Source organism: Streptomyces sp. NPDC090119, from assembly GCF_044747085.1.
Classification (GTDB): Bacteria; Actinomycetota; Actinomycetes; order Streptomycetales; family Streptomycetaceae; genus Streptomyces.
This window is the reverse complement of the sequence record NZ_JBIVDK010000002.1, coordinates 511,288-565,592: the sequence shown is the minus strand read 5'-3', so window position 1 is coordinate 565,592 and position 54,305 is coordinate 511,288. Positions and strand designations below refer to the sequence as shown.

General features: G+C 71.3%; 56 protein-coding genes and 1 tRNA gene (1 of these 57 running past the window's edge). 28 read left to right on the top strand and 29 right to left on the bottom strand.

All coding sequences use genetic code 11. The annotated features are described in order from the left end of the window. On the top strand, positions 1–504 hold the 3' portion of the coding sequence (locus ACIPPM_RS09965; protein WP_401445284.1) for an EI24 domain-containing protein. It extends 285 nt beyond the left edge of the window; the window shows 504 of its 789 coding nt (coding positions 286–789); the start codon falls outside the window, past its left edge; the stop codon is at positions 502–504. A gap of 173 nt (positions 505–677) precedes the next feature. Here the strand turns inward: ACIPPM_RS09965 and ACIPPM_RS09960 are convergent, their stop codons facing one another. Beyond that, complete coding sequence (locus ACIPPM_RS09960) at positions 678–1,649, bottom strand: aldose epimerase family protein (protein ID WP_401445281.1); 972 nt, start codon at positions 1,647–1,649, stop codon at positions 678–680. A 21-nt stretch (positions 1,650–1,670) separates the two neighbouring features. Beyond that, complete coding sequence (locus ACIPPM_RS09955) at positions 1,671–2,546, bottom strand: SGNH/GDSL hydrolase family protein (RefSeq protein WP_401445279.1); 876 nt, start codon at positions 2,544–2,546, stop codon at positions 1,671–1,673. A 266-nt stretch (positions 2,547–2,812) separates the two neighbouring features. Between ACIPPM_RS09955 and ACIPPM_RS09950 the strand changes: the two genes are divergently transcribed. Further along, a complete protein-coding gene (locus ACIPPM_RS09950) occupies positions 2,813–3,307 on the top strand; it encodes a DUF3145 domain-containing protein (protein WP_350899801.1) in 495 nt (164 codons plus the stop codon). 162 nt (positions 3,308–3,469) lie between these two features. Here ACIPPM_RS09950 and fabF read toward each other — a convergent pair whose 3' ends face one another. The 5 genes from fabF to ACIPPM_RS09925 form a co-directional block, all read right to left on the bottom strand. Further along, a complete protein-coding gene (gene fabF, locus ACIPPM_RS09945; protein ID WP_401445277.1) occupies positions 3,470–4,732 on the bottom strand; it encodes a beta-ketoacyl-ACP synthase II in 1,263 nt (420 codons plus the stop codon). An 82-nt stretch (positions 4,733–4,814) separates the two neighbouring features. Then, positions 4,815–5,063, bottom strand: a complete 249-nt coding sequence (locus tag ACIPPM_RS09940) for an acyl carrier protein (RefSeq protein WP_388993109.1) — start codon at positions 5,061–5,063, stop codon at positions 4,815–4,817. A gap of 82 nt (positions 5,064–5,145) precedes the next feature. Next, positions 5,146–6,177: a ketoacyl-ACP synthase III gene (locus tag ACIPPM_RS09935; protein ID WP_401445274.1), complete on the bottom strand. Its 1,032-nt coding sequence runs from the start codon at positions 6,175–6,177 to the stop codon at positions 5,146–5,148. Positions 6,178–6,193: 16 nt separating this feature from the next. Next, entirely contained in the window at positions 6,194–7,132 is a 939-nt protein-coding gene (locus ACIPPM_RS09930) for an ACP S-malonyltransferase (RefSeq protein ID WP_401445272.1), read from the bottom strand. Between the two features lie 89 nt (positions 7,133–7,221). Beyond that, positions 7,222–8,430 (bottom strand): PucR family transcriptional regulator, encoded by a 1,209-nt coding sequence (locus tag ACIPPM_RS09925; protein ID WP_401445270.1) that lies wholly within the window; start codon positions 8,428–8,430, stop codon positions 7,222–7,224. Between the two features lie 118 nt (positions 8,431–8,548). On the opposite strand from ACIPPM_RS09925, the gene ACIPPM_RS09920 reads away from it, so the two are divergent. Then, positions 8,549–9,202 carry a pirin family protein gene (locus ACIPPM_RS09920; protein ID WP_401446398.1) on the top strand — a complete coding sequence of 218 codons (654 nt, stop codon included), beginning with the start codon at positions 8,549–8,551 and terminating at the stop codon, positions 9,200–9,202. 4 nt (positions 9,203–9,206) lie between these two features. Here the strand turns inward: ACIPPM_RS09920 and ACIPPM_RS09915 are convergent, their stop codons facing one another. Both ACIPPM_RS09915 and ACIPPM_RS09910 read right to left on the bottom strand, forming a co-directional pair. Beyond that, positions 9,207–10,028, bottom strand: coding sequence for a serine hydrolase domain-containing protein (locus tag ACIPPM_RS09915; protein ID WP_401445268.1), 822 nt, complete (start codon positions 10,026–10,028; stop codon positions 9,207–9,209). A 19-nt stretch (positions 10,029–10,047) separates the two neighbouring features. Then, positions 10,048–10,515: a GNAT family N-acetyltransferase gene (locus ACIPPM_RS09910; protein WP_401445266.1), complete on the bottom strand. Its 468-nt coding sequence runs from the start codon at positions 10,513–10,515 to the stop codon at positions 10,048–10,050. A 97-nt stretch (positions 10,516–10,612) separates the two neighbouring features. Here ACIPPM_RS09910 and ACIPPM_RS09905 point away from each other — a divergent pair, with 97 nt between their 5' ends. Together ACIPPM_RS09905 and ACIPPM_RS09900 are read left to right on the top strand one after the other, a co-directional pair. Continuing rightward, the gene (locus ACIPPM_RS09905) at positions 10,613–11,068 is read left to right on the top strand and encodes a MerR family transcriptional regulator (RefSeq protein ID WP_355193412.1); all 456 of its coding nucleotides are present in this window, start codon (positions 10,613–10,615) and stop codon (positions 11,066–11,068) included. Then, a complete protein-coding gene (locus tag ACIPPM_RS09900; protein WP_401445263.1) occupies positions 11,065–12,084 on the top strand; it encodes an aldo/keto reductase in 1,020 nt (339 codons plus the stop codon). The genes ACIPPM_RS09905 and ACIPPM_RS09900 overlap by 4 nt, the downstream gene beginning before the upstream one ends. A gap of 13 nt (positions 12,085–12,097) precedes the next feature. Here the strand turns inward: ACIPPM_RS09900 and ACIPPM_RS09895 are convergent, their stop codons facing one another. The 3 genes from ACIPPM_RS09895 to ACIPPM_RS09885 all read right to left on the bottom strand — a co-directional run bounded on the left by ACIPPM_RS09895 (position 12,098) and on the right by ACIPPM_RS09885 (position 14,989). Beyond that, positions 12,098–12,949, bottom strand: a complete 852-nt coding sequence (locus ACIPPM_RS09895; protein ID WP_401445260.1) for a DUF4429 domain-containing protein — start codon at positions 12,947–12,949, stop codon at positions 12,098–12,100. A gap of 66 nt (positions 12,950–13,015) precedes the next feature. Continuing rightward, positions 13,016–14,236 carry an alpha/beta hydrolase gene (locus ACIPPM_RS09890; protein WP_401445258.1) on the bottom strand — a complete coding sequence of 407 codons (1,221 nt, stop codon included), beginning with the start codon at positions 14,234–14,236 and terminating at the stop codon, positions 13,016–13,018. A gap of 126 nt (positions 14,237–14,362) precedes the next feature. Next, positions 14,363–14,989, bottom strand: coding sequence for a TetR family transcriptional regulator (locus ACIPPM_RS09885; protein WP_401445255.1), 627 nt, complete (start codon positions 14,987–14,989; stop codon positions 14,363–14,365). Between the two features lie 121 nt (positions 14,990–15,110). On the opposite strand from ACIPPM_RS09885, the gene ACIPPM_RS09880 reads away from it, so the two are divergent. Continuing rightward, the gene (locus tag ACIPPM_RS09880; RefSeq protein WP_401445252.1) at positions 15,111–16,727 is read left to right on the top strand and encodes an MFS transporter; all 1,617 of its coding nucleotides are present in this window, start codon (positions 15,111–15,113) and stop codon (positions 16,725–16,727) included. A 92-nt stretch (positions 16,728–16,819) separates the two neighbouring features. On the opposite strand, the gene aceE is transcribed toward ACIPPM_RS09880, so the two are convergent. Then, the gene (gene aceE / locus ACIPPM_RS09875) at positions 16,820–19,567 is read right to left on the bottom strand and encodes a pyruvate dehydrogenase (acetyl-transferring), homodimeric type (RefSeq protein WP_401445249.1); all 2,748 of its coding nucleotides are present in this window, start codon (positions 19,565–19,567) and stop codon (positions 16,820–16,822) included. Between the two features lie 407 nt (positions 19,568–19,974). On the opposite strand from aceE, the gene ACIPPM_RS09870 reads away from it, so the two are divergent. The 6 genes from ACIPPM_RS09870 (at position 19,975) to ACIPPM_RS09845 (ending at position 24,471) form a co-directional block, all read left to right on the top strand. After that, a complete protein-coding gene (locus tag ACIPPM_RS09870; protein ID WP_018545328.1) occupies positions 19,975–20,415 on the top strand; it encodes a DUF3052 domain-containing protein in 441 nt (146 codons plus the stop codon). 137 nt (positions 20,416–20,552) lie between these two features. After that, complete coding sequence (locus ACIPPM_RS09865; protein WP_401445247.1) at positions 20,553–21,011, top strand: peroxiredoxin; 459 nt, start codon at positions 20,553–20,555, stop codon at positions 21,009–21,011. 102 nt (positions 21,012–21,113) lie between these two features. Next, positions 21,114–21,689 (top strand): TerD family protein, encoded by a 576-nt coding sequence (locus ACIPPM_RS09860; RefSeq protein WP_384359362.1) that lies wholly within the window; start codon positions 21,114–21,116, stop codon positions 21,687–21,689. 95 nt (positions 21,690–21,784) lie between these two features. Further along, positions 21,785–22,363, top strand: a complete 579-nt coding sequence (locus ACIPPM_RS09855) for a TerD family protein (protein WP_388993063.1) — start codon at positions 21,785–21,787, stop codon at positions 22,361–22,363. Positions 22,364–22,437: 74 nt separating this feature from the next. Then, positions 22,438–23,583, top strand: a complete 1,146-nt coding sequence (locus ACIPPM_RS09850) for a DUF475 domain-containing protein (RefSeq protein WP_401445243.1) — start codon at positions 22,438–22,440, stop codon at positions 23,581–23,583. Positions 23,584–23,733: 150 nt separating this feature from the next. After that, a complete protein-coding gene (locus ACIPPM_RS09845; RefSeq protein WP_401445241.1) occupies positions 23,734–24,471 on the top strand; it encodes a Tellurium resistance in 738 nt (245 codons plus the stop codon). Between the two features lie 16 nt (positions 24,472–24,487). On the opposite strand, the gene ACIPPM_RS09840 is transcribed toward ACIPPM_RS09845, so the two are convergent. Further along, positions 24,488–25,348 (bottom strand): TerD family protein, encoded by an 861-nt coding sequence (locus ACIPPM_RS09840; RefSeq protein ID WP_401445238.1) that lies wholly within the window; start codon positions 25,346–25,348, stop codon positions 24,488–24,490. 204 nt (positions 25,349–25,552) lie between these two features. Between ACIPPM_RS09840 and ACIPPM_RS09835 the strand changes: the two genes are divergently transcribed. The 3 genes from ACIPPM_RS09835 to ACIPPM_RS09825 are packed head-to-tail and all read left to right on the top strand — an operon-like array spanning position 25,553 to position 30,069. Further along, on the top strand, positions 25,553–26,728 hold the full coding sequence (locus ACIPPM_RS09835) for an HpcH/HpaI aldolase/citrate lyase family protein (RefSeq protein ID WP_401445236.1): 1,176 nt from the start codon (positions 25,553–25,555) through the stop codon (positions 26,726–26,728). Between the two features lie 57 nt (positions 26,729–26,785). After that, positions 26,786–29,236, top strand: a complete 2,451-nt coding sequence (locus ACIPPM_RS09830; protein ID WP_401445234.1) for a phosphoribosyltransferase — start codon at positions 26,786–26,788, stop codon at positions 29,234–29,236. Beyond that, complete coding sequence (locus ACIPPM_RS09825; RefSeq protein WP_401445232.1) at positions 29,236–30,069, top strand: HAD family hydrolase; 834 nt, start codon at positions 29,236–29,238, stop codon at positions 30,067–30,069. Before ACIPPM_RS09830 ends, ACIPPM_RS09825 begins: the two co-directional genes overlap by 1 nt. Before the next feature lie 56 nt (positions 30,070–30,125). On the opposite strand, the gene ACIPPM_RS09820 is transcribed toward ACIPPM_RS09825, so the two are convergent. The 3 genes from ACIPPM_RS09820 to ACIPPM_RS09810 all read right to left on the bottom strand — a co-directional run bounded on the left by ACIPPM_RS09820 (position 30,126) and on the right by ACIPPM_RS09810 (position 32,476). Continuing rightward, on the bottom strand, positions 30,126–30,341 hold the full coding sequence (locus tag ACIPPM_RS09820) for a zinc ribbon domain-containing protein (RefSeq protein WP_086694161.1): 216 nt from the start codon (positions 30,339–30,341) through the stop codon (positions 30,126–30,128). 38 nt (positions 30,342–30,379) lie between these two features. Then, positions 30,380–30,964, bottom strand: coding sequence for a DUF4383 domain-containing protein (locus ACIPPM_RS09815; RefSeq protein ID WP_401445229.1), 585 nt, complete (start codon positions 30,962–30,964; stop codon positions 30,380–30,382). A 96-nt stretch (positions 30,965–31,060) separates the two neighbouring features. After that, positions 31,061–32,476 carry a hypothetical protein gene (locus ACIPPM_RS09810; protein WP_401445227.1) on the bottom strand — a complete coding sequence of 472 codons (1,416 nt, stop codon included), beginning with the start codon at positions 32,474–32,476 and terminating at the stop codon, positions 31,061–31,063. A 129-nt stretch (positions 32,477–32,605) separates the two neighbouring features. Here ACIPPM_RS09810 and ACIPPM_RS09805 point away from each other — a divergent pair. After that, positions 32,606–32,677: transfer RNA gene (locus ACIPPM_RS09805), tRNA-Val, on the top strand. A gap of 94 nt (positions 32,678–32,771) precedes the next feature. Here ACIPPM_RS09805 and ACIPPM_RS09800 read toward each other — a convergent pair. After that, positions 32,772–32,999 (bottom strand): DUF2277 domain-containing protein, encoded by a 228-nt coding sequence (locus tag ACIPPM_RS09800; RefSeq protein ID WP_401445224.1) that lies wholly within the window; start codon positions 32,997–32,999, stop codon positions 32,772–32,774. Positions 33,000–33,093: 94 nt separating this feature from the next. Here ACIPPM_RS09800 and ACIPPM_RS09795 point away from each other — a divergent pair, with 94 nt between their 5' ends. Continuing rightward, a complete protein-coding gene (locus tag ACIPPM_RS09795) occupies positions 33,094–34,008 on the top strand; it encodes a ketopantoate reductase family protein (RefSeq protein ID WP_401445222.1) in 915 nt (304 codons plus the stop codon). 30 nt (positions 34,009–34,038) lie between these two features. Here the strand turns inward: ACIPPM_RS09795 and ACIPPM_RS09790 are convergent, their stop codons facing one another. Then, entirely contained in the window at positions 34,039–34,794 is a 756-nt protein-coding gene (locus ACIPPM_RS09790; RefSeq protein WP_401445220.1) for a hypothetical protein, read from the bottom strand. A 102-nt stretch (positions 34,795–34,896) separates the two neighbouring features. On the opposite strand from ACIPPM_RS09790, the gene ACIPPM_RS09785 reads away from it, so the two are divergent. Then, a complete protein-coding gene (locus ACIPPM_RS09785; RefSeq protein WP_393598881.1) occupies positions 34,897–35,226 on the top strand; it encodes a hypothetical protein in 330 nt (109 codons plus the stop codon). Between the two features lie 129 nt (positions 35,227–35,355). Here the strand turns inward: ACIPPM_RS09785 and ACIPPM_RS09780 are convergent, their stop codons facing one another. Then, the gene (locus ACIPPM_RS09780; RefSeq protein ID WP_401445218.1) at positions 35,356–35,973 is read right to left on the bottom strand and encodes a DedA family protein; all 618 of its coding nucleotides are present in this window, start codon (positions 35,971–35,973) and stop codon (positions 35,356–35,358) included. A 253-nt stretch (positions 35,974–36,226) separates the two neighbouring features. Between ACIPPM_RS09780 and ACIPPM_RS09775 the strand changes: the two genes are divergently transcribed. Then, positions 36,227–36,733: a superoxide dismutase family protein gene (locus ACIPPM_RS09775; protein ID WP_401445215.1), complete on the top strand. Its 507-nt coding sequence runs from the start codon at positions 36,227–36,229 to the stop codon at positions 36,731–36,733. 51 nt (positions 36,734–36,784) lie between these two features. Continuing rightward, positions 36,785–37,168, top strand: a complete 384-nt coding sequence (locus tag ACIPPM_RS09770; protein WP_401445213.1) for a hypothetical protein — start codon at positions 36,785–36,787, stop codon at positions 37,166–37,168. A gap of 141 nt (positions 37,169–37,309) precedes the next feature. Here the strand turns inward: ACIPPM_RS09770 and ACIPPM_RS09765 are convergent, their stop codons facing one another. Together ACIPPM_RS09765 and ACIPPM_RS09760 are read right to left on the bottom strand one after the other, a co-directional pair. After that, entirely contained in the window at positions 37,310–37,762 is a 453-nt protein-coding gene (locus tag ACIPPM_RS09765; protein WP_401445210.1) for a DoxX family protein, read from the bottom strand. Positions 37,763–37,990: 228 nt separating this feature from the next. Further along, positions 37,991–38,644: an HNH endonuclease family protein gene (locus ACIPPM_RS09760; RefSeq protein WP_401446395.1), complete on the bottom strand. Its 654-nt coding sequence runs from the start codon at positions 38,642–38,644 to the stop codon at positions 37,991–37,993. Positions 38,645–39,031: 387 nt separating this feature from the next. Here ACIPPM_RS09760 and ACIPPM_RS09755 point away from each other — a divergent pair, with 387 nt between their 5' ends. Together ACIPPM_RS09755 and ACIPPM_RS09750 are read left to right on the top strand one after the other, a co-directional pair. Beyond that, a complete protein-coding gene (locus ACIPPM_RS09755) occupies positions 39,032–39,613 on the top strand; it encodes a TMEM165/GDT1 family protein (protein ID WP_393598889.1) in 582 nt (193 codons plus the stop codon). 168 nt (positions 39,614–39,781) lie between these two features. Continuing rightward, complete coding sequence (locus ACIPPM_RS09750) at positions 39,782–40,444, top strand: HAD-IA family hydrolase (protein WP_401445208.1); 663 nt, start codon at positions 39,782–39,784, stop codon at positions 40,442–40,444. Positions 40,445–40,472: 28 nt separating this feature from the next. Here ACIPPM_RS09750 and hemC (ACIPPM_RS09745) read toward each other — a convergent pair whose 3' ends face one another. After that, positions 40,473–41,381, bottom strand: coding sequence for a hydroxymethylbilane synthase (gene hemC, locus ACIPPM_RS09745; RefSeq protein WP_401445205.1), 909 nt, complete (start codon positions 41,379–41,381; stop codon positions 40,473–40,475). Positions 41,382–41,482: 101 nt separating this feature from the next. On the opposite strand from hemC (ACIPPM_RS09745), the gene hemC (ACIPPM_RS09740) reads away from it, so the two are divergent. Next, entirely contained in the window at positions 41,483–42,415 is a 933-nt protein-coding gene (gene hemC, locus ACIPPM_RS09740; RefSeq protein ID WP_401445202.1) for a hydroxymethylbilane synthase, read from the top strand. Here the strand turns inward: hemC (ACIPPM_RS09740) and ACIPPM_RS09735 are convergent. Together ACIPPM_RS09735 and ACIPPM_RS09730 are read right to left on the bottom strand one after the other, a co-directional pair. Beyond that, the gene (locus tag ACIPPM_RS09735) at positions 42,402–43,325 is read right to left on the bottom strand and encodes a hypothetical protein (RefSeq protein WP_401445199.1); all 924 of its coding nucleotides are present in this window, start codon (positions 43,323–43,325) and stop codon (positions 42,402–42,404) included. The genes hemC (ACIPPM_RS09740) and ACIPPM_RS09735 overlap by 14 nt on opposite strands. A gap of 90 nt (positions 43,326–43,415) precedes the next feature. Continuing rightward, positions 43,416–43,835, bottom strand: a complete 420-nt coding sequence (locus ACIPPM_RS09730) for an ATP-binding protein (protein WP_401445196.1) — start codon at positions 43,833–43,835, stop codon at positions 43,416–43,418. A 241-nt stretch (positions 43,836–44,076) separates the two neighbouring features. Between ACIPPM_RS09730 and ACIPPM_RS09725 the strand changes: the two genes are divergently transcribed. The 3 genes from ACIPPM_RS09725 (at position 44,077) to ACIPPM_RS09715 (ending at position 48,228) form a co-directional block, all read left to right on the top strand. Next, entirely contained in the window at positions 44,077–45,240 is a 1,164-nt protein-coding gene (locus tag ACIPPM_RS09725) for a helix-turn-helix domain-containing protein (protein ID WP_401445194.1), read from the top strand. Further along, on the top strand, positions 45,237–45,977 hold the full coding sequence (locus ACIPPM_RS09720) for a 5-formyltetrahydrofolate cyclo-ligase (RefSeq protein WP_401445191.1): 741 nt from the start codon (positions 45,237–45,239) through the stop codon (positions 45,975–45,977). Before ACIPPM_RS09725 ends, ACIPPM_RS09720 begins: the two co-directional genes overlap by 4 nt. Before the next feature lie 211 nt (positions 45,978–46,188). Then, a complete protein-coding gene (locus ACIPPM_RS09715) occupies positions 46,189–48,228 on the top strand; it encodes a DHA2 family efflux MFS transporter permease subunit (protein WP_401445188.1) in 2,040 nt (679 codons plus the stop codon). Here ACIPPM_RS09715 and ACIPPM_RS09710 read toward each other — a convergent pair. Continuing rightward, positions 48,161–48,715 carry a GNAT family N-acetyltransferase gene (locus tag ACIPPM_RS09710; protein WP_401445186.1) on the bottom strand — a complete coding sequence of 185 codons (555 nt, stop codon included), beginning with the start codon at positions 48,713–48,715 and terminating at the stop codon, positions 48,161–48,163. The two genes, ACIPPM_RS09715 and ACIPPM_RS09710, sit on opposite strands and share 68 nt — an antisense overlap. Positions 48,716–48,759: 44 nt before the next feature. After that, the gene (locus ACIPPM_RS09705; RefSeq protein ID WP_393911027.1) at positions 48,760–49,170 is read right to left on the bottom strand and encodes a DUF1992 domain-containing protein; all 411 of its coding nucleotides are present in this window, start codon (positions 49,168–49,170) and stop codon (positions 48,760–48,762) included. Positions 49,171–49,270: 100 nt separating this feature from the next. Between ACIPPM_RS09705 and ACIPPM_RS09700 the strand changes: the two genes are divergently transcribed. Then, complete coding sequence (locus ACIPPM_RS09700) at positions 49,271–49,663, top strand: hypothetical protein (RefSeq protein ID WP_401445182.1); 393 nt, start codon at positions 49,271–49,273, stop codon at positions 49,661–49,663. Between the two features lie 5 nt (positions 49,664–49,668). On the opposite strand, the gene ACIPPM_RS09695 is transcribed toward ACIPPM_RS09700, so the two are convergent. Both ACIPPM_RS09695 and proP read right to left on the bottom strand, forming a co-directional pair. Continuing rightward, positions 49,669–50,340, bottom strand: a complete 672-nt coding sequence (locus tag ACIPPM_RS09695; RefSeq protein WP_401445179.1) for an O-methyltransferase — start codon at positions 50,338–50,340, stop codon at positions 49,669–49,671. A gap of 167 nt (positions 50,341–50,507) precedes the next feature. Further along, positions 50,508–51,881, bottom strand: coding sequence for a glycine betaine/L-proline transporter ProP (proP, locus tag ACIPPM_RS09690; RefSeq protein ID WP_401445177.1), 1,374 nt, complete (start codon positions 51,879–51,881; stop codon positions 50,508–50,510). 286 nt (positions 51,882–52,167) lie between these two features. Here proP and ACIPPM_RS09685 point away from each other — a divergent pair, with 286 nt between their 5' ends. Continuing rightward, positions 52,168–54,246 carry a bifunctional glycosyltransferase 87/phosphatase PAP2 family protein gene (locus ACIPPM_RS09685; RefSeq protein WP_401445174.1) on the top strand — a complete coding sequence of 693 codons (2,079 nt, stop codon included), beginning with the start codon at positions 52,168–52,170 and terminating at the stop codon, positions 54,244–54,246. The last annotated feature ends 59 nt before the right edge of the window (positions 54,247–54,305 follow it).

Sequence of the window (54,305 nt, the reverse complement as noted above, 5' to 3'; positions counted from 1 at the left end):
ACCCTGCTGATCGGCCAGCCCTTCTACGAGAGCCTGTCCGAGCGGACCGACGCCGACGTCTCGCCCGACGGCACCGCGCCCAGCTCCGACCGGCCCATGTGGCGTGAGCTGTGGATCTCCGCCCGCGACAGCCTGCGCATCCTGGTGCGCGCCTGCGTCTGGGGCGTCCTCCTCTTCGCGCTCGGTTTCCTGCCGGTCGTCGGCCAGACCGTCGTACCCGTCCTCGGCTTCTTCGTCACCGGGTTCTTCCTCACCGAGGAACTCACCTCGGTCGCCCTCCAGCGCCGGGACGTCGACCTGCGCGCCCGGCTCGCCCTGCTGCGCTCGCGCAAGATGCTCGCCTGGGGCTTCGGCGTCCCGCTGGGCCTCGCCTTCCTGGTGCCCGTGGTCGCGGTGTTCCTGATGCCCGGCGCGGTCGCCGGGGCCACCCTCCTCACCCGCGACCTCCTCGGCGAACCCCGCGCGGAGGAGCAGGCGGAGAGCGACCAGCCGGTCACCGCCTGAACGCGAGCGGCGGCCGACGCGGCAAACTCGTGACCCGCGCGTGAAGGGTTCGTAGGGGAAGCCGCCCGGACCCCCGAACCACGGCCCCGGCCGCCCGGCGCGGACTACCGTCGACATCAGCCCCGGTCCCGGAACCTGACCCCCGGACCGGGGCTGAATACGTCCGGGGCGGCTCAGCGCGTCCCGAAGCCGTACACCGTCGCGGAGCGGTACACCTCGCCCGGCTCCAGCCGGGTGCTCGGGAAGTCCGGGCGGTTGGGGGAGTCCGGGAAGTGCTGGGTCTCCAGCGCGATCCCGTCACCCGGCGCGAACGGCGCGCCCAGATGGTCGGCGGTGTACAGCTGCAGGCCGGGCTCGGTCGTCGCCACCGTCAGCACCCGCCCCGACGCCGGGTCGTACAGCTCGGCCACCTCCTCGGCCGCCTCCGTCACGCCCTTGTCCAGCACATAGTTGTGGTCGTACCCCGAGCCGACCTTGCGGGACGCGCGGAAGTCGAAGCGCGAGTCCGTCACGTCCAGCGGCTCGCCCACCGGGATCAGCCCGTCGTCCACCGGCGTGTACCGCGAGGCGTCCAGCCGCAGCTCCTGACCGCCCGCGTGCCCCGAACCGCCCAGGTTCCAGTACGAGTGGTTGGTGAGGTTCACGACCGTCGGCGCGTCCGTCACCGCCTCGTAGGCGATCCGCAGCGCGCCCCGCTCGTCCAGCGTGTACGTCGCGGAGACCTCCAGCCGCCCCGGGAAGCCCTCCTCGCCGTGCGGGCTGACCCGGCTCAGCCGCACCCCGTGCGCGACCGGCTCCGCCGCCCACACGTACCGGTCGAAGCCGCGCTCACCGCCGTGCAGCGAGTTGGGCCCGTTGTTCACCGCCAGCGCGTACGTCAGCCCGTCGAGCGGGAACCGGCCGCCCGCGATCCGGTTGGCGTACCGGCCCACCAACGCGCCCAGATACGGCCCCGGATGGTCCACATAGCCCTCGACGGAGGGGAACCCCAGCACCACGTCAGCGGTGCGCCCCTCCCGGTCCGGCACCTCGACCGACTGCACGATCCCGCCGTACGACAGCACCCGGACCCGTACCCCACCGCGCTCGAGCGTCCAGCGATGCACCGGGGTCCCGTCGGAAAGTGTGCCGAAAAGTTCGCCCATGTGGGAAACCTTAGGTCACGGTCAGCTCCGCGTGACCGTCCGGTACGCGATCTCGGCGAGCCTCGCCTGACCGTCCCGGCTCGGGTGGAACCAGTCCCACCGGCTCAACTGCCCGGTGCCGAAGCGGTAGTCGAAGACCGCGTTGCCGTCGGAGCGGCAGCGCTCGTCCTTCGCGCACACCTCGGCCAGCACCGCGTTGTACGCCTCCACCCGCCGCTGCACCTCCTGCCGGCGCACCGTCGCCGCCTCGGTCAGGTCGTCGGCGCCGCGCAGCATGGACGGGCAGATGCCCAGCTTCCACACCTCCTTGCCCAGCGGATCGGCCCGCCCCTCCGACCACAGCCGCAGCAGGTTCGGCACGCTCGCCACGTACACCTGCGTCCTCGGCAGCTCCTCGCGCAGCGCCGCCATCGACCGCTCGAAGTCCCTGCGGAAGTCCGCCACCGGGGTCATCGCCGACACCGACCGGCGGCAGGCGTCGTTGGCGCCCACCATCACCGTCACCAGCTCCGGCCTGCGCGTGGCCGCCTGCGCCACCTGGCCGGGCAGGTCCGCCATCCGGGCGCCGGTCACCGCGTAGTTCCAGCCGCGCTCGGCCGCGCCCTGCCTGCCCAGCAGCCGCACCGCCAGACTGTCCACCGCCGCGTCCCCGCCGGTCGCCCAGGAGACGCTGGGGCAGTCCGAGAGCACCTGGCACGCGTCGAAGCCACGGGTGATCGAATCACCCACCGCCGCGATCGAGTCCGGGTGCGCGTTCCACACCGGCGAGGGCTTCGCGGCGGGCCGGGACACGCCCGTACCCGCGCCGTCGCCCCGGATGGAGTCACACCCCGTCGCCAGCACGGCCGCCGTCAGCACGGCGAGGACGGCTCGCGCCCGGTGGCCTGGTTTCCGCATCCCCGCAGGTCCCCTCGCTCGTCCGCGCACCGACCGCCGGTACGCCCACCCTGCACAACGTGCGAGGGTTCCCGTCCGGCCAGGAGGGAACGTCACACCCCCGTACAAGCGTCCCCCTGGGTGAATGGCGGAGGATTCCTGGCACCGGGACCGACGGTACGTCACACTCCTTGCATCCCCGCAGGGTAGCCTCGCCATCAACGCGGCCGTCGCGTCACGGCCGCTCAGCCAGCCCGCAAGATGTCCCGCTCAGCCCGGAGGTTCCGGTGACGACACGTGGAGTTCTGTACGTGCACTCCGCGCCGCGCGCGCTGTGCCCGCATGTCGAGTGGGCCATCGCCGGGGTGCTGGGCACGCGCGTCAGCCTGGACTGGATCAGGCAGCCCGCCGCCCCCGGCACCTGGCGCTCCGAGTTCTCCTGGCAGGGCGAGGCGGCCACCGCCTCCAAGCTCGCCTCCGCGCTGCGCGGCTGGCAGCTGCTCCGCTTCGAGGTCACCGCCGAGCCCTCCGCCGCCGCCGAGGGCGAGCGCTACAGCTGCACCCCCGAACTCGGCATCTTCCACGCCGTCACCGGCATCCACGGCGACATCCTCATCCCCGAGGACCGGCTGCGCGCCGCCCTCCAGCGCAGCAGACAGGGCGAGACCGACCTCGAGGCCGAGCTGTCCAAGCTCCTCGGCAAGCCCTGGGACGACGAACTGGAGACCTTCCGCCACGCCGGCGAGGGCGCCCCGGTCCGCTGGCTGCACCAGGTCGTCTGAGCGAGCTCTTCTCGGCGGGGGTCAGGGGCAGCCGACCCCAGGGGCGCGGGGAACTGCGCGACAAGCCACCACGCTCCCGCACCCGGCGACGAGAAGCGCCACGAACGGCGAATGGCCCGGCCTCCACCGAAGGAGACCGGGCCATCACGGCATTACGCCGACTCAGACCGACCGGAACGCCAGGACGACATTGTGGCCGCCGAAGCCGAACGAGTCGTTCAGCGCCGCGATCCGGCCCTCCGGAAGCTGCCGCGGCTCGTCGACGACGACATCCGCGTTGACCTCCGCGTCCAGCTCGGTGACGTTGATGGTCGGCGGAGCCGTCCGGTTCACCAGGGCCAGGATGGACGCGACGGTCTCGATACCGCCCGCGCCGCCCAGCAGGTGACCCGTCATCGACTTGGTCGCCGAGATGGCCATGTGGTCGACGTCGTCGCCGAAGACCTTCCGCAGCGCCTTGATCTCCGCCACGTCACCCTGAGGCGTCGAGGTGGCGTGCGCGTTCACGTGCACGATCTCCGCGGGCTTCAGGTCGGTGGAGTCCAGCAGGTTCTGCAGCGCCTGCGCGATGCCGTTGCCCGAGGGCTCCGGCTGCGTGATGTGGTGGGCGTCGGCGGAGATGCCCTGGCCGACCGCCTCGGCGTAGATCCGGGCGCCACGCGCCTTGGCGTGCTCCTCGGACTCCAGCACGATCACACCGGCGCCCTCACCGAGCACGAAGCCGTCACGGCCCGCGTCGTAGGGGCGGGACGCGCCCTCGGGGTCGTCGTTGTTCTTGGACATCGCCATCATGTTGCCGAAGGCGGCGATGGGAAGCGGGTGGATGGCGGCCTCGGTACCACCGGCCACGACCACGTCCGCACGCCCGGTGCGGATCATCTCGATCGCGTACCCGATGGCCTCCGCGCCCGAGGCGCAGGCCGAGACCGGGGTGTGCACACCGGCGCGCGCGCCCAGCTCGATGCCGACGTTGGCCGCCGGGGAGTTGGGCATCAGCATCGGCACGGTGTGCGGGGAGACACGGCGTACGCCCTTCTCCCGCAGTACGTCGTACTGGTCCAGCAGGGTCGTCACGCCACCGATGCCGGAGGCGACGACCGCGCCCAGCCGGTCGGGGTTCACGGACTGGTCCTCACCGGCCTTGGCGGTGAAACCGGCGTCCTTCCAGGCTTCCTTGGCGGCGATCAGCGCGAACTGCGCGGACCGGTCCAGCTTTCGGGCCTGCGGCCGGGGGATGATCTCACCCGGCTCGACGGCGATCTGCGCGGCGATCTTGACCGGCAGTTCGGCCGCCCACTCCTGCTCGAGGCGGCTGACGCCGGACCGGCCGGCCAGCATGGCCTCCCAGGTGGAAGCTGCGTCGCCACCCAGCGGTGTGGTTGCGCCGATACCGGTGACGACCACGGTGCGATTGGTCGGGCTCACGGGAATTCTTTCTCCAACAGATGCGGGATCTACGGCGCCACCGCCGGGTGGCGGGGCCTAGCAGCTAGGACCGAGGGGTGACTCAGGCCTGGTGCGTACGGATGTACTCGGTGGCGTCACCGACGGTCTTGAGGTTCTTGACGTCCTCGTCGGGGATCTTCACGTCGAAGCGCTCTTCGGCGGCGACGACGACCTCGACCATGGACAGGGAGTCGACGTCGAGGTCGTCCGTGAAGGACTTGTCGAGCTGGACGTCCTCGGTGGGGATGCCGGCGATCTCGTTCACGATCTCGGCAAGGCCCGCGACGATCTCTTCCTGGGTGGCGGCCATGTCAGGCGCTCTCCTTCTTCGATGTTCAGACAATTGATGGCATTTTTCCCCGCATCGGACCGGATGGCCCGGCACGGAGTGCCTAGGGGAGGGTAACGACCGTGGCGGCGTAGACCAGACCCGCCCCGAAACCGATGACGAGCGCCGTGTCGCCGCTCTTCGCCTCGCCGGTCGCCAGAAGCCGCTCCATCGCGAGCGGGATCGAGGCGGCCGAGGTGTTGCCGGTGGTGCGGATGTCACGGGCGACCGTGACGTGCTCCGGCAGCTTCAGAGTCTTCACCATCGAGTCGATGATCCGCACATTGGCCTGGTGCGGGATGAAGACGTCCAGGTCGTCCGAGGAGATCCCGGCCGCGTCCAGCGCCTGCTGGGCGACCTTCGCCATCTCGAACACGGCCCAGCGGAACACCGCCTGGCCCTCCTGGGTGATCGCGGGGAACTTGACGTTGCCCGCGCTGTCCAGGGGGAGTTGGGAGACGTCACCGACGGCGAAGCGGTCCCACGGCACGGTCTGCTTGATCGTGCCGGCCTTGTCGCCCTCCGAGCCCCACACCGTGGGACCGATGGCGGGCTCCTGGGACGGGCCGACCACGACCGCGCCCGCGCCGTCGCCGAACAGGAAGGCCGTCGCGCGGTCCTCCAGGTCGGTCAGGTCGCTGAGCCGCTCCACGCCGATGACGAGCACGTACTCGGCGGAACCCTCCACCACCATGCCCTTGGCGAGGGTCAGGCCGTAGCCGAAGCCCGCGCAGCCCGCCGAGATGTCGAACGCGGCGGCCTTGTCGGTGCCCAGCTTGTCCGCGATCTCCGTGGCCACGGCCGGGGTCTGGCTGAAGTGCGACACGGTGGAGACCACCACGGCGCCGATCTGCTCGGCGGCGATGCCCGCGTCGGCGATCGCCTTGCCCGCCGCCTCGATCGACATCGCGGCGACCGTCTCGTCCGGGCCCGCCCAGTGCCGGGTCTCGATCCCGGAGCGGGACCTGATCCACTCGTCGGAGGAGTCGATCGTCTCCAGGATCACCTCGTTGGGCACCACCCGGGTCGGACGGTAGCCGCCGACCCCGAGGATGCGCGCGTACGGGGCGCCCTTGCTGGGCTTGATCTTCGCCATTGGCATGGGCTCCTTGTCAGGCGCCCGCCGCGTCAGCGGCAGGAGTCGCGGTCTCGGCGACGAGCGCGCGCGCCGCGTCGAGATCCTCGGGGGTCTTCAGGGCGAGCGTCCGTACACCGGGCAGCGCGCGCTTGGCCAGGCCGGTCAGCGTGCCGCCGGGGCACACCTCGATCAGCGCGGTGACGCCCAGTTCCTTGAAGGTCTCCATGCACAGGTCCCAGCGGACCGGGTTGGCGACCTGGCCGACCAGCCGCTGCAGCACCTCGGTGCCCGACGCGACGGTACGGCCGTCCTTGTTGGAGACGTAGGTCACCTTCGGGTCCGCCGGAGCCAGCTCGGCCGCGGCAGCGGCCAGCGTCTCGACGGCGGGCGCCATGTGACGGGTATGGAAGGCGCCGGCCACCTTCAGCGGGACGACCTTGCGGACGCCCTCCGGCTTGTCCTCCATCAGCGCGGCCAGCTGCTCCAGCGTGCCCGCGGCGACGATCTGGCCCGCGCCGTTGATGTTGGCCGGGGTCAGGCCCAGCTTCTCCAGGTGCGCGACGGAGACCTCCGGGTCGCCGCCGAGCAGCGCCGACATGCCGGTCTCGGTGATCGCGGCGGCGTCGGCCATGGCCAGACCCCGCTTGCGGACCAGGTGCAGGGCGGAGACGTCGTCCAGCACGCCCGCGAAGGCGGCGGCGGTGATCTCGCCGACGCTGTGGCCCGCGACCGCGCCCGGCGCGATGTCACCCAGTGCCGCGGCGGACAGCAGTCCGGCGGCGACCAGCAGCGGCTGCGCCACGGCGGTGTCGCGGATCGCGTCCGCGTCGCCTTGGGTTCCGTAGTGGACGAGGTCCAGTCCGATGGCGTCGGACCACGCGGCGACGCGGTCGGCGGCACCGGGGAGTTCGAGCCAAGGGGTCAGGAAGCCGGGCGTCTGGGCACCCTGGCCGGGAGCGACGAGTACGAGCACTCTCACACTCTCTCTTGGAGACGGCCGAAGCCGCCCGTGGGGACAGGGACGAAGAACACGGAAGGCTTTTGTGGGCCCCCGACAAAAGGCTAGGGCTGGGACTCCCCATCGGTGAGCCGCCCCAGGATCAGGGCGATCCGCAACGTGAAGGCGGATCGTACATCGGAGGGCGACCAGCCGGTGACGTCAGTCACACGTCGCAGCCGGTAGCGCACGGTGTTCGGGTGAACGAAGAGCATCCGCGCCGCGCCCTCCAGACTGCTCGCCTGCTCCAGGTAGACACTCAGGGTCTCCAGGAGCGCCGAGCCCGCCTCCTCCAGCGGTCTGTAGATCTCCTCCACCAGTTGCTCGCGCGCACCGGGGTCACCCGCGATGGCGCGCTCCGGAAGCAGGTCGTCCGCCAGAACCGGCCGGGGCGCGTCCTGCCAGGCGGTACACGCCTTCAGGCCCGCCGCCGCGGCCTGCGCGGACCGGGTCGCGGCCTGCAGGTCGTGCATGACCGGCCCCGCCACCACCGGACCCGGCGCGAACGGCCCGATCAGCGACTTGGCCACGTTCAGCGGCTGCACCGAGCTGCCCCCGGCGATCACCACCAGCCGGTCCCCGAGCACCCCGGTGAGCACCTGGAGCTTGGCGTGCCGGGCGGCCCGCCGGATCGCCTCCACCGTCAGCTCGCTGTCCCCGTCCGGGGCGGTGCCGAGCACCACGCAGACGTGCTCCGGCGAGTTCCAGCCCAGCGCGGCCGCCCGGCTCACGGCGCCCTCGTCTGCCTCGCCGCTGAGCACCGCGTTCACCACCAGGGACTCCAGCCGGGCGTCCCAGGCACCGCGTGCCTCGGCGGCCTGGGCGTAGACCTGGGCGGTGGCGAAGGCGATCTCGCGGGCGTAGACGAGCAGCGCCTCGCGGAGCACGCGCTCGTCGCCGGGCGCGGCCACCTCGTCGATGGCGCTCTCCATGACCTCGATGGTGGTGCGCACCATCTCCACGGTCTGGCGCAGCGTGATCGCGCGGGTCAGCTCACGGGGCGCGGTGCCGAAGACGTCGGTCGAGATGGCCTGGGGCGCCTCGGGGTGCCGGAACCACTCGGTGAAGGCGGCGATACCGGCCTGCGCCACGAGTCCGATCCAGGACCGGTTCTCCGGGGGCATGGCCCGGTACCACGGCAGGGTGTCGTCCATCCGCGCGATGGCCTGCGCGGCGAGATTCCCGGAGGACCTCTCCAGCCGCCTCAGGGTCGCGGTGTGCGGGTGGACGACGTGTCCTGCGGGGTCGCCGGGGTGGGATTCGGGTTCGGGCACGTGGACAAGACTGCCTTATCGGGACGCGCGCATGTGCCGCCGGGTCCGTCCTGCCCCTTCGCACCGGCTGGTACATGCCTGCGGCACGGGCGCCGCGCGCACTACCGTGGGGGCCGTGATGGAGGTACGGCGCGCCGCTGAGCGTTACCACGGAGGAGACCCGGAGGCGGGCATCGACTCCCGGCACGCCCTGTCGTTCGGGCCGCACTACGACCCCGGGAACCTGCGCTTCGGCGCGGTCATCGCCTGCAACGAGGAGCGGCTCGCCCCCGGCGCCGGGTTCGACGAGCACCCGCACAGCCACACCGAGATCGTCACCTGGGTCGTCGAGGGCGAGCTGACCCACCGGGACTCCGCCGGGCACGAGAGCGTGGTCCGCCCCGGTGACGTACAGCACCTGAGCGCGGCGGCGGGCGTCCGGCACGTCGAGCGCAACGACGGCACGGTCCCGCTGACCTTCGTGCAGATGTGGCTGGCCCCGCTGAAGCCCGGCGGCGAGCCGTCCTACGAGGTGGTGCCGGGCATCGCCGACTCCACCCCGTACGCCCTGCCCGGCGCCGGGGCGATGCTGCACGTGCGGCGGCTGGCGGCGGGGGAGCGGACGGCGGTGCCGGACGCCGCGCACCTGTACTTCCACGTGGTGCGCGGCGAGGTCGGCCTCGCCGGGGAGACGCTGGGCCCCGGCGACTCGGCCCGCATCACCGGCGCCGAGGGGCTCGCGGCGCTGGGGGTGACGGCGGCCGAGGTGCTGCTGTGGGAGATGGGCCCCTAGGGGATCAGCCGCGGACCTCCGCCAGCACCGCGTCCGTGAACACCGGCCATGCCTCGATCGCCCAGGGCCCGAAGGCACGGTCGGTGAGGGCGACGGCGGCCACCTGGGCGTCCGGGTCGGTCCACAGGAAGGTGCCGGACTGGCCGAAGTGGCCGAAGGTGCGCGGGGAGGACGAACTCCCGGTCCAGTGCGGGGACTTGGCGCCCCGGATCTCCAGGCCGAGCCCCCAGTCGTTGGGGTTCTGGTGCCCGTATCCCGGTAGCACGCCCTTGGTACCCGGGTACTGCACGGTCATCGCCTCCGCGACCGTCCTCGGGTCCAGCAGGCGCGGTGCCTGCAACTCGGCCGCGAAGCGCAGCAGGTCCGCCACCGTGGACACCCCGTCCTTGGCGGGTGAGCCCTCCAGCGCGGTCGAGGTCATGCCCAGCGGCTCCAGCACCGCCTGGCGCAGATACTCGGCGAAGGGGATGTCGGTGGCCTTGGCGATGTGGTCGCCGAGCTGCTCGAAACCGGCGTTGGAGTACAGCCGCCGCTCACCGGGCGCCGACATCGTGCGGTGCTCGTCGAAGGCCAGCCCGGAGGTGTGCGCCAGCAGATGGCGGACCGTGGCCCCGGGCGGCCCGGCGGGCTCGTCCAGCTCGACGGCACCTTCCTCGTACGCGACCAGCGCCGCGTAGGCGGCCAGCGGCTTGGTCACCGAGGCCAGCGGGAAGCGGTGGTCCACCGGTCCGTGGGTGCCCAGTACGGTCCCGTCGGCGCGTACGACGCCCGCGGCGGCGGTGGGGACGGGCCAGTTCTCGATCAGCGCCAGGCTCTGCAACGACATACCGGCGAGCCTATGCGGGTCACAGCCGCAGCTCCATCAAGGGGTCCGGCTTGGGCTCGAACCCCAGCGACTCGTACAGCGGGCGGGCGTCGGCGGACGCGGTGAGCTGGATCTGCCGGGCGCCGCGCTCGCGGAACCAGGCCAGCAGCGCGTCCACGCAGGCGCGGGAGTAGCCCCGGCGGCGGGTGCCGGGGTCGGTGGCGACACTGAACACGAAGCCCACGATCCCGCCGGGGTTGGTCTCGCGCCCGATCCGGTACTCCACCGTCCCGACCGCGAGCGCGGCCAGCGCGCCCGGCCGCTCCGAGTGGTCCACGACGAAGGCGGCGAAGGTGCCCTCCGGGTCGGCCAGCCGGGCGCGCAGGGCGGGCAGGGACTCCTCGTGCCAGGTCCCCGCGTCACCCCCGGAGACGGAGTCGATCATGACCTGGCGCAGGCGGAGCACTTCCCGCGCGTCCTCGGGCACGGCCCGGCGTACGAGACTCATGCGCGGCACGTTAGCGTCCGGCCCCGGGTCTCGTCCTGACCATTTCTGCCGGATACCGCTTGCTTGGAGTGCGCTCGAAGGCCATAGCGTTGAGGGCATGACGGTGATGCAGACCACGCAGGCGGTGGCGGCAGGCCAGGACATCTGCTCCGGCCCCCCGCCGCGCCATCCCCGGCCCGACGGCCAGGACCGGTACACGATCAGTGAGGTCGTCGCCTTCACCGGACTGACCGCGCACACCCTGCGCTGGTACGAGCGGATCGGCCTGATGCCGCACGTCGACCGCTCGCACACCGGCCAGCGCCGCTACACCAACCGCGACCTGGACTGGCTGGTCTTCGTCACCAAGCTCCGGCTCACCGGCATGCCGGTCGCCGACATGGTCCGGTACGCCGAGCTGGTGCGACAGGGGGAGAGCACCTACGACGAGCGCCGCGAGCTGCTGGAGTCGACCCGCCGGGACGTGCTCGCCCGGATCGACGAGCTACGCGACACGCTCGCCGTGCTCGACCTGAAGATCGGTTTCTACGCCACGGAGGGGACCACCCGATGACCGACCGCACGCTGCCGACCGTACGCCTGGGCGAGACCGGCCCGGAGACCAGCGTCCAGGGCATGGGCTGCATGGGCATGAGCTTCGGCTACGGCCCGGCCGACGCCGAGCAGTCGCGGGCCGCGCTGGAGCGCGCCTTCGACCTCGGCGTGACGCTGTACGACACGGCGGACGCCTACGGGAACGGGGACAACGAGCGGTTCCTCGCCCCCTTCTTCAAGGCGCACCGCGACGAGGTGGTCATCGCCACCAAGTTCGCCCTGTCCATCCCGCCGGAGGACCCGAGCAAGCGGATCATCCGCAACGACGCCCCGTACATCCGCCGGGCCATCGAGGACAGCCTGAAGCGGCTCGACGTCGACGTCATCGACCTCTATTACATGCACCGCCGCGATGTGAACGTGCCCCTGGAGGAGACCGTCGGCGTCATGGCCGACCTGGTGCGCGAGGGCAAGGTGAAGCACCTGGGGCTGAGCGAGGTCACCGCGGACGAACTGCGCACCGCGCACGCCGTCCACCCCATCGCCGCCGTGCAGTCCGAGTGGTCCCTGTTCAGCCGGGACATCGAGGCCCAGGTCGTCCCGGCCGCCCGTGAGCTGGGCGTCGGCCTGGTGCCCTACTCCCCGCTGGGCCGGGGCTTCCTCACCGGCGCCTTCACCGACGCGTCCAAGGAGCTGAGCGACGGCGACTTCCGCCGCTCCCAGCCCCGCTTCACCGGCGACAACGCGACCGCCAACGCGGCCCTGCTGGAGCCGGTCCGCCAGGTGGCGAAGGCGCACGGGGCGACCCTCGGCCAGGTCGCGCTGGCCTGGGTGCACCAGCGGGCGGCGGTGTACGGCCTCGCGGTCGTCCCGATCCCGGGCACCCGCAAGGCGGAGCGGATCACCGAGAACACGGGTGCCGCCCACCTCGTCCTCACCGAGGAGGAGCTGGCCCTGCTGGAGCCGATCGCCGCCCAGGTCGCGGGCGACCGGTACGCCGACATGACGTTCACCTCGGCGGGCCGGGAGCAGTAGGGGCGCCCGGCGGCTACAGCTCCGCCAGCAGCTCGGCCTTCTTCGCGGAGAACTCCTCGTCGGTCACCAGACCGGCCTGGTGCAGCTCGCCCAGGTGCCGGATGCGCTCGGCGATGTCGGCCGGGTCCCGCCGGGGGGCCGCCGGAATCGCCGGTACCGCCCTTCGGGTCCGTACCGCCGCGAGGACGGCCGCCGCGAACGGCAGCGACTCGTGCACCGGCCCGTACCCGAGCCCGAAGACCACGGTCGTCGCGTCCTGGTCGGGCGGCACCGGGGGAGCGGCGGCGGTGGGGTCGTTCGGCAGCAGCCGCAGATACCCCTCGAACGCCTCCGGTGAGCGCCACTCCACCCCGCCGAGGTCGGTGACCGCGAACCGCTGGTCGCCCGCCTTCCACTTCGCCGAGGACGCGCCCGTCCACGACCAGCGGAAACGCACCGAGGTGCCGTCGAAGGACGCCTTGCCGTCGTACGCCTTGAACCGGCGCGGCGCCTCGGGGGCATCGATCAGATGCCGGTCGGCGGGGCCGGATTCGGTCAGCGCGGCCTTGAGTTCGTCGGCGTAGTACTCGGCCAGGGTCTCCCGCTCGGCGGGCATGACCAGCCGGTACGGGTCCAGTCCCTCGGGAAGCTGTCCGGCCGCCGCCTCCAGCAGCGGGTCGGCTCCGGCGCGCGGCTGGAGGCGCAGCACCACGGTCCCCCGTCTCCCCTCGGCCAGGCTCACGCCCTCCAGCGCGGTGAGCGGGACCCGCCGTTCACCGAGCGCCTGGAAGAGTTTCGGTGTGCGTACCCCCCGCTCGTAGCGGATGAGCACGGAGTCGGATTCGAACTCCCAGACGGCCTGAAAACCCGCCAGTACGTCACCCATGCGGCTCATCGTATGCGGCACATGTCCCTCCGTCGCCACCCGCGCGGACCGCACTTCCTGCTGTTTCTACGCGCGTCTCGCGGCGGGCGCGTCCGGCACATCGGCCCGGCACATGCCGTCCTCGCGGGCGCACGTCACGTCGCCGTACGCCCCCACGCCGACCTCGGCGAGATTGCGCAGGCTGTCCGTGCCCGGCTGGAAATAACCGGCGTGGCCCCGCGCGGCGCGCGAGGACAGCACCCGGGCGCCGAACGCGCGGGACACCGGGTCCGCGCCGTGCCCGAGCCCGCCGACCTCCAGATACGGCACGTCCTGCACCCAGTCGGTGGCGTCCCGCATCGCCCACACCCGGGCGGTGCGGTTCAGATGGGCGGCCGTGGCCACCCGCATGCCGGGGCTCGCGGCCACCGCGATGTCGCTGACCCGGCGGGGCATGCCGGGCGCGGCGACCCCGCAGACCACCGAGCCGTAGCTGTGGCAGAACATCGACACCTCGGCCCGGCCGGGCAGCCCGCGCAGCAGCGCGTTCAGCCGGACGGCGCCGTCCTCGGCGCGCATCGCGGTCGCCGCGTCCACGCCGAGCCCGGCGGGCGCGGTGTAGTCGGCCCAGGCGATCACGGCGGTCCGCGTCGAGGGCGCCGCCTGCCGCTCGGCGGAGTACAGCGACTTGGCCATGCCGACCGGGGCGCTGTACGGGCGGTAGGACTTCTCGAAGGTGAGCAGGTCGGTGTCGACACCGGGCACCACCACGGAGATCCGGTCCGCCTTGCGCAGGTCGCCGAAGACCTCGGCGATCCGGCCCGAACCCTCGGGGTCGAAGGCGAGGATGTGCCGCTCGGGCCGCATCAGCGCCTCGTACCGGTGCATCCGGCGGGAGGCGTCCTGCTGGCCGGCCGTACTGAGCCGGTTGTCGTGCAGGCGCCGCGACTCCACGTCCCGTTCCCGCTCCAGCGCCACCCGGTTGGCCTCGTAGCGCAGCGAGACGGGGGCGCCGTTCATGTTGCCCACCGCCAGCGGGTAGCGCGTCGCCAGGTCGTGGCGGTCATGGGCGGTGAGCGAGCCGAAGAAGCGGGCCAGCCGGTCCGGGGCGGTCTTCGCCGGGTCCGGCAGCGGCTTGCCGTGCACGCTGTCGCGCACCCATTCGGAGAGCGAGGACCGCAGCGCGGTCGACTCACGGTGGGTGTGCAGCGCGGTCCAGCCGGTGGTCGCGAGCATCACGAAGACGACGGCCATCGCGAGGAGCGTGCGCCATACGCTGAGCTGGGGAGAGGTGTCGAAGGAAGTCACTGGGAGGACACACTAGGAGAACGGAAGGGTCTCGGGGCAATCGAGTGGCGGGGATCACGTTTCGTGTGCCGGGGGCCGGTCCACGGACGATCTTCCCAAACGATCTCCCCTGGTCCGCCAACGATTTCAGGCCGCGCGCCAGTTCCCTGTCAGCGCCGGGCCCACCTGATCGAGGTACGCCTCCGTGAGCCCCCGGATGGCCGCCAGGCTGAAGTCGTCCCCGGTGCTCCACTGCCGCTCGGTGACCCGTATCACCCCGGCGAACACGGCCACGGTGAGCCGCGGGCGGGGGTCGCTCTCCACGTCGACGCCCTCGCGCTCTGCGAGCAGCCGGGCGATGGTCTGCTCGGTCTCCGCCGAACGGCGCAGATGCGCGGCGAGCAGCGCGGGCGTGGACTCGATCATGCGGTACATCCGCAGATACAGCTCGACCGGGACGACCGACTCCACGGTCTCCCGTATGTCGTCCCAGCCCTCCAGCATGGCCTGCCGGAGCGCCTCCATCGGCGGTTCGTGCGGCGGCCGGGCGCGTACGGCGGCCACGAAGCGGGCCTCCGTCACCTCCTGCACGGCGAAGGCCGCGTCCTCCTTGCCCGCGAAGTAGCGGAAGAAGGTGCGCTGCGAGACATCGACGGCCTCGACGATCTCGTCGACGGTGGTCCGCTCGTACCCCTGGGTGGTGAACAGCTCGAGGGCGGCGCGTACCAGCGCCTCGCGGGTACGCCGCTTCTTGCGCTCGCGCAGCGTCTCCATGGCCTCTCCCTGTACGTCCTTCCAGCTCAGCCTATGCGCTCGGGCGAACGGCGGTCATATGTCAGCCACTGACTGGTGAATGCGTTTGTCAACTGTCAGAGACTGTCACTAGCCTCATTACATGACTAGTCAGACCACCATCGACAAGACGGGACCGGAGGACGGGTCACCCGCCGACGTGTCGCCGCCCGCACCGGCGGGCCTGCGCGGGCACCCCTGGTTCACCCTGATCACCGTCGCCGTGGGCGTCATGATGGTGGCCCTCGACGGCACCATCGTGGCCATCGCCAACCCGGCCATCGCCAAGGACCTGCACGCGAGCTTCTCCGACGTGCAGTGGATCACCAACGCCTACTTCCTCGCCCTCGCGGTCGCCCTGATCACCGCGGGCAAGCTCGGTGACCGCTTCGGGCACCGGCAGACCTTCCTCATCGGCGTGACCGGCTTCGCGCTGGCCTCCGGTGCCATCGGGCTGTCCGACAGCATCCCGATGGTCGTCACCTTCCGGGGCCTGCAGGGCCTGTTCGGCGCGCTGCTGATGCCTGCCGCGCTCGGCCTGCTGCGGGCCACCTTCCCGGCCGAGAAGCTCAACATGGCGATCGGCATCTGGGGCATGGTCATCGGCGCCTCCACCGCGGGCGGCCCGATCCTCGGCGGTGTCCTGGTCCAGCACGTCAACTGGCAGTCGGTGTTCTTCATCAACGTGCCCGTCGGCCTGCTCGCCCTGCTGCTCGGCACGCTGATCCTGCGCGACCACCGCGCGGAGAACGCCCCCCGCTCCTTCGACCTGCCCGGCATCGCGCTGCTCTCCGGCGCCATGTTCTGCCTGGTCTGGGCCCTGATCAAGGCCCCGGCGTGGGGCTGGGGCGACGGCCGGACCTGGGGCTTCATCGGCGCCTCGGCGGTGCTCTTCGTGGCCTTCGCCTGGTGGGAGACCAGGGTCGCCGAACCGCTGATCCCGCTGACCCTGTTCCGCTCGGTCCCGCTGTCGGCGGGCGTGGTGCTGATGGTGATGATGGCCATCGCCTTCATGGGCGGCCTGTTCTTCGTGACGTTCTATCTCCAGAACGTGCACGGCCTGAGCCCGGTCGACGCCGGTCTGCACCTGCTCCCGCTCACCGGCATGATGATCGTCGGCTCCCCGCTGGCGGGCTTCGCCATCACCAAGCTGGGCCCGCGCATCCCGCTCGCGGGCGGCATGACGCTCACCGCGGTCGCCATGTACGGCATGTCCACCCTGGAGGCGGACACCGGCAGCGCCACCATGTCGATCTGGTTCGCCCTGCTCGGCCTCGGCCTCGCCCCCGTCATGGTGGGCGCCACCGAGGTCATCGTCGGCAACGCCCCCATGGCCCTCTCCGGCGTGGCGGGCGGTCTCCAGCAGGCGGCCATGCAGATCGGCGGCAGCCTCGGCACCGCCGTCCTGGGCGCCGTGATGGCCTCCAAGGTCGACAGTGACCTGCCGGGCAACTGGACCGGCGCGGGCCTGCCCCCGCTGACCCCGACTCAGCTCGACCAGGCGTCCCAGGCCGTCCAGGTCGGCGTCGCCCCGGTGACCAAGCAGATGCCCCCGCCGCTGATCGAGAAGATCACCGGGGTGGCCCACGACACCTTCATCTCCGGCATGAGCCTCGCCTCCCTGGTAGCGGCAGGCGTAGCAGCGGTCGCCATCCTGGTGGCCCTCCTGACCCGCCGAGGCGAAAACGCGGAGGCGGCCGCAGGAGTAGGCCACATCTGACGCGTCCCGAAAAGGCCGGGCGGCATGGCCGCCCGGCCTTTTTCAGGGGCGCGGGGAACTGCGCGACCAGCCACAGCGCCCCCGCGGGCGCGCTACGCGTCGCCTCCGGCAGCTCCAGGCGCCGCAGCCTTCACATCCAGCAACTGGTACCGGTCAATGGCCTGCTTCAGCACGGACCGGTCGACCTTCCCCTCCTTGGCCAACTCCGTCAGCACCCCCACCACGATCGACTGAGCGTCGATGTGGAAGAACCGCCGAGCCGCCCCGCGCGTGTCCGCGAACCCGAACCCGTCGGCACCGAGCGACTGGTAAGGCCCCGGCACCCACCGCGCGATCTGGTCCGGCACCGACCGCATCCAGTCGGACACCGCCACGAACGGCCCCTCCGCCCCGCCGAGCTTGCGCGTCACGAACGGCACCCGCTGCTCCTCCTCGGGGTGCAGCATGTTGTGCTCCTCGCAGGCCACCGCCTCCCGCCGCAGCTCGCTCCAGGAGGTCGCCGACCAGACATCGGCCCGTACGTCCCACTCGTCGGCGAGGATGCGCTGCGCCTCCAGCGCCCACGGCACCGCGACACCGGACGCCATGATCTGCGCCGGGATCGAGCCGCCGGAGCCCTCCTTGAGCCGGTGGATGCCCTTGAGGATGCCCTCGACGTCCACGCCGTCCGGCTCGGCCGGGTGCTGGATCGGCTCGTTGTAGACGGTGAGGTAGTAGAAGACGTCCTCGCCGTGCGGGTGTTCCTCGTCGCTGCCGTACATCCGCCGCAGCCCGTCCTCGACGATGTGCGCGATCTCGTACCCGTACGCCGGGTCGTAGGCCACGCAGGCCGGGTTGGTGGAGGCGAGGAGCTGGGAGTGGCCGTCCGCGTGCTGGAGGCCCTCCCCGGTCAGGGTCGTGCGGCCCGCGGTCGCGCCCAGGACGAAACCGCGCGAGAGCTGGTCGGCCATCTGCCAGAACTGGTCGCCGGTGCGCTGGAACCCGAACATCGAGTAGAAGACGTACACCGGGATCAGCGGCTCGCCATGGGTGGCGTAGGCCGAGCCCGCCGCGATCAGCGAGGCCGTGCAGCCCGCCTCGGAGATGCCGTCGTGCAGCATCTGACCGGTCGGGGACTCCTTGTAGGCGAGCAGCAGCTCGCGGTCCACCGACTCGTACTGCTGGCCGAGCGGGTTGTAGATCTTCGCGCTCGGGAAGAAGGAGTCCATGCCGAACGTGCGGTACTCGTCCGGCGCGATCAGCACGAAGCGCTTGCCGATCTCCTTGTCCCGCATGAGGTCCTTCAGCAGTCGTACGAACGCCATGGTGGTGGCGATGGACTGCTGACCCGACCCCTTCTTCACACTCGCGTACGCCTTCTCGTCGGGCAGGGCGAGCGGCTTGGAGCGCACGACGCGCGTCGGGACGTAGCCCCCGAGCGAGGTGCGCCGGTCGTGCATGTACTGCATCTCCTCCGAGTCCCGGCCGGGGTGGTAGTACGGCGGGGCGCCGGACTCCAGCTCCTTGTCGGTGATCGGCAGGTGCAGCCGGTCGCGGAAGCCCTTGAGGTCGTCGACCGTCAGCTTCTTCATCTGGTGGGTGGCGTTGCGGCCCTCGAAGTTGGGGCCCAGCGTCCAGCCCTTGACCGTCTTGGCCAGGATGACCGTCGGCTGGCCCTTGTGCTCCTTGGCCGCCTTGAACGCCGCGTAGATCTTGCGGTGGTCGTGGCCGCCGCGGCCGAGGTGCAGGACCTGGTCGTCGGTCATGTTCTCGACCATGGCGCGCAGTCGGTGGTCGTCACCGAAGAAGTGGTCCCGGATGTAGGCACCGGACTCGGTGGCGTACGTCTGGAACTGGCCGTCCGGGGTGGTGTTCATCCGGTTGACCAGCACGCCGTCCCGGTCCTGGGCCAGCAGCGGGTCCCAGCTCCGGTCCCACACCAGCTTGATCACGTTCCACCCGGCGCCCCGGAACTGTGACTCCAGCTCCTGGATGATCTTGCCGTTGCCACGCACCGGGCCGTCGAGCCGCTGGAGGTTGCAGTTGACCACGAAGGTCAGGTTGTCCAGCCCCTCGCGGGCCGCGATGGAGAGCTGGCCCAGCGACTCCGGCTCGTCCATCTCGCCGTCACCGAGGAACGCCCACACATGCGAGTTGGAGGTGTCCGCGATGCCGCGCGCCTCCATGTACCGGTTCATCCGGGCCTGGTAGATCGCGCCGAGCGGGCCGAGGCCCATCGAGACGGTCGGGAACTCCCAGAAGTCCGGCATCGAGCGCGGGTGGGGGTAGCTGGACAGCCCGTCCGGGAACTTCGAGTGCTCCTGGCGGAACCCGTCGAGCTGGTTCTCCGAGAGCCGGTCCAGCAGATACGCGCGGGCGTAGATGCCCGGCGAGGCGTGGCCCTGGAAGAAGACCTGGTCGCCGCCGTCACCGCCGTCCTTGCCCCGGAAGAAGTGGTTGAAGCCCACGTCGTACAGGGAGGCGGAGGAGGCGAAGGTGGCGATGTGACCGCCGACGCCGATGCCGGGACGCTGGGCGCGCGAGACCATCACGGCCGCGTTCCACCGGGTCGCGTTGAGGATGCGGCGCTCGATCTCCTCGTTGCCGGGGAAGAACGGCTCGCTCTTGGTGGGGATCGTGTTCACGTAGTCCGTGCTGCGCATCTCGGGCACGGCCACGCGCTTCTCGCGGGCCCGCTCGATCAGCCGCAGCATCAGATACCTGGCCCGCTCCCGGCCGCGCTCGTCCACGGCGGCGTCGAGGGAGTCGAGCCACTCCTGCGTTTCCTCGGGATCGAAGTCAGGAACCTGACTCGGAAGGCCGCCAATGATGATCGGATTGCGATCGGAACCGGAAGCCACGCTGTTCCTTACCTGTCGGAGGGACCTGCCTACACCGTTCCCCATCGTGTACCTGGGGAACGTGGTACGTCATCAACTGGTTCCCCCCGTCACTGTCGCCGGACCGCTCAAATCATGACGATACGCCCGGGGTGTGACGGGCATGGCAAAGTTGTTCGATGGGCGTAACGACGGATGATTCCGAAGTGCGCATATGGGGCACATCGGTGTGATGTGGTTCTCCGGGAAACGGGATACGGTGCCATGAAGGGCGGTGCGGGGCGGCGAAGCGGCCCGGAACGTCACCGTTTCGGCGGTCAGAACGGCCGGGTACTTGCGCGATCCGTCCCGCCCGTGTGGACTACGGCCAATGCTTCGCGCACGCGCGTGGCTCAGATATTCACCAAGACATGATCAGGAGGCAACCCGTGAGCGCGACCGCGGACCACGCGGAGGAGCGGACGAACCCTGCCGCCAGGCTGGGGTTCCAGCCCGGACAGGTGGTCCAGGAGATCGGCTACGACGAGGACGTCGATCAGGAGCTCCGCGAGGCCATCGAGGAAGCCGTCGAAGGCGACCTGATGGACGAGGAATACGACGACGTGGCCGACGCCGTTGTGCTGTGGTTCCGTGATGACGACGGAGACCTCACCGATGTACTCGTGGATGCCACCACGTACATCGAAGAGGGCGGCGCCATCCTGCTTCTGACGCCGAAGACCGGCCGTACGGGGTACGTGGAGCCGAGCGACATCTCGGAGGCCGCAACCACCGCAGGGCTGACCGCTTCGAAGAGCGTCAGCGTCGGCAAGGACTGGAGCGGCTCGCGTCTGGCGACGCCGAAGGCCGCCAAGTCCGGCAAGCGTTAGAGAAACGCGTCATCGCCGCGCCGTGCGGGCCGGGACTCCCCGGTCCGCCCGGCGGCCCCGGCGTGATCGCTGCGTAGGGTGGGACCGGGCGTGTGACCCGCGCCCACCCGTACAGCCCAGCGAAGGGATGCAGGACGATGGCGATCCAGGTCGGCGACGAGGCACCCGACTTCGAACTGAAGGACAACCACGGCCGCACCGTGCGGCTCTCCGACTTCCGGGGCGAGAAGAACGTGGTGCTGCTCTTCTACCCCTTCGCCTTCACCGGCGTCTGCACCGGCGAGTTGTGCGAGCTGCGTGACAACCTTCCGCAGTTCAGCGACCGCGACACCCAGCTGCTCGCCGTCTCCAACGACTCCATGCACACCCTGCGCGTCTTCGGCGAGCAGGAGGGCCTGGAGTACCCGCTGCTCAGCGACTTCTGGCCGCACGGCAACGTCAGCCGGTCCTACGGCGTCTTCGACGAGGACAAGGGGTGCGCCGTCCGGGGCACCTTCATCCTCGACAAGACGGGCACCGTGCGCTGGACCGTGGTCAACGGTCTGCCCGACGCCCGCGACCTCACCGACTACGTGAAGGCGCTCGACACCCTGTGACACCCCCGCGGTTCGCGGGAACCCGTCACTAGGATCGGCACGTTGATCCCGTATCCGATGCACTACGGGGCTGTCGGCCCCAGGACACCACATGGAGGACCCGTGGGAGTCAGCCTCAGCAAGGGTGGCAACGTCTCGCTGACCAAGGAGGCTCCCGGCCTGACCGCCGTCATCGTCGGTCTGGGCTGGGACGTGCGCACCACGACCGGCACCGACTTCGACCTCGATGCCAGCGCGCTGCTGGTGAACAACGCCGGCAAGGTGGCCAGCGACCAGCACTTCGTCTTCTTCAACAACCTCAAGAGCCCCGACGGCTCGGTCGAGCACACCGGCGACAACCTCACCGGTGAGGGCGAGGGCGACGACGAGCAGGTCAAGGTGGACCTCGCCACGGTCCCGGCCGACGTGGACAAGATCGTCTTCCCGGTCTCGATCTACGAGGCCGAGAACCGCCAGCAGTCCTTCGGCCAGGTCCGCAACGCCTTCATCCGCGTCGTCAACCAGGCCGACGGCCAGGAACTCGCGCGCTACGACCTCAGCGAGGACGCCTCCACCGAGACGGCCATGGTCTTCGGCGAGCTGTACCGCAACGGCCCGGAGTGGAAGTTCCGCGCCATCGGCCAGGGGTACGCCTCGGGCCTGCGCGGCATCGCCCAGGACTTCGGCGTCAACGTCTGACACCGTACGGGCAGCACTTCCTCCGGCGCCGTTCCGCGTTTGCGGGCGGCGCCGGAGGCGCAGGAGACCAGGGAACACCACAGGGGAGGATCAGCATGGGTGTCACGCTCGCCAAGGGAGGCAATGTCTCCCTCTCCAAGGCCGCACCGAATCTCACCAACGTCTCGATCGGCCTCGGCTGGGACGCCCGCTCGACCACCGGCGCCGCCTTCGACCTGGACGCCAGCGCCCTGCTGTGCGGCGCCGGGAACCGGGTGCTGGGGGACGAGTGGTTCGTCTTCTACAACCAGCTCACCAGCCCCGACGGCTCGGTGGAACACACCGGCGACAACCTCACCGGTGAGGGCGAGGGCGATGACGAATCGATTCTGGTGGACCTTTCCCGGGTGCCGCCCCAGTGCGAGAAGATCATTTTCCCGGTCTCGATCCACGCGGCCGACGAACGCGGCCAGTCCTTCGGCCAGGTGTCCAACGCGTTCATCCGCGTCGTCAATCAGGCCGACGGCCAGGAACTCGCCCGCTACGACCTCAGCGAGGACGCCTCCACCGAAACGGCCATGATCTTCGGCGAGCTCTACCGGTACCAGGGCGAATGGAAGTTCCGTGCGGTCGGACAGGGGTACGCGTCCGGACTTCGGGGCATCGCTCTAGACTTCGGAGTCAACGTTTCGTAAAGCCGGGTACGGCGCGGGGGAAACATCTCCCAGATGCAGTCTGGGGGGACCCCCAGAGGATGATGGGGTAGCCAGTGCTTCTGAAAACCTTCGGCTGGTCGTTCGCGGTGACCGCGATCGGCCTGGTCGCGGCGGTCTTCTACGGGGGGTGGCAGGGCTTCGGCATCGTGGCGATCCTTTCCATCCTCGAGATTTCGCTGTCGTTCGACAACGCGGTGGTCAACGCCGGAATCCTGAAGAAGATGAACGCCTTCTGGCAGAAGATCTTCCTCACGGTCGGCGTGCTCATCGCGGTCTTCGGCATGCGGCTGGTCTTTCCCGTCGTCATCGTCGCCATCACCGCGAAGAAGAATCCGATCGACGCGGTCAACCTCGCCTTCACCGACAAGGAGCTGTACCAGCAGCTCGTCACCGACGCCCACCCGGCGATCGCCGCGTTCGGTGGCATGTTCCTGTTGATGATCTTCCTCGACTTCATCTTCGAGGACCGGGACATCCAGTGGCTGCGCTGGATCGAACGTCCGCTGGCCAAGCTCGGCAAGGTCGACATGCTGTCGGTCTGCATCGCCCTGATCGTCCTGCTGATCACCTCCTTCACCTTCGCCACCCACGCCCACCAGCACGGCGGCGCCCATGTCGACAAGGCTCAGACGGTCCTGATCGCGGGCATCGCGGGACTGATCACCTACATGGTCGTCGGCGGTCTCTCCGGCTTCTTTGAGGACAAGCTGGAGGCGGAGGAGGAAGCCGAGCACGAGGCCGAGGAGGAGGCCGCCCGCTCCGGCAAGCCACGCTCGGCGGTGCAGCTCGCCGGCCAGGCCGCGTTCTTCATGTTCCTCTACCTTGAGGTCCTGGACGCGTCCTTCTCCTTCGACGGCGTGATCGGCGCCTTCGCCATCACCAATGACATCGTCCTGATGGCGCTGGGCCTCGGCATCGGCGCGATGTACGTCCGTTCGCTGACCGTCTACCTGGTCCGCCAGGGCACCCTCGACGACTACGTCTACCTGGAGCACGGCGCCCACTACGCGATCGGCGCCCTCGCGGTGATCCTCATGGTCACCATCCAGTACGAGATCAACGAGGTCGTCACCGGCCTGGTCGGCGTCGTCCTGATCGCCTGGTCCTTCTGGTCCTCGGTGCGCCGCAACCGCGCGCTGGCCGCCTCCGGGGGCGACGCGGGGTCCAGCGAGAAGACGGAGATCTCCTCCGGGGTCTGACGATCTCGGCCGCTGTGGCTGCCCTGAACCGGCCCCTAGGGGCAAGATCGGGGATGTGGCGGGGTGTGGCACCCCGCCCTGCGAGGAACGCTTCGAATGGGGCGGCCGACTCGGGTCGGCCGCCCCGACGACTTTTCCAGGGGGGCGGGAATGGGATTTCTCGATGGACTGCTGAGCGGGCGCACCGCCGACTTCGACTCGGGCAGCTCCGCGTCCAACGCGATCGAACTGACCAAGCGGCACCAGCAGGTGTCGCTGACCAGACAGGGCGCGGCGACCGGGAATCTGCGGGTCAACCTGACCTGGCGGATGCGTACCTCCGACTTCGGCGGCCCCCAGCGCGGCAGCCTGTTCCGGCATCCCTTCAAGGCGCTGAAACCACCGGAAGTGCTGGGACACGGCCAGAGCATGGTCAACGTCGACCTGGACCTCGGCTGCCTGTTCGAGCTGACCGACGGCACCAAGGGCGTCGTCCAGCCCCTCGGCGGCTACCTCGGCGACGTCAACGCCCCGCCGTACGTCAAGCTCAGCGGCGACGACCGGTTCGGCTCCGCGTCGGGCGAGACGATGTACGTGAACCTGGACCACCGGGACGCCATCAAACGCCTGCTGGTCTTCGTGTACATCTACGACCAGACCCCGGCCTTCGACCGCACCCACGCGGTGGTCACGCTCTACCCGAGCAACGGCCCGCGCATCGAGATCGGCCTCGACGAACGCCATCCGCAGGCCCGCTCGTGCGCGGTGGTGATGATAGAGAACGTCAAGGACGAGCTGATCGTGCGCCGCGAGGTGAAGTTCGTCTACGGCTTCCAGGGCGAGCTGGACCGGCTGTACGGCTGGGGACTGACCTGGGGGCGCGGCTACAAGTCCAAGGCGGACCGCTGACCGCGCCCGGCCCTCGCTAGCGGGGGAGGAACTGCGGGCCCTGCGGCGGCAGCCGGAAGTCCGGGTCCAGGGGGGCCGCGGCGGGCACCGGCTGGGGCTGGGGGTAGCCGTAGGCGGGCGGTGCCTGCGTCGTGGCGGGCTGGGGGTAGCCGTAGGTGGCCTGGCTCGCGGAGGCGGGCTGCGGATAGCCGTACGCGGACGGCTGGGCGGAGACCGGCTGCGGGTAGCCGTAGGCGGGCGGCTGGGACGGGAGCGGCGGCAGCGGTACGGGTTGCTCCGGGGGCAGCGGCACGGAGAGGGACTCCTGGCGGCGCGGCTCCTCGGCCACCGCCTCCGCCTCGTCCACCGAGATGCCGAAGTCCGTGGCCAGCCCCTCCAGGCCGTTGGAGTAGCCCTCGCCCAGCGCGCGGAACTTCCAGGCGTCCCCGCGTCGGTACAGCTCGCCGCAGATCAGCGCCGTCTCCGCGCCGGTCTCCGGCTTCACCTCGAACCGGGCCAGCGCCTCGGCGTCGGTCACCGAGGCGTCGTACAGCAGCACGCACAGCGAGGGGACGCGGTCGAAGGGGACGTCGTCGGCGGAGGCCACCAGCAGGATGCGGTCCACGCCGGGCTCGACTCCGGCCAGGTCCACCTGGATGGTGTCGGTCAGGCCGCCGGCGACCGGCTTCTTGCCGAGCCCCCATACCGTGCCGGAAGGGTGGCGGGGCTGGTTGTAGAAGACGAAGTCCTCGTCCGAGCGCACCCGGCCGCCGGAGCCCAGCAGCAGCGCCGAGGCGTCCACCTCCGGGACGTCCTGCCCCGGCGTCCAGCGCAGCACGGCCCGGACCGTGGCGGCGTCCAGTGGGACGTTCGACCCCTTCAGCATCGCGTGCGTCATGCGGTCATCCTGCCTTCTCGGTCCTGGCCACGACAATGCGGGGGGTGTTCTGTCGGACACGGGCGGGTAACCGGAAATTCATGCCGGCCGGGAACCCCGGACATCCGTCTCTACGTACTATTACCGGCCACCCTTCGCGGAAATCACAGACACGGCAACCACAGCCGCGGCAACCACTGACTCGGCGCGCCATGAGGGAGTCCTATGCGTCATTTCGGGCACATCGCCCCCGAAGTGCGGAAGCGTCTCTTCCACCAGGAGCCGTCCGCCTTCACCGCCGAGTCCCCGGCCCGGCTGCTGTCCGCGGCCCTGGGGGCCACCTTGTACAGCCCGGCCACCCGGCCCCGGCTCGCCGCCGACATCGTCAAGCAGACCGGGAACGGCGTCGTCTCGATGGTGCTGTGCCTGGAGGACTCCATCGCCGACGAGGACGTGCCGGCCGGTGAGGAGAACCTGGTCCGGCAGTTCGCCGAGCTGGACGCGCTGCACGCCCGGACCGGCGCGGAGCCGCCCCTGCTGTTCGTCCGGGTGCGCACGCCCGAGCAGATCCCCGACCTGGTCCGGCGGCTCGGCTCCAGCGTCCGGCTGCTGTCCGGATTCGTGCTGCCCAAGTTCACCGAGGAACGCGGCATGCCGTTCCTGGAGGCGCTGAGCGCGGCCGAGACCGCGAGCGGCCGACGGCTCTTCGCCATGCCGGTGCTCGAATCGCCCGAGCTGATGTACCGCGAGTCCCGCGTGGAGACCCTGGAGGGCATCGCCCGCGCGGTCGGCAAGTACCGCGACCGGGTGCTGGCCCTGCGTCTCGGCGTCACCGACTTCTGCTCCTCCTACGGGCTGCGCCGCGCCCCCGACATGACCGCGTACGACGTCCTGATCGTCGCCTCCGTCATCGCCGACGTGGTCAACCGGCTGGGCCGGGCCGACGGCAGCGGGTTCACCGTGACCGGGCCGGTGTGGGAGTACTTCCGGGTCCCCGAGCGGGTGTTCAAGCCCCAGTTGCGGGCGAGCCCCTTCCTGGAGGTGCGCGCCGTCGAACTGCGCGAGAAGCTGATCGAACACGCCATGGACGGCCTGCTGCGGGAGATCTCCCTGGACCAGGCCAACGGTCTGCTCGGCAAGACCTGCATCCACCCCTCCCACGTCCTGCCCGTGCACGCGCTGTCCGTGGTCAGCCACGAGGAGTTCAGCGACGCGGCGGACATCCTCCGCCCGGCCAGCGACGGCGGCGGAGTCCTCAGGTCCGCGTACACGAACAAGATGAACGAGGTGAAGCCGCACCGCGCCTGGGCCGAGCGGACCCTGCTGCGCGCGGAGGTCTTCGGCGTGGCCAACGAGGACGTCGGCTTCGTGGACCTGCTGGCCGCCGGTGTGCCCGGCTGAGCCCTCCCCTCGCACCACGCCCCATCTCCCTCACCCCCCCCGAGCCGCAAGGAACGCATGAGAAACGCAGTGAACGACGGCGTCTGGTCCGGCACCTGGGTCGCACGGCGACTCGGTGTCGAACTGGAGGGCGACGAGCACCTGACCGACCTGCTGGGGATGGCGCTGCGCCGCAACCCCAAGCGGGCCCATCTGCTGGTCTCCAAGGTGCTCGGCAAGCACGTCCCGCAGTCGCCCGCCGTGGTCCACGGCCACGGGGTCCGCCTCGGCCACCGGGTCCGCGCCCTGCTCGGCGACGCGGAGGCGGCCCGCGCGGTCGTCCTCGGGTACGCGGAGACCGCCACCGGCCTCGGCCACTCGGTCGCGGACGGCCTCGCCCTCGCCCCGTACCTGCACTCCACCCGCCGCCCGGTCGCCGGGGTCACCCCGGCCGGCGGCTTCGAGGAGTCCCACTCCCACGCCACCTCCCACCTGCTGCTCCCCGAGGACCCGGCGCTGCTGGCCGGAGACGGCCCGCTGGTGCTGGTGGACGACGAGTTCTCCACCGGCAACACCGTCCTCAACACCATCCGCGAGCTGCACGCCCGCCACCCCCGGCGCCGTTATGTGGTGGTCGCCCTGGTCGACATGCGCTCCGCCGAGGACACCGCCCGGCTGGACCGGTTCGCCGCCGAGATCGGCGCCCGCGTCGACCTGGTCGCGGCCGCCTCCGGGACCGTACGGCTGCCCGAGGGCGTGCTGGAGAAGGGGCAGGCGCTGGTCGCGGAGCACGAGCGGGCCGATGCCGCGTCCGGCGCGGTGCCGGGCGGCGAGGTGAGCCGGGTCGAGCTGGACTGGCCGACCGGGCTGCCGGACGGCGGACGGCACGGCTTCACCCCGGACCACCGCGCCCGGCTGGAGACCGCGCTGCCCGCCATGGCCGCCCGCATCGCCGACGCGCTGCCCGAGGGCTCCCACCGGGTGCTGGTGCTCGGCTTCGAGGAGCTGATGTACGCCCCGCTACGGCTCGCGGCCGAGCTGGAGCGGACCGTCCCGGCCGAGGTGCGCTACTCCACCACCACCCGCTCACCCGTCCTCGCCGTGGACGACCCCGGCTACGCGATACGCACCCGCCTCGCCTTCCCGGCCCACGACGACCCGGCGGACGGCCCCGGCGAGCGGTACGCGTACAACGTGGCGGGCGCGGGCTTCGACACCGTGGTCGCCGTCGTCGACTCCGCCGCCGACACCCCCGCCCTGCACGCCCCGGACGGGCTGCTCGCCCGGCTCGCGGCGCACGCCCCGCACGTCCTGCTCGCGGTGGTGCCCGCCCACGAGCCCCGCCCGACCCACCGTCCCGAAAGGCCGGCCATGCTGCCCGAGCCCCTCCGCGGCCCCGCCTTCTCCTCGTACGCCCCCGACGAGGTCGGCTGGCTGCTCCAGGACCTCTCCGCGGTCAGCCTGGAGGCGCCCACCGAGGAGCGCGAGGAGGCCGTGCAGAGCGGCGGCGCGCACTACGCGGAGTCGCTGCCGGTGGAGTACCAGCCCAGCGAGCGCTACCAGGCGCTGTTCCACGCGGCCCTGGACACCTCGGCCGACCGCATCGCCCGAGCCGTCGGCGTGGTCACCGAGACCGTCCTCACCGAGCGCGGCGGCACCCCGGTCCTGGTCTCGCTCGCCCGCGCCGGGACACCGGTCGGCGTGCTCATGCGCCGCTGGGCCGAGCAGCGGTACGGGGTCGAACTCCCGCACTACGCCGTCTCGATCGTCCGGGGCCGGGGCATCGACGCCAACGCCCTGCGCTGGCTGGCCGCGCACCACGACCCGCGCGACGTCGTCTTCGTGGACGGCTGGACCGGCAAGGGCGCCATCACCCGCGAACTCGCCGACGCCATCGAGGAGTTCGAGCGCGCGGAGGGCGTCACCGGCTTCGACCCGGAGATCGCCGTCCTCGCCGACCCCGGCTCCTGCGTACGCACCTACGGCACCCGCGACGACTTCCTCATACCCTCCGCCTGCCTCAACTCCACGGTCTCCGGCCTGATATCGCGCACCGTGCTCCGTGCCGACCTGGTCGGCCCGGACGACTTCCACGGCGCGAAGTTCTACCGCGAACTCGCGGACGCCGATGTGTCGGTGGCCTTCCTCGACGCCGTCTCCGCCCGCTTCCCGGAGGTCCGGGACGAGGTGGACGCGGCCGTGAAGGAACTGCTCGCCGAGGACCGCTCACCCACCTGGGAGGGCTGGCGGGCCGTGGAACGGATCAGCGAGGAGTACGGCATCCACGACGTGAACCTGGTCAAGCCCGGCGTCGGCGAGACCACCCGGGTGCTGCTGCGCCGGGTGCCCTGGAAGATCCTCGCCAAGGCGGGCGCGGGCACCGACCTCGACCATGTGCGGCTGCTCGCCGAACAGCGCGGAGTACCGGTGGAGGAGGTCGACGACCTGCCGTACACCTGCGTCGGGCTGATCCACCCCCAGTACACGCGGGGCGCCACCGGCGCCGACGGCCGGGCGGTGAACGTCTGATGACGGTACTCGTGGCCAGCGACCTCGACCGCACCCTGATCTACTCGGCGGGCGCCCTCGCCCTCACCATGCCCGACGCGCGGGCGCCCCGGCTGCTCTGCGTGGAGGTGCACGAGGCCCGTCCGCTGTCCTTCATGACGGAGACGGCGGCCGCCCTGCTGACCGAGCTGGCGGACGCGGCCGTGTTCGTGCCGACGACCACCCGCACCCGTGCCCAGTACGGGCGGATCAACCTGCCCGGCCCGCCCGCCCGGTACGCGATCTGCGCCAACGGCGGCCATCTCCTGGTCGACGGCGTCACCGACCAGGACTGGCACGCCTCGGTACAGGCCAGGCTCGCGGACGAGTGCGCGCCGCTCGCGGAGATCACCGACCATCTGCGCCGGGCCACCGACCCGGTCTGGCTGCGCAAGCAGCGGGTGGCGGAGGACCTGTTCGCGTATCTGGTGGTCGAGCGGGAGCTGCTGCCCGAGGACTGGGTGGGCGAGCTGGCCGAGTGGGCCGGGGAACGGGGCTGGACGGTGTCGCTCCAGGGCCGCAAGATCTACGCCGTTCCGCAGCCGCTCACCAAGGGCGCCGCGGTGCGCGAGGTGGCCCGGCGGACCGGCGCGGAGCTGACGCTCGCCGCCGGTGACTCGCACCTGGACGCCGACCTGCTGCTGGCCGCCGACCGCGGCTGGCGTCCCGGCCACGGTGAGCTGGCCGACAGCGGGTGGAGCGCGCCCGCGGTCGGCGCGGTGGCCGAGCGGGGGGTGCTGGCGGGGGAGCGGATCACCCGCGAGTTCCTGCGGGTGGCGCGGGGCGCGGTGGTAGCGGCGCGGCAGCCCGCCTAGGAGTGCGGCGGACAGCGAAACGGCACCGGATGTCCGGTGCCGTTCTCACCTGCTGCTCAGCCGCAGCAGCCGCCCCCGCAGCAGCCACCGCCGCCGCCTCCGCCCGAGGGGGCCGGGGCGGCGGAGGAGCCGCCGACGGCCACCGCCGACAGCAGCTTGACCGTGTCGTCGTGGCCCTCGGGGCAGGTGGCGGGCGCGGCGGACTCCGCCATGGGGCGGCTGAGTTCGAAGGTGTCGCCGCAGGTCCGGCAGCGGTACTCGTAGCGAGGCATGCGCACAGGTTAGCCGCCGGACCGTGGGGAGGGGAGTGTCACTCGGCCTTGGTGTCCGGCCCGGTCACGGCGCGCTTGTCCGGGGTATCGAGGGCGGGCTGTTCTTGCTTCGCCTCGGGGTGCCGGGAGCGCCAGTACGGGTTGTCGTGCGGGAGGGACGAGCCGACCCGGCCGTACATGCCGAAGGTCATCAGCAGCAGGCCGACGATGAAGGTGAAGAACACGTTCTGGATCCGGAATGCCAGGAAGTTGTTCTCGGTGTCCAGCAGCCCCAGGTTCAGGAAGCCGCTCAGGATGAACAGCACGCCGAAGACCATGTTCAGGGTCGAGGCGAAGTTGCCGCCGATCACCATCCCGGCCAGCAGGATCACGCCGACGCAGATGGAGAGGATGCTCAGCGCGCCGTTGGTGTTCAGGCCCGCGACCGTGTCGCTGCCGACGTTGAAGGCACCGATGTGGCCGACCAGGCCGAGGATGCCGAAGACCAGCAGGAACAGCCCGATCAGGCCCGCGCCGATGCGGTAGACGAGGTTCAGTTTGTGGTCGACGGGCAGGTGCTCGTCGAGCACGGTGCGTCGCCGGGTGGACTGCTTGTCGCGCGAGTGCACTGCGTGTGCGGCCATGTCGCCTCCTTGGGGGCGCGTGCGGAGGCCGTCCCGTACCCCTCAATACTCACCAGCACCCCACGCACCGGCAACAGGGGCGCGGCCGTGCGTGGCTCACTGGGCGGGGCCGCCGCGCTCCTCACGGATCTGCGCGACCACCCGCGCCACCGCGCTCCGCACGGCCTCGGTCTCGGTGAGGAAGTGCCAGTAGTCGGGGTGACGGCCGCTGTCCAGACCGGCGACCGCGCGGTCCAGCCGGGCCACCGCCTCGTCCAGCGGGCGGGCGTGCCGGGGGTCGGGCGCGCTGCGGCCGGTCATGGCGAGCCGCTGGGCGTCCCGGAGTGCGAACCGGGTCCGCTCGATCTCCTGCCGGGGGTCCTTCTGGACGGCGTTCAGCCTGGTCAGCCGGTCCCCGGCGGCCGAGACGGCCTCGTCGGTGGTGTTCAGCAGGGCGCGTACGGTCGACAGCAGCGAGGTGGCGTCCGGCCAGCGCTGGGCGTCCCGCGCGGCGCTGGCCTCGGTCAGCTTGCGCTCGGCCTGGCGGACGTTCTCGGCGGCCTGCTCCGGCACGTGCTGGAGGTCCTGCCAGCAGGCGGCGGCGAACCGGCGCCGCAGTTCGCTCAGCACCGGCTCGACCTGGCCGCTGCGGGTGGTCAGGGCCTGGGCGCGGGTGCCGAGGCTGACCAGGCGCCGGTCGATCTCGGCGGCGCGCTCCGGCAGCCGTTCGGCCTCGGCCCGGATCGCCCCGGCTTCCCGCTGCACCCGCTCGGCCCGTTCCAGCGTGGCCGTCACGCCGTGCTGTCCGGCGCCCTGGTTCAGCCGGGTCAGCTCGGGGGCGAGGGCGGCGAGACGGGCGGCGAGGTCGTCGGCGCTGAGCCGGTGCTCGCGTACGGCGTCCAGGGCGTTGCTCGCGCCGAGCAGGGCCTGCCGGGCGCGCTCCACGGCGGGGGCGAGCCGGGCCAGCTGGGTCTCGGCGGTGCCGAGGAGGGGGCCGAGGGAGGTGCTGAACCGGTCCAGCTCCCCCTTGACCCGGACCAGCTCGTCCTTGGCGGCGGTCAGCTCGCCACGGGCCCGGTTCGCGGTGCCCGCGTCGAGGTCGTCGCGGTCGAGGTCCTGGGCGTCGACCGCCTGGATGTACGTCTGGCTGGCCTCGTCTATACGGCGGCCCAGCGCCTCGAAGTCGGAGACGGCGCGGCGGGCCGCGGGGGAGTCGTCGACGGCGGAGATGGTCTCGACGGAGATGCGCAGGTCCCGCTGGGCGGTGTCGAGTTCGTAGAACGCGGCCGCCGCGGCGTCCTTCGCGGCCTGTGCCTCGGCCCGCTGGCTCTCGGCCCGCCCGCCGAACCAGCGCCGGGTGCCACCCCCGGCGAACGCGGCGGTCATGGTGAGCGCGGCGAGCACGGGGAGGCTCATCAGGGTGAGGGCGTCGCGCACGGGGGACGGCGGGTGCGGGTGGGTCTGCGTTGCTGACGTGCCCGGTTTCGCCGTCACATCCCTCTCCCGTGCTGCGGTTGGCCCTGGGGGTGTCATTGTCCCACCCGTTGAAGACGAACACACGGCCCGGTCAGTTCACCCCGGCCCCGACGTTTCCGGCGTTTGCGGGACACCGGCCGCGGCAAGGTAGGCTGTCGACTCGTCCCGGCCACGCGCCCGGACCACGGGTGCGTAGCTCAGGGGTAGAGCGCCTGCCTTACAAGCAGGATGTCGGCGGTTCGAAACCGTCCGCGCCCACAGTGAGAAGTAGCAGGCCAGGGGCTTGCGACGGCCTTCCGGGAGTGTCCGGGGGGCCGTTTTTCTTCGCTCGGAGTCCACAACGCCGTCGGTGCTAATCCTCCCGTACCGGCCGCCCCCGCACCTCCAGGGTGCCCAGTAGCTCGGCCGTGGCCTGGGTGACGGCGTCCACGGCGCGGTCGAACGCCTCGCGGTTGTGGGCGGCGGGGGCCCGGAAGCCCGAGACCTTGCGTACGTACTGCAGTGCGGCGGCGCGGATGTCGTCCTCGGTGGCCTCACCGGGCAACACGGGCGGCCGCAACGTCTTGATACTCCGGCACATGTCTCAAGTCTCCTCCCACCGGGCCGCGTATGAACGATGATCGTCGCGAGGCGGCCACCGGATGTCGGGGCCGACCGTAGGAGAGGACACGTTCATGACGAGCAAGCCCACGGTGGCGATACTCGGCCCCGGCGGGGTCGGCGGCCTTCTCGCCGCCCTGCTGTCCCGTGCCGGGCACCGGGTGATCTGCCTGGCGCGGGAGGGTACGGCGGAGGTGCTGCGCCGGGACGGAATCCAGGTGCGCAGCGGGCAGTTCGGGGACTTCGTCGCGGCCGTGGAGGCGGACACCGAGCTGCGCGAGCCGGTCGACGCGTGCCTGATCGCCGTCAAGTACACGACGCTGGACGCGGCCCTGACCCGCGTACCCCCCGCCGTACTGGGTGACGTCCTGGTCGTACCGCTGCTGAACGGCGTCGAACACCCGGCGAGGCTGCGTACCGTCTACGCGCCCGAGCTGGTCGCGCCCGCGACGATCCGGGTGGAGTCAACGCGTGTCCCGGCCGGGGCGGGCGAGGGTGTGGTGATCGAACACGGCAGTCCCTTCGCCGAGATCGACCTCGCGGGCGCGGCGACGGTACGGCCCCGCCTCGACGCCCTGGCGACGGCCCTCACGGCGGCCGGGGTGACGGCGCGCGTGGTGGACGACGAGGTGGCGGCCCTGTGGGCCAAGATGGCGTTCCTCGCCCCGGCCGCCCTGCTCACGACGCGGTACGGCGTGTCGATCGGCGAGGCCCGTACGCGGTACCGCGCGGAACTGGAGGCCCTCGTCACCGAGACGGCGACGGTCGCTCGCGCCTGCGGCGCCCCGGCGGACCCGGTCGCCTCCCTCGCCCGCTACGACCTCTTCCCGGCGGCGGCCAAGACCTCGATGCACCGCGACGCGGAGGCGGGCCGTGCCCTCGAACTCGACGCGATCGGCGGGGCGTTGCTCCGCGCGGCCGACCGGCACGGCGTGCCGGTGCCGGTGGCGGCGCGGTTGGTGAGGGAGCTGGGCGGCGTCGGAGACTGAGGTTGCTGGTGTCGGTCGGCCGGTGAGCGGTCACGTGTCGGGCAGCACGAGGAAGACCTCGGAGAAGCTGAGGCCGGGTCGGTCGGTCACCAGCCCGCACGGGCACTCCAGGGTCACCTGATGCCAGTCGCAGGCCACCGTCCAGGGACCGTCCGCGTGCGAGCACCGGGCGCAGCGGACGGTCTCGGCCGTCCATACGTCGCGTGCGGGCCGCTCGTAGTGGCGGAACCGGCCGGTGTATCGGACCTTCCAGGGAACGACCGCGGGCGTGCGGGGAACGTCTCCGGGCGGACTCGGAGCCGCCAGCGAGGCGAACAGGGGGATCAGGTCGGCCAGGAGGGCTTCGCCCGCCTCGGTCGGCGGGGGCGGCGAGCCGTCCGCCGTGCCGTGGGGGACCGGATAGCGCGGTGCCGCAGCGGCGGCAGGCGGGTTCGGGGCGGCGGACCAGGGGAGGAAGGCGCGGGCGACAGCGGCCAGGAGGGCGGCGCACGGGGGAGCGACCGCACCTGCGTCGAGGTGGTGGACCGAGGTGCGCCAGACCCGCTGAAGCCGCCGGTCCCGGTCCACGGCTCGCGCCCGCCCGTCCCCGGCCCCGCGCGTGGGCAGCGGCGCGGCGAGCCGGGCGAGCACCTTGGCCGCCGCGTCGGTGTCCGCCGCGGCGGGATGCCATTCCCCCGCGGCCAGCAGCTGTCGGACCCGGTCGGACTCGCGGGTCAACGCGCGGGTCGGGAGTTCGGGGCGTTGAATCCCGGAACACGCGGGGTCGATGCCGACGTCACTGGTCATAGCGCTGGAGCGTAGCGACGGGCTTCACCTCCGCCTCACACGTTCGAATGAACTGCCCGGCGAAGCTCGCCACTGAAAATCGAACAGGCGTACCATTGCCGCGTGCCTGCGTCCCATGAATTCCCCAGTGACCTGCTCGCCGGGCAGGAGGAGCTGCATCAGATCAGGGCCGAGCTGTCGGCCCTGCTCAAGCGGCTGCCCTGGTCGGTCGTGCCGCTGGACGGCTTCACCGACGACACCGGCTGGCGCAAGATCGAACGCCCCGCGTCCCCCGGCTGGACCGCCGACGAACAGGCCGAGGTGGAGAAACTCCGCCGCCGCGAACACGAACTGTCCGTCTTCATCACCGGCCACCGCTACTGGACCGAGGTGGCGACCGCGGACCGCGTCCAGGCCCGCGCGGAACTGAAGCACGCCCACGAGGAGGAGTAGCTCCGGTCCCCGATCTCGCCGGGGTGTCTGTCCATCGGTTACGACAGCGGAAGTTGGGACCACGGGGCCGTTGGCGCGCCCGCCTGCCCTACGTGCACCGACGCGGACCTGTTTCCGGAGTGGGCGCGGTCAGGACTCCGCGGGCCGCCGTCGCATGAAGTACGCCGCCACCGCGCCCGCCCCGCACAGCGCCGCCACCGAGACCGCCGTCGCCAGCCAGGCCGTGCCGAGCCAGCGGGTGCCGTAGTAGCCGAGGGCGGCGCTGTAGGCGGCCCAGGAGAGGCCCGCGAGGGCGGACCAGGGGACGAAGTCGCGGGCGCGGCGGTGGGCGGCGCCCGCGCAGAAGGAGACGACCGAGCGGCCGGCGGGGGCGAAGCGGGCGAGGACGACCAGGGCGCCGCCGCCGCGCGACAGCGCCTCGCCGAGACGTTCCTGCGCCTTGGTCAGCCGCCGGGAGCGGGCGATGGCGCGGTCCAGTCGCTCGCCGCCGCGCCAGGCGAGGCGGTACGCGACCAGGTCGCCCAGCACGGAGGCCGTCGTCGCCAGCAGGATCAGGACCAGGATGTCCGGCACGTCGTGCGGGACCTGGCCCGCCGCCGCGCCCGTACCGGCCGCCGCCGCGGTGGCCGCCGCGATGACCAGGACGCCGCTGGGCAGGACCGGCAGGAAGACGTCGAGCAGGACCGAGACGGCCACCACGGCGTAGATCCATGGACCGGCGGTCAGTGACCCCACGCTCTCCAGCACGATGACTCCCCGTCGTTCCCCCGATTACAGCCATGCAGCGTACGCCTGACCCGTGACAGGAGGTTCATGGGGGGACCAAGTGATCAACACAACATGTTCACGTCATCAGGGTGAAGGATCGTGCAGGACCGCCCGATAGGCCCCGTTTCACCCGTGCGGCGCGCCCATGAGGCGGCCGGGTCTCGTGTCGCTTACCAACATGTGGGGAGCGACTACGGCTTCGGCGACGGCTACGGGAAAGAAGGTGTGCTCCATGCTGGCAACCCTGAGCGCGGTGGCGGCGGCGGTACTGCTGGGCGGTACCACCAGCGGCTACACCGTCGACGCCGAGGGCCGGTTCGCGCCGCCCGCCGCCTTCATCCCCTCCGCGGCGGTGACGTACGACCAGTCCTACGTCCCGGCCGCCGCCTCCATCCGGGTACGTCAGCACACCGGCGTGGGCGGCGTCACCACCGTCGACCTGCGCATCACCGGCGTACGCCCCCATCACTCGTTCGGGGCCTCCGTCCACCAGCGTCCCTGCGGCGCACTCCCCGCCGACTCCGGTGCCCGCTACGAGAACCAGCCCGGCGCCCCCGACGACAACGAAGTCCGGCTCGACTTCACCACCGACGCCCGGGGCGCGGGCGCCGCGAGCGACCGGCACACCTGGGGGCTGCGGCGCGGCGAGGCCGCCTCCGTGGTGATCCAGGACCGGCCGGGCGACGGCGCCACCCGCGTCGCCTGCTTCACGGTGCCCTTCGGGTGGGTGACGGAGTAGCGGGCGAGAAAGGGGTGGTTCACGCCGGGTGCCGCTCAGTACGGTGTTCCGATGTGCTTCTACGCCATGGCCCAGTACAAGCCGCACTACGCGTGCGTCTCGTGCCGGATCAGCTTCAAGCAGGCCGCGTACGCGGCGGACCGGGCGCGCCGCTGCCCGAACTGCGCCGGTCCGCTGGTCTGCGCCGGCTACGACTTCGCCCCGCCGCCCCGGCGTGACGTGCGCGCGTGGTCCGTGGTGGCCGCGGTGCTCGGGGAGGGGCTGCGTTACGAGGGGCGCGACGCGTGCGGGTGCGGCAAGGAGCCCAAGTACCGGCCGCGCACCCGCGCCGAACTGCGTGCGCGCCGTGTCGTCGCCGCCAGGGAGGGGCTGCCACTGGCCGAGACGCTGTCCCGCCCCGAGCCGTCGACGCCCGACCGGCGCCCGAGCCGTTGACCCCGACGCCCTGATCCGTCGGTCCGTCGGCCGTGATGTCTTGATGGGGCGATCGCGCTGCCCTGGCAGGTGCGAGGCGTTCCTCACCACCATGACGAGCTGCACCCCCGTGACCAGGGGTGCCGCTCCTCCTGTCCGGCCTCAGGCCGCTATCGGCTCCCGCGTGCGCTCCTCGGCCGAAGTCACCCGGCGGGACGCCACCACGCGGTCCAGGCCGAAGGCGCCCGAGCCGGTGAAGATCAGCAGGAAGAAGGTCCAGCAGAACAGGACCGACAGCTCGCCGCCGTTCTCGATGGGCCAGAACGCCGCCTGCTGGTGGACGTCGAAGTAGGCGAACGCCATCGAACCGGAGGCGATCAGGGCGGCACCGCGGGTGCCGAGGCCCAGCAGGACCAGGCCGCCCGCGACGAGCTGGATCACTGCCGCGTACCAGCCGGGCCAGGTGCCCGCCGCGACCGTGCCGCCGTGGGTGCCCGCGGCACCGCCGAGGACGCCGAAGAGCGAGGCGACGCCGTGCACGGCGAACAGCAGGCCGATGACGATGCGGAAGAGCCCGAGCGCGTAGGGCTGGGCGGCGTTGAGGCGTGCGGACATGGGGGGAGGTCTCCTCTTTCGGGGCCGGAGGTGGGGCGGCGGGTACCGAACGAGGACCTAGGTTAGGTATGCCTCACTCATACTTGCAAGTTCAACATTCTGCCATGATCGTGACGGGTGAGGCCGAAGTCGCGCGGGAGGGACCGCGAGAACGCGGGAGGGGCCGCGAGGACGCCGACGGCCCGCCCCGGCCGGGTGGCGGGGGCGGGCCGTGGGGGCGGGGTGTCGTCAGCAGCCCGACAGGTAGCTCGTCAGCGCGCTCTTCTCGGCGGAGTCCACCGAGAGGTTGTAGTAGTACTTCACCTGCACCCAGGCGCGGACGTAGGTGCAGCGGTACGAGGTGAGGCTCGGCATCCAGGTGGCCGGGTCCTGGTCGCCCTTGGCCTGGTTGACGTTGTCGGTGACCGCGAGGAGCTGCGGCCGGGTGACGTCGTTGGCGAAACCCTGGCGCTGCGCGGTCGTCCACTTGCTCGCGCCGGAGTCCCACGCCTCGGCCAGCGGGACGAGGTGGTCGATGTCCACGTCGGAGGACGCGCCCCAGGTCGCGCCGTCGTACGGGGAGTACCAGCTGCCGCCGGTCGCCACACAGGCGGAGTCGGTGGTGACGTTCGTACCGTCCCGCTTGAGGATGTACTCGCGGGTGTTGCAGGTGCCGCTGATCGTGATCCAGGTCGGGAACAGGTCCCGGTTGTAGCCGGTGCGGTTCTCGGTGGCCACGGTGAGCTGCGAGAGGTAGCCGCGGGCGGTGGCGCCGCTGACCGGGGTGGGCAGGGCGGCCGAGGCGGTCGGCGAGTTGAGCAGGGCGGCGGAGGCGAGCAGGCCGGTCGCCGCGGCGACGACGCCGAGCCGTCGACGCGCGTAGAACCGGGACGAGCGGGACATGCGGAACATATGAACTCCCTTGTGGGGTAGGAGTGTTGGCGGGCGGGCAGGGGAATGCTCGCCAGGTGGCGTTGCGGTGGGGTGAGCGCCCGGTTAGAAGCTAGTGACGCGTTCATGACACGACAAGGTTCAGGGCGGAACTTTCACGTCCCGTACGATGGACGGTGCAGAAGGGGAGTAGCTCTTCGCCGGACCGTCGACATACTGCTCAGCGAGCCTGAGCCGGCGCCCGGAGGCGGAATCCCGTGGGACCCGCCAGCGAGACCTTCGGCAAGCAGTGCACGCCCGTGCCCCCGGCGCGGGTGCCCAGTGTGCTGCCGTGCCGAGGTGTCTCACGCGCAGTTCTGCGCGACTCTCGGTGGGGCGGCCCCGACCGATTGAGGAACCTTGATCAGCATCACCGTGACGGCGCTCGTCTTCGGCGTCATCTTCCTTGCCGAACTGCCGGACAAGACCGCGCTCGCCGGTCTCGTCCTCGGCGCCCGTTACCGCGCCTCGTACGTGTTCGTCGGCGTCGCCGCGGCCTTCCTGGTGCATGTCGTGCTGGCCGTCGCGGCGGGCAGCGTACTGACCCTGCTGCCGCAGCAGATCGTGCACGCCCTCACCGGCGTCCTCTTCCTCGGCGGCGCGGCCGTGCTGCTGCTGAAGCGGGACGAGGGCGAGGAGGAGATCAAGAAGCCCGCCGACCAGTCCTTCTGGAAGGTCGCGGGTACGGGCTTCATGCTCATTCTGGTCGCCGAGTTCGGTGACCTCACCCAGATCATGACCGCCAACCTCGCCGCCCGGTACGACGATCCGCTGTCGGTCGGCCTCGGCGCGGTGCTCGGCCTGTGGGCGGTGGCCGGACTCGGCATCGTCGGCGGAAAGGCCCTGATGAAGCGGGTGCCGCTGCGGCTGATCACCCAGATCGCGGCCCTGCTGATGGTCGGCCTCGGCGTGTGGAGCCTGTACGAGGCGATCGCCGGCTGAGCCGGGCGGTAGGTCGTGTGCGGGAGGCGTGGTGGCGGGATGCGGTCCGTGTTTTGTACCGTAGGGGAACAAAGTGGCTCCCGCCCGCTTCCCCTGACCGGTGGGCGGGGCCGCCTTGTCCCCTTCCGGGCCCCCTCCCACGGGGGCCTCGCGTCTTTGGAGCTGCCGATGGCCACCGAACCCGTCGTTCTCACCGCCCGCGCCCTCCTGCTCGACATGGACGGCACCCTCGTCAACTCCGACGCCGTGGTCGAGCGGATCTGGCGGCGCTGGGCCGCCGACCAGGGGCTCGACGGCGACCACGTGATGAGCGTCGTGCACGGCAGGCAGGGGCACGCCTCCATGGCGCTGCTGCTCCCCGACCGCCCGGTCGAGCGGAACCTCGCGGACAACGCCCGCATGCTCGCCGCGGAGACCGCCGACATGGACGGCGTGATCGAGGTCCCCGGCGCGACCGCCTTCCTCGCCGCCCTCACCGGCACCCCACACGCCCTGGTCACCTCCGCCGACGTCGCCCTCTCCACCGCCCGCATGGCCGCCGCGGGCCTCCCCCTCCCCGCGACCCGCGTCACCGCCGAATCGGTCGGCGCCAGCAAGCCCGACCCCGAGGGCTTCCTCAAGGGCGCCGCGGAACTCGGCGTCGACCCCGCCGACTGCGTGGTCTTCGAGGACTCCGGCGCGGGCATCGCGGCGGGCCGCGCGGCCGGGATGCGCGTGGTGGGCGTGGGCCCGCGGGCCGGTCAGCACGGGCCGGACGTGACGGTACGAGACCTGACCCAGGTCCGGGTCGCGGTGCTGCCCGACGGCTGGATTCAGCTCACGATGGGCTGAGCCCGGGCCGAGACCGTCCGGCCGGCGCTCATCCCGCCGAGGTGAGGTTCGGGACGCCGTGCAGGGAGAGCTGTCGGCAGACGGCAAGCGCTGCCTGTGTGGCATCCGCCCCCGTCCTGCGGATGTCGACCGCCGCTTCGCCGTCGGGGGAGAAGGCGCGGGCCCGCACCGTGTAGGTGACGGTGTCGCCGTCGCTGTCCGTGGTGCAGTAACCGGCGAGCGGGGCGTTGCAGAATCCGCCCAACTGCCGCAGGACCACGCGCTCGGCTTCGGCCTCCACCCCTGTCTCCGGGTGATGGAGTCTCGACACCAGCTCGCGGGTCCGCATGTCCTTCTCGCGGGTCTGGAGGGCGATGACGGCGGCGCCGAGTGGCGGACAGATGACGGCCGGACTGATCCGCTCGTTGATCCGGTGACGCATGCCGAGGCGCTCCATGGAGCAGGAGGCCACGATCAGCGAGTCCACGTCGCGCCGGGAGAGCGCCCGCAGGCGGTCGCTGACCGGGCCGCGCAGGGCGACGACGTCGAGGTCCGGACGGTATGCCCGCAGGGCGGCGGTGCGCCGCAGGGAGGCCGTGCCGACGGTGGCACCTGGAGGCAGCGTGTCGAGCCGGAGGTCCGGGTCGCGGGTGACGAGGCAGTCGCGGATGTCGTCGCGGCGCAGATAGACGGCCATCGTCAGACCTGGGGTGTCGTGTGTCGGTGCGTCCTTGAGGCAGTGGACCGCGACATCGATGTCTCCCGCCAGGAGCGCTGTTTCGATATCCAGCGAGAACACGCCGTCCTCTTCGAGCGGCGATCGGCCGCGTTCGCGGTCGCCTCCCGCTTCGTAGAAGGGGCGCAGGAGCGTAGGGGTGGGGGCCAGACGGGCGAGGATCGGCGCGGACTGGGACAAGGACATCAATGAGGCGCGGGCGCCGATGCGCAGGGGTGTCATCCGAGGGTTCTCCTTTGGTGACGATCTGTCGGAAAACGCATGGTCTACGCGGGCATACGATGGGTCGCCAACCAGCCTTCCCTGGCGAGGAGTTGACCCAAATGGGCGACGTGGTGCGCATCGGTTCCCGAGCCAGCAGGCTGGCCCGGACGCAGGTCACGGAGTGGCTCACGCCGATCGCCGGGCGGTTTCCCGGTGTGACGTTCAAACGCGAGGTCATCCTCGAAGGCGGTGATCAGGATCGCGTGACCCCGACCCTCGCCGAGGTCGCCAGGACGGCCGGGGGGAGCGCCTTCTCCACGAACCAGGAGGCAGCTCTCGTGACCGGGCGGGTCGACGTGATCGTCCACTCGCTCAAGGACCTCCCCACCTCCGTGCACGAAGACACGCTCCTGCTGACGACTCCCGGCCCGCGCGAGGACGTGCGCGACGTGCTGTGCGGGTCGACGCTGAAGGGTCTGCGGAAGGGAGCCACGGTCGGGACCGGCGCCCCGAGGCGCATCGCTCAGCTCCTCGCCCTGCGACCGGACCTCGACGTGGTGCCAATCCGGGGGAACGTCCCCGGCAGGCTCGCCCGGACCACCAGGGGCGGTCTCGACGCCGTGGTCCTCGCGGCAGCGGGCCTGAATCGGCTCGACCTGCTGCCCGAGGTCCACGAGTTGCTCGATCCCGCCGTCTTTCCCCCCTCGCCGGGCCAGGGAGCTCTGGGAATCCAAGTGCGGGCCGCCTCCCCGGTCGCCGACCTCCTGGCGCCGACCGGGGACCCACGGGTCGACGCGTGCGTACGGGCCGAGCGCGCCCTGCTGGCCGAACTTCATGGCGGCTGTTCCGTCCCGGTCGGCGCCTGGGGCCGGATCGGCCCTGATGGACTTCTGCACCTCTCCGCCGCCGTGACCTCCCTGGACGGCGCCCGGCAGGTCGCGGCGGCCGGACAGGGACCGGCGGATGGCCCGGAGAAGCTCGGCGCCTGTGTCGCGGCCGACCTCCTAGCGCAGGGTGCATCCGGCATCCTCGCCTCGATCAGGAGGCACTGATTTCACGGGCGAGCTCCAGGGCGCCGTAAGTGATGATGCGACCGGCACCGGCGCGCTTGAGGACGGTGTATGCCTCCAGCAACCCCCTCACGTCCCGCCCGCCGTCGGCCCGCTGGTCGGTGAGACGCAGGTACTCGCCCGACACCGAGAACGGCACCAGGGGCACGGGGATCTTGTCCTTGAGGTGGACGAGAGTGTCGACGGTGTGGAGAGCGGGCTCGGTGAGGATCATGTCCGCGCCCTCATCGACCATCTCTCGCGCCACATGTACGGCCTGCTCGGAGCGGCCGGGGGCGATCTGGAACGCCCGGGTTCCGGAGCGAGGTACTGCGCCCATGGAGGCCCGGTAGCCCTCGTACAGGGACGATTCGAAGATCAGGTGCGGCATGATGCCCACCCCTTTGTGACCTGCTGCGTCAAGGGCCTGTCGGACGGCGCGCACGGACCGGGGGATCATCGCGGCCGGTCCTACGATGTCCGCCCCGGCCGCGGCCTGCATAACCGCCTGGGCCGCCAGGACCTTGATCGTCGCCGCCAGGTCCACATCTCCGCGTTCGTCGGCGAGCCAGCATTCGCCGGAGTCGTTGTGGGAGCAGACACAGGTCTCCGTCATCACGAGCACACCGGGAGCAGCCTTCTTCGCAGCGCTGATCGAACGAGCCATCAGGCTGATGGGAGACATGCCCTGAGTCGCGTGGGCGTCCCTGACCCTGGACCCCGCGAAGATCTTCACCGAGTGCACGCCGAGGGAAGCAAGAGCCCGGACGGCCGCGGGCACCTCCCGCACGGTCAGTGTGGGCATCGGGCGCGGTCTCGTGTCGTCGTCCTCCCGCATGAGGAAGACCATGGCCAGGTCCGCGGGGGTCAGTCCGGGACCGCCGATGAAGCTCCGGACGGATGAGCGATACATGGGCGTCTTCCTTCTCCGGGGCCGCCCAATTCCCGCGAGGGGATGTCGCGGGCGGGGCGGCGGTGAGCAGAGCGCTGTGCAAGGAGAGCATCAGGACGGCGCAGGGCCACACACGGACGCAGGCTCGGGCAGCTTGAATTCGATCCAGACGACCTTGCCGAGCCCGTCACGAGGGCCGGTGCCCCAGTCGTCGGCGAGGGAGTCAACGAGGACGAGGCCACGACCGGACAGGTCGTCGTCTGCCGGAGCCCGAAGAACGGGCCGGCTCTCACCCGCGTCGTGCACTTCGATGCGCAGAAGCGACTCATTGACGCTCACTCGTACGAGAAAAAGGTGACCGGCCGGACTGCCATGCCTCACCGCGTTGGTGGCCAGCTCGGACACGCACAACGTGATGTCGTCGATGCGTTCACGGACCTGCGCGGCAGGAAGTGCGGCCCGGACGAAGGCGCGCGCCTTGCCGACGGACGCGGCCGCGCGTTGGAACCGGAGTTCAGCCTGGTCGTCCATGCGTCCTGGTCTCCTTGTCTCTACGGGAATGACGCCGTCGGAAGAATGGGCGCCGGGCGAGCAGGCACTCGCGGGGGTAGATCGAGCGGTTCGGTCTGCGAGCAGAACTACGGAACCGCTCCCGGAGACGGGGAACCAGAGCAGAATTGGGGCGGCAGTGGGGCGTCAGCGGGGCATAGCCTGGCTCGACCTGAGGTTCCGCTTCGCCATCAATGCGGTGGCAACAGGGGAGGGTTGACCGATGGGGGTGAAGAGGCACCAGCTTGTTCGACGGCGCCGTGCCCTAGGTTTCACGCAGGAGACCCTTGCCGAGGCTCTCGCAGTTGAACGCTCCACGGTTCGCCGCTGGGAATCCGGGGATTCGAGTCCGCTCCCATTCCAGCGACCCCGCCTAGCCCGACTTCTCCGCGTGAACGCCGAGGAGTTGGAGGACCTGATGGCGGCGCCCGCAAGCACGTCCAGCGGCAGAGAGCGGGTCGGCTACGGGCTTCGCCACCCCTCAGGTGTCGATCTGACCGTGGCAGTGGAGCTGCGGTCCGATATGGAACGCTTGATGGAGCGCTATGACGCTGTCCCGTCCGCGACCCTCCTCGCGGAAGCAGGGCAGCAGCTCAGCAAGGTCGGCTTCCTCGCCGAGGAGGCCCCGGCAGGACGAGTACGGCGCGAATTGTGCTCGCTCCAGGCCGATGCGGCCATGCTCATGGGCCAGTTGATCTGGGACGCCTCTCAGCGGCGGGACCACGTGTCGGCCCGTGCCTACTACGAGCAGAGTCTCGAGGTGGCACGCCATCTGCGTGACCCCGCGACCGAGGGACACGCTCTTCTCCGTATCTGCTACGTCGCCCTGTACGGAGCGAACGACCATCGGCAGGGTCTCGAACTCGCGCTCCAAGCCGTGCGGACCACCAGGAAGACGAGCCACGCATTGACAGGTCTGGGCCTGTTGCATGCCGCCGAAGCTCACGCCTTTCTCGGCGAGGGCAGCGAGTGCGAGCGGGCGCTGTCGAGGGCGGAGAAGCACCTCGGATGCTCCGACGGGACCGACGCGGCACACGAGATGTTCACCCCGACGCACTTCGGGCGCCTAGCCGGCTCCTGCTACCTGTCTCTCAGGAAGTTCGACAAGGCGCAGCAGTTGTTACAGGACACCGCGTCGGGCATGCAAGGCCCCCGCAAATCACGCGCGATCGTCCTGGGAAACCTCACACTCACCGCGATTCGGCGTGGTGACCTTGAGGCTGCCCTAGTCGCGTTCAACGATGCGGTGGACGAACTCAGGGGAGCGCGCGGAGGTGGTGGAATGAACGTCATCTTCCGTGCAGCGCGTGAACTGCGCGCTTGGCGAGGCGAGAGTGCGGTCCAGGAAGCGCAGGACCGTCTGTTGGCGTTGATGGAGGCGGCATGAGCGACGACCGTAGGTTCACGGGCGTGGACCGGGAGAAGCAGCGCTTGCGCGAGAGGGTGTGGGACGCGCTGGACGCGGCAGGTGCCGTTCATGACGTCACCGCGCACGGGCGCATCCCGGACTTCGTCGGGTCGCGGGAGGCAGCCGAACGGCTTGGCGGGCTCGCCGCGTGGAAGCAGGCCGGTGTCGTCAAGTCCGTACCCGACAAGGCCCAGCTCCCCGTGCGTGCTCTCGCGCTGACCCAGGGCAAGACCGTCTTCATGGCCGTGCCCAGGCTCGCCGACCGCCGTCCCTTCTACCTGCTCGACCCCGGGGCCCTCACCGTCCCGCCGGCCGAAGCCGCCTCCAGCCGGGTCGCCGCCGTCATCGCCCCCAAGGTGGGCGTGGACGCCCTGCGCCCCGTGGACATGGTCGTCCTGGGAAGCGTCGCCGTGAACCGGGCCGGGGTGCGCATCGGCAAGGGCGCCGGTTACTCCGATCTCGAGTTCGCGTTCCTCACCGAGGCCGGGCTCATCGGTGACCACACCGTCGTCGTCACCACCGTGCACCAGCTGCAGGTCCTCGACGAGGAACTGCCCGCAACCCTGCACGATGTCGGCGTCGACGTGATCGTGACCCCCGAGGAGGTCATCACCTGCCCCGCGCCGCACCGGCCGTCCGGGCTGATCTGGGAGCATCTCGACGCGGCGAAGATCGCGTCCATCCCGGTGCTCGCGGCTCGCGGTCCCGCGCGCTGAACGGGCCAACGCTTCCCAGGACGACCATGTCCACGACATCCGCCTCGTCCCCCATACGGCCGTACGCGAGCCCCGGCCGGCTGCCCCGCCAGGCCCACCAGGACCCCGGTGTCCTGCCCTCGAGCGCCTCGCCCGTCATCGTTCCCGACAGGCCGTAATCGTCCCCACCCTCGACCATGGAAGCCGGGCACACGAGCCTCGGGAGGTCTTCATGGCCCTGGATACGCATGGCGCTGCCGAGGAGGTGCGTCGGGGGGAGCATGTGAGTGGGAACGTGCTCGTTTCCATCGGGGCCCTGTTGCTCGGGCTGTTGCTGGCCGCGCTGGACCAGACGATCGTGTCGACGGCGTTGCCGACCATCGTCAGTGATCTGGGCGGGCTCGAGCATCTGTCCTGGGTCGTCACGGCGTATCTGCTGGCGTCCACCGCCGCGACCCCGCTGTGGGGGAAGCTCGGGGACCAGTACGGGCGGAAGCGGCTGTTCCAGCTGGCCATCGTCATCTTCCTGATCGGCTCCGCGCTGTGCGGGATGGCGCAGAACATGCCGCAGCTCATCGGGTTCCGGGCGCTGCAGGGGCTCGGCGGTGGCGGGCTGATGGTGCTGTCGATGGCGATCGTCGGCGACATCGTCCCGCCCCGTGAACGCGGCCGGTACCAGGGGCTGTTCGGGGCCGTGTTCGGCGCGACCAGCGTGCTCGGGCCGCTGCTCGGCGGGCTGTTCACCGAGCATCTGAGCTGGCGCTGGGTGTTCTACGTCAACCTGCCCATCGGCATCGTCGCGCTCGTCGTCATCGCCACCGCCCTGCACATCCCGCGCCGTACCGAGCGGCACACCATCGACTACCTCGGCACCCTGCTGATCGCCTCCGTCGCCACCTGTCTGGTGCTGGTGGCCTCGCTCGGCGGGACGACCTGGCCGTGGGCGTCGGCGCAGATCATCGGGCTGGCCGTGCTGGGCGTGGTGCTCGCCGTCGCGTTCGTCGCGGTGGAGCGGCGGGCCGCCGAACCGGTGCTCCCGCTGGGGCTGTTCGGCATCCGCACCTTCACCCTCGCCGCCGTGATCAGCTTCATCGTCGGCTTCGCCATGTTCGGCGCGATGACCTACCTGCCGACCTTCCTCCAGATCGTGCACGGCATCTCGCCCACCATGTCCGGCGTGCACATGCTGCCGATGGTGGTCGGGCTGCTGCTGACCTCCACCGTCTCCGGGCAGATCGTCAGCCGCACCGGCCGCTGGAAGGTGTTCCCGGTCGCGGGCACGGCCGTCACCGCCCTCGGGCTGCTCCTGCTGCACCAGCTCGACGAACGCAGCTCCACGCTGGAGATGAGCCTGTACTTCTTCGTCTTCGGCCTCGGGCTCGGCCTGGTCCTCCAGGTGCTGATCCTGATCGTGCAGAACGCGGTGTCCTACCAGGACCTGGGCGTCGCCACCTCCGGCGCGACCTTCTTCCGCTCCATCGGCGCCTCCTTCGGCGTCGCCATCTTCGGCACCGTCTTCTCCAGCCGCCTCGGCGACAAACTCACGGAAGCCTTCCGGGGCGTCCGGCTGCCGTCCGGCATCTCGCCCGACGCGCTGGAGGCCGACCCGCGCGGCATCGGCGCCCTGCCGCCCCCGCTGCGCCCGGCCGCGCTGCACGCCTTCTCCTCGTCCATCACCGACGTCTTCCTCTACGCGGCACCGGTCGCGTTCCTCGGCTTCGTCCTGGCCTGGTTCCTCAGGGAGGACCCGCTGCGCGGCTCGGTCACCGCGCCGGACGCCTCCGAGACCATCCCGCCCAACCCGGTCCACCGCTCCTCCTACGAGGAGGTGTGCCGCGCGCTCTCCACACTCGGGACCCGCGAGGGGCGGCGGGAGATCTACGAGGAGATCACCGCCCGCGCCGGGTACGACCTGCTGCCCGCCGCGAGCTGGATGCTGCTGCGGATGCGCAGGAACGGCCGCGTGGAGCCGTACATGCTCGCCGAGCGCTGTCCCGTCCCGCTCAGCACGGTGCTGGCCGCCGCCCGCCAGGTCGAGGAACGGCGGCTGGCCGCTCGGGACGGGCTGGAGCTGTCGCTCACCCCGGCCGGGGCGGAGGTCGCCGAGCGGCTGGCGAAGGCCCGCGAGGACTCCCTGTCGGAGCTGCTGGGGGACTGGTGGGAGCCCGGACGGCCCACGGATCTGGTGCAGTTGGTGAAGGAGCTCACCGCGGAGCTGTGCGGCTCCGAGCGGGAGCGGCCGCAGGGCGGGGCGGCACGGAAGCCGGGGTGAGGTCCTTGGTGAACCAGTGCTCGGCGTACGGGTCGGTGTTGTGCCGTTCCGTCTCGGTGTAGCCGAGCCGGACGTACAGGGTGCGGGCCTCGACCAGGTCGGTGCGGGTGTCCAGGATCATCCGGCGGGCGCCGAGGGTGCGGGCGGCCTCCTCGGCGGCGCGGACCAGGAGGGAGGCGCCGCCCTTGCCGCGCGCGTGCTCGTACAGGAAGACGCGGGTCAGTTCCGCGGTGTCCGGGGTGAGGAGCCGTACGCCCGCCGAGCCGGCCGGTGCGCCGCCGTACCGGGCCACCAGCAACTCGCCCTTCGGGTAGGCGAGTTCGGCGCCGGTGCGGGCCGCGATTTCGCGCTCCAGCTCGGCCGGGTCCGTGGGGTGTCCCTCGTGCAGGAGGTACCAGCGGTCGCTGACCTCGGTGTAGTAGGCCCGCCAGAGAGCGGCGGCCACGGGGGAGTCGTACGGCTCCGGGGCGATGGTCCACGTCGTCATGCGGACCATCCCAGCGGGGTGCGCGGGGCGCGGGCAAGCGGGTTTCAGGCGCCGGTGCCCCGTCGGCGCCGCCACTCGGCCACGACCTCGTCCACGTCGTACGGCTTCTTCCCCAGCGGCGGGCCCGGCGGCGGACGGAACATCATGTCCCGGATCTTGACGTTGACCGCGGTGATGATCTCCCGGACGCGCCGCTCCGAGGGGGCCGCGTACGCCGCCGCGAGCGCGTCCTCGGCCTCCTTGCGCAGGGCGAGCGACGGGGGCAGCACGGCCAGGCCCTCGCGGGCCATCTTCCGCTTGACCCACCACAGTTCGTCGTACGCGCCGTCCAGTCCGGCGGGCAGCGGCTCGCCCGTGCCGGGCAGCTCGTCGAACTCCCCGCGGCGCTGCGCCGCGTTGATCTGGTGGTCGACCCAGGACTCGAACGGGACACCCGGTGGCTTTCGCTCGGTCATGCCCCCCATTGTGCCGGACGGGGACGAGCCGGGCGTTCTATCATGCGGCGGCGGTGCGGCGATCCGGGGCCCGCACCAGGAGGCTTCAGGGGGAACTCGCGTGCTCGAACTCACCATGGCCGCCGTCTCGAGCGAGGACGTGGGTGCCACGGCCGGCATGACCATGGCCGAGGCGCCCAGCGAACCGGGTGCCGCGCTGCGCGTGGGCCGGGACGGCGCCGTGTGCCGACTGGTCACCCCGGAGGACTGGCTCTTCGTCTCCCGCGTCCACCTGGAGTTCCTCTGCGGCCCCGACGGCGGCTGGCAGCTCTCCTGGCTGCACGGCTCCCAGCCCGACCCCTCCTCCGAGGTCCGCCTCACGGTCGGCGAGTACGCCCAGATCGTCCCCTACGGCGGCACGGTCCGCCTCCCCCGGGGAGCCTCCGGCGAGGTCGTCGTCCAGGACCGCACGGCCCCGCGCAGCGTGAACGTGGGCTTCTACCACGAGGCGTGAGGCGGCTACTCCACCACCCGCGCCAGCGCGAAGCCGTCGTAGCCCTTGGCGCCCACCGTCTGCAGGGCGGTGCCGGTCAGGCGGGGGTGGGTGGAGATGAGGTCGATGGCGGTACGGGTGCCGGTGATGGCGGGGTCGGTGCTGGTGGCGTCGGTGACATGGCCGCCGCGGACGACGTTGTCGAGGACGATCAGGCTGCCGGTGCGGGACAGGCGCAGCGCCCACTCGACGTAGTGCGGGTTGTTCGCCTTGTCGGCGTCGATGAAGACCAGGTCGAAGGGGGCCGGGTTCTCGTCGGCCAGCTTGGGGAGGGACTCCAGGGCCGGGCCGACCCGCACGTCCACCATCCGGTCCAGGCCCGCCCGCGCGATGTTGCGGAGGGCCACGTCGGCGTGTTTCGCGCTGTGCTCCAGCGTGACCACCCGGCCCTCCGCCGGGAGGGCGCGGGCCAGCCAGATGGTGCTGTAACCGCCGAGGGTGCCGATCTCCAGCACCGTCCGGGCGCCCTGGATCTGCGCCAGGAGGTGGAGGAACTTGCCCTGGGTGGAGGTCACCGCGATGGGCGGCAGCCCGGCTGCGTCCGAGTCGCGCAGCGCCGCCAGCAGCGCGTCGTCGTCCGGCGCGAGACGGCTGGCGAAGTAGAGGTCGACGTCGTCCCACCGCTGCGACTCGCTCATGCGTGTGCTGCCTTTCCCGAGTGTCTGCGCAAAGCCTCTGCCAGGGTCCATGGTGCTCCCCCCGGATGCTCCCAGCGCCGCGCCCCGAAAGGGGCGGAAAGACAGAAGTGGGCGCGGGAACCGAAACCTCGGTTCCCGCGCCCACCTGGCCCGTGGACGGGTCCTGCCTACTTGGCCTCCACCGCGGGCGGCGAGCCCGGCAGCGGGCGACCGGCGGACTCGCTCATCCGCCACACCGCGAAACCACCGATGACGGCGGCCGCCATCATGTAGTACGCGGGCATCATCAGGTCGCCGGTCGCGCCGATCAGCGCGGTGACCACCAGCGGGGTCGTACCGCCGAACAGGGACACCGAGACGTTGAAGCCGATCGACAGCGAGCCGTAGCGCACCCGGGTCGGGAAGAGCGCCGGGAGCGCGGCGGGCATGGCCGAGGTGAAGCAGACCAGCAGCAGACCCAGCGCGCCCATGCCGCACGCGACGGCGAGGAGGCTGCCCTGGCGGATCAGCAGGATCGCGGGGATCGACAGGAGCAGGAAGCCCGCGCAGCCCGCGGCGATGACCGGACGGCGGCCGACCCGGTCGGTCAGGGCACCGGCGAACGGCTGGACGATCATCATCAGCGCCATGACACCGAGGACGACCAGCAGACCGTGCGTCTCGTCGTACTTCAGCTCACTGGTGAGGAAGCTCGGCATGTACGACAGCAGCATGTAGTCGGTGACGTTGAAGACCAGCACCAGGCCCATGCACAGCAGCAGCGACTTCCACTGGCCCTGGACCATCTCGCGCAGCGGGACCTTCGGCCGGTTGGTCTCGGCCTTCTCGACCTCGGCGGCGAACGCCGGGGTCTCCTCCAGGCGCATCCGCAGGTACAGGCCGATGATGCCCATCGGACCGGCGATCAGGAACGGGATGCGCCAGCCCCAGGAGAGCAGGTCGTCCGTGGAGAGCAGGGCGGTCATCAGCGTGACCAGGCCCGCGCCGCCGATGTAACCGGCCAGCGTGCCGAACTCCAGCCAGCTGCCGAGGAAGCCGCGCTTCTTGTCCGGGGCGTACTCGGCGATGAAGGTCGAGGCGCCCGCGTACTCACCACCGGTGGAGAAGCCCTGCACCAGGCGGGCCGCCAGCAGCAGCAGCGGGGCGCCGACGCCGATGGAGGCGTAGGACGGGATCAGGCCGATGGCGAACGTGCCCGCCGCCATCATGATCATCGTGACGGCGAGGACCTTCTGGCGTCCCACCCGGTCGCCCAGCGGGCCAAAGATCATGCCACCCAGCGGACGGACCAGGAAGGCCGCGGCGAAGGCGCCGAACGTCGAGAGGAGCTGTGCAGTAGCGTTCCCGGAAGGGAAGAAGACTTTGCCCAGCGTCACCGCGATGTAGCTGTAGACACCGAAGTCGAACCACTCCATCGCGTTGCCCAGCGCCGCCGCCTTGACGGCACGCTTGACGAGCGCGGGATCGGTGGCCGTGGGCTCTGCCTGGGCCTTCGAGGTCCGAAGGTTCTTCGGACGGGGACTGACAGCGGTGGCGGCCAAAACGGAACTCGCCTGCCTTTCGACGGGGACACGGGCGACGCCGGACGACGACGGCGAAGACGTGCGTCAGGCAGAAAAGAGACGATAGGAGGGTTTCGACCTCTTACGTCCTGTGAGTGGAACGTTGCGTTCTGCAAAGAAACCAGCTCTACGCAGGGACTTCTGCCCCGTTCGCCGAGCATGATCCCCGCCAAAAATGTGATCCATATCGCGCCATGAAGCGGAAACCGCGCCCCTTTCGGACTATCGTCATCCGGACAAATGGGGACGGGCATCAGGTGACGCGATGGGCGGGAGGCCACGAGGCGTGGTGGACGTGGAGCGCGGCGGACGGCCGGCGGACGCCCTGGCGGCACCCGGACCCGGAGCACGGCTGCGCGCCGCACGGCTCGCCCTGTGGGCGGTCGCCGCCATACTCGCGGTCCGGCAGATGGCCGCCGTCCTCACCAGCCCCAGCGGGCAGCGCCTCACCGACCTGGAGACCTGGGTCGGCCCGGAGGGCGTCCTGCACGTGAACGGCTCCCTGTACGACTCCACCCGGTTCACCGGCACCCCCTTCGCCGGTCTGGTCCTCAAGCCGCTCACCCGCGCCGCCGAACAGGCCCTCGGCTGGGGCTGGACCTTCGGCACCCTGCTGCTCGTCGTCGCCCTCGGCCTGGTCGCCGCCCGCGCGCTGCCCCGGCCCGTGGGGCGCCGCACCGCCCTGCTGGCCGCTCCGGTCGCCATCAGCCTGCTCATGGTCTCGCTGCCGGTCCGCAGCACCCTGTGGCTCGGCCAGACCAGCGTGATCCCGGTGCTGCTGGTCCTGCTGGGCTGCTTCACCGTGCGCGGCGAACGCACCTCGGGCGCGCTGGTCGGCCTCGCCGCCGCCCTCCAGCCGACCGTACTGCTCTTCGCCCCGCTGCTGTGGTTCACCGGGCGCCGCCGGGCCGCCCTGAGCGCCGCCGCCACCTTCACCGGGAGCACCCTGCTCGCCTGGGCCGCGATGCCCGGCGACTCCCTCACCTACTGGGTGCACCACATGGCGGGCGTCGGCCTCGGCGGCAGCGCCGACGCGCTGGCCAACCAGTCGCTGCACGGCGCCCTGCTCCGGCTCGGGCTCAGCGGCCCGCTGGAGATCGCGCTCTTCCTGCTGCTCGGCACCGCCGTCGCCGTCCTCGCGCTGCGCCGGGCCGTGCGCTACGCCCGCGACGGACAACTGCTGCTCGCCGTGGCCGTCACCGGCTGCGCCGCGGTCGCCGTCTCCCCGACGAGCTGGCAGCACCAGCTGCTGTGGGTGCTGCTCGCGGTGGTCGGACGGGTCGGCACGCGGGCCGCCGACCGTACCGTCTGGCCGGTCGCGGTGGTCCTGGTGACCACCCTCCCGGCGACGATGATGCTGCCGAACACCCCGGTGATGTACCCGCTGCGGGACAACCTGGTCCTCCTCGCGGCACTGGCCGCCGCCACCGCCGTCCCCTTCCTGTCCCGCACCTCCCCCCACTACGCCGCCCCGGTGCCCACCGAGTACGCCCGCCAGGTCCCGGCCCGGCCGCACCACGTACCGCTGCTGCCGTTCCCGCGCCGCCCGCTGACCCGGCCCAACCTGCTGCTGGAGCTACTGCTCATCCGCGTCACCTACGCCGCCTACCAGCAGGTACGGCTCGCCGCGACCGGCAGCGGCGACGAGGCCGCCCGCGCGACCGCCGAACACCACGGCCACCTCGTCCTGGCCGCCGAGCGGTTCCTGCACATCGACATCGAGCACGCCGTGAACCACGCCGTCGTCCAGGTGGGCTGGCTGCGTGGGTTCCTGGACTTCTACTACGAGTCCTTCCACTTCGTCGTCCCGCTGACCGTCCTCGCCGTCCTCTACCGGCGCCGCCCGGTCGCCTACCGCTGGGCCCGCACCTCCCTCGGCTGTACCACCCTGCTCGCGCTGATCGGCTTCTGGCTCTTCCCGCTGGCCCCGCCGCGCCTGATGCCGGGCCTCGGCTTCGTCGACACCGTGCACGGCGCGCAGGACCTCGCCAACCCCGACTACGGCGCGATGACCGAGATCACCAACCAGTACGCGGCGATGCCCTCGCTGCACTTCGGCTGGTCCCTGTGGTGCGGGCTGGTCATCGCCCTGCTCGCGCCCCGCTGGTGGATGAAGGCGCTCGGGCTGCTGCACCCGCTGCTCACCCTCACCGCGATCGTCGCCACCGCCAACCACTGGGTGCTGGACGCGGCGGGCGGTGCGCTGGTGGTGGGCGGCGGCTTTGCCGTCGGGTACGCGCTGACCGGGCCGCCGCGCGGGATCGCGGACGGTACCGGTGAGGTCGGACGGCCCCCGGGCCAGCGCACACCCCAGGAGCGGGAACAGCCGGTCACCTCGGGCTGAGACGTGCACACCCCGACACGTGACCTCGACCGCCCGCTCGCCCCTGAGCGCACTCCGCC

Coding starts and splice junctions, on each gene's coding strand:
- ACIPPM_RS09960 (WP_401445281.1), bottom strand. CDS start 1,649: ATGGGCGAACTTTTCGGCACACTTTCCGACGGGACCCCGGTGCATCGC.
- ACIPPM_RS09955 (WP_401445279.1), bottom strand. CDS start 2,546: ATGCGGAAACCAGGCCACCGGGCGCGAGCCGTCCTCGCCGTGCTGACG.
- ACIPPM_RS09940 (WP_388993109.1), bottom strand. CDS start 5,063: ATGGCCGCCACCCAGGAAGAGATCGTCGCGGGCCTTGCCGAGATCGTG.
- ACIPPM_RS09935 (WP_401445274.1), bottom strand. CDS start 6,177: ATGGCGAAGATCAAGCCCAGCAAGGGCGCCCCGTACGCGCGCATCCTC.
- ACIPPM_RS09920 (WP_401446398.1), top strand. CDS start 8,549: ATGGAGGTACGGCGCGCCGCTGAGCGTTACCACGGAGGAGACCCGGAG.
- ACIPPM_RS09915 (WP_401445268.1), bottom strand. CDS start 10,028: ATGTCGTTGCAGAGCCTGGCGCTGATCGAGAACTGGCCCGTCCCCACC.
- ACIPPM_RS09910 (WP_401445266.1), bottom strand. CDS start 10,515: ATGAGTCTCGTACGCCGGGCCGTGCCCGAGGACGCGCGGGAAGTGCTC.
- ACIPPM_RS09905 (WP_355193412.1), top strand. CDS start 10,613: ATGACGGTGATGCAGACCACGCAGGCGGTGGCGGCAGGCCAGGACATC.
- ACIPPM_RS09900 (WP_401445263.1), top strand. CDS start 11,065: ATGACCGACCGCACGCTGCCGACCGTACGCCTGGGCGAGACCGGCCCG.
- ACIPPM_RS09895 (WP_401445260.1), bottom strand. CDS start 12,949: ATGGGTGACGTACTGGCGGGTTTTCAGGCCGTCTGGGAGTTCGAATCC.
- ACIPPM_RS09885 (WP_401445255.1), bottom strand. CDS start 14,989: ATGGAGACGCTGCGCGAGCGCAAGAAGCGGCGTACCCGCGAGGCGCTG.
- ACIPPM_RS09880 (WP_401445252.1), top strand. CDS start 15,111: ATGACTAGTCAGACCACCATCGACAAGACGGGACCGGAGGACGGGTCA.
- ACIPPM_RS09865 (WP_401445247.1), top strand. CDS start 20,553: ATGGCGATCCAGGTCGGCGACGAGGCACCCGACTTCGAACTGAAGGAC.
- ACIPPM_RS09855 (WP_388993063.1), top strand. CDS start 21,785: ATGGGTGTCACGCTCGCCAAGGGAGGCAATGTCTCCCTCTCCAAGGCC.
- ACIPPM_RS09845 (WP_401445241.1), top strand. CDS start 23,734: ATGGGATTTCTCGATGGACTGCTGAGCGGGCGCACCGCCGACTTCGAC.
- ACIPPM_RS09840 (WP_401445238.1), bottom strand. CDS start 25,348: ATGACGCACGCGATGCTGAAGGGGTCGAACGTCCCACTGGACGCCGCC.
- ACIPPM_RS09835 (WP_401445236.1), top strand. CDS start 25,553: ATGCGTCATTTCGGGCACATCGCCCCCGAAGTGCGGAAGCGTCTCTTC.
- ACIPPM_RS09830 (WP_401445234.1), top strand. CDS start 26,786: ATGAGAAACGCAGTGAACGACGGCGTCTGGTCCGGCACCTGGGTCGCA.
- ACIPPM_RS09825 (WP_401445232.1), top strand. CDS start 29,236: ATGACGGTACTCGTGGCCAGCGACCTCGACCGCACCCTGATCTACTCG.
- ACIPPM_RS09820 (WP_086694161.1), bottom strand. CDS start 30,341: ATGCCTCGCTACGAGTACCGCTGCCGGACCTGCGGCGACACCTTCGAA.
- ACIPPM_RS09815 (WP_401445229.1), bottom strand. CDS start 30,964: ATGGCCGCACACGCAGTGCACTCGCGCGACAAGCAGTCCACCCGGCGA.
- ACIPPM_RS09810 (WP_401445227.1), bottom strand. CDS start 32,476: ATGACACCCCCAGGGCCAACCGCAGCACGGGAGAGGGATGTGACGGCG.
- ACIPPM_RS09800 (WP_401445224.1), bottom strand. CDS start 32,999: ATGTGCCGGAGTATCAAGACGTTGCGGCCGCCCGTGTTGCCCGGTGAG.
- ACIPPM_RS09795 (WP_401445222.1), top strand. CDS start 33,094: ATGACGAGCAAGCCCACGGTGGCGATACTCGGCCCCGGCGGGGTCGGC.
- ACIPPM_RS09790 (WP_401445220.1), bottom strand. CDS start 34,794: ATGACCAGTGACGTCGGCATCGACCCCGCGTGTTCCGGGATTCAACGC.
- ACIPPM_RS09775 (WP_401445215.1), top strand. CDS start 36,227: ATGCTGGCAACCCTGAGCGCGGTGGCGGCGGCGGTACTGCTGGGCGGT.
- ACIPPM_RS09770 (WP_401445213.1), top strand. CDS start 36,785: ATGTGCTTCTACGCCATGGCCCAGTACAAGCCGCACTACGCGTGCGTC.
- ACIPPM_RS09765 (WP_401445210.1), bottom strand. CDS start 37,762: ATGTCCGCACGCCTCAACGCCGCCCAGCCCTACGCGCTCGGGCTCTTC.
- ACIPPM_RS09760 (WP_401446395.1), bottom strand. CDS start 38,644: ATGTCCCGCTCGTCCCGGTTCTACGCGCGTCGACGGCTCGGCGTCGTC.
- ACIPPM_RS09750 (WP_401445208.1), top strand. CDS start 39,782: ATGGCCACCGAACCCGTCGTTCTCACCGCCCGCGCCCTCCTGCTCGAC.
- hemC (WP_401445205.1), bottom strand. CDS start 41,381: ATGACACCCCTGCGCATCGGCGCCCGCGCCTCATTGATGTCCTTGTCC.
- hemC (WP_401445202.1), top strand. CDS start 41,483: ATGGGCGACGTGGTGCGCATCGGTTCCCGAGCCAGCAGGCTGGCCCGG.
- ACIPPM_RS09735 (WP_401445199.1), bottom strand. CDS start 43,325: ATGTATCGCTCATCCGTCCGGAGCTTCATCGGCGGTCCCGGACTGACC.
- ACIPPM_RS09730 (WP_401445196.1), bottom strand. CDS start 43,835: ATGGACGACCAGGCTGAACTCCGGTTCCAACGCGCGGCCGCGTCCGTC.
- ACIPPM_RS09725 (WP_401445194.1), top strand. CDS start 44,077: ATGGGGGTGAAGAGGCACCAGCTTGTTCGACGGCGCCGTGCCCTAGGT.
- ACIPPM_RS09720 (WP_401445191.1), top strand. CDS start 45,237: ATGAGCGACGACCGTAGGTTCACGGGCGTGGACCGGGAGAAGCAGCGC.
- ACIPPM_RS09715 (WP_401445188.1), top strand. CDS start 46,189: ATGGCCCTGGATACGCATGGCGCTGCCGAGGAGGTGCGTCGGGGGGAG.
- ACIPPM_RS09710 (WP_401445186.1), bottom strand. CDS start 48,715: ATGACGACGTGGACCATCGCCCCGGAGCCGTACGACTCCCCCGTGGCC.
- ACIPPM_RS09705 (WP_393911027.1), bottom strand. CDS start 49,170: ATGACCGAGCGAAAGCCACCGGGTGTCCCGTTCGAGTCCTGGGTCGAC.
- ACIPPM_RS09695 (WP_401445179.1), bottom strand. CDS start 50,340: ATGAGCGAGTCGCAGCGGTGGGACGACGTCGACCTCTACTTCGCCAGC.
- ACIPPM_RS09685 (WP_401445174.1), top strand. CDS start 52,168: ATGGGCGGGAGGCCACGAGGCGTGGTGGACGTGGAGCGCGGCGGACGG.